Here is a 57671-nt window from a genome sequence, read left to right on the forward strand (position 1 = left end):
GTGTCTGCGAACGTTTGGCAGAAATGTCTGGGGCTTCTGGAAGAGGAATACCCCCCACAGCAATTTAATACCTGGTTACGTCCCTTGCATGCGAAAGTGCAGGACAACAGCCTTATTTTATTGGCCCCCAACCGTTTTGTGGTCGACTGGGTCAATAAGCATTTTTTTGCACGAATAAGAGAACTGGCTACGCAACTGGGTGGCGAGTTGATTTCCGCTGTCAGCATTGAGATCGGCAGTAAACCGTCTGCTCAACCGGCTGCTGCCGAACGTGAAACACCGGTCGCTGCCCCTGTGAATAAAGTCATCCCCAAAAAAACCGCTGACTATAAAAACAGTTATTTAAACAAAAAATTTCATTTTGATACCTTCGTTGAGGGCAATTCAAACCAACTGGCTAGAGCCGCTTCCCTGCAAGTGGCTGAGCGCCCTGGCGACGCGTACAATCCGCTTTTTATTTATGGCGGTGTGGGGTTGGGTAAAACCCACCTGATGCATGCGATAGGCAATGCCATTTTAAAAAATAATCCTGAAGCCAAAGTGCTTTATCTTCATTCTGAACGTTTCGTGGCGGACATGGTCAAAGCCCTGCAAACCAATACCATCAATGAGTTTAAACGGTTCTATCGTTCGTTGAATGCCCTGTTGATTGATGATATCCAGTTTTTTGCTGGAAAAGACCGCTCACAGGAAGAATTTTTTCATACGTTCAATGCGTTACTTGAAGGCCAGCAACAAATCATTCTCACCAGTGATCGCTATCCTAAGGAAATCGAAGGGGTGGAAGAGCGGCTTAAATCACGGTTTGGCTGGGGATTGACCGTTGCTGTCGAACCGCCCGAGCTTGAAACGCGTGTGGCCATTTTGATCAGTAAAGCGGAGCAATCCAATATTGAATTGCCCTACGAAGTGGCTTTTTTTATTGCCAAACGCATACGTTCCAATGTCCGTGAATTGGAGGGCGCTTTACGTCGTGTCATCGCGAATGCCCATTTTACCGGCAAGTGCATTACTATTGATTTTGTTCATGATGCCTTGCGTGATCTTCTTGCTTTACAGGATAAGCTGGTCACGATTGAAAACATCCAGAAAACGGTCGCTGAGTATTACAAAGTCAAAGTGGCGGATTTATTATCCAAGCGCCGCAGCCGCTCGATTGCCAGACCAAGGCAGATGGCCATGGCCCTGGCTAAGGAATTAACCAATCACAGCCTCCCTGAAATTGGCGACCATTTTGGCGGTCGTGATCATACCACCGTCATTCATGCCTGCCGTAAAGTCAAGGAACTGGTGCAGATAGAAAATGATTTTGCTGAAGACTATAAAAATCTGTTACGTATTTTGTCTTCTTAACTGGAAATAAACATGTTTCAACTGGCTATAGAAAAACGGAAATTACTTCCTGCGCTATTAACAATGGCTGGCGCGGTCGATAAACGGCAATCCCTTGCTATTTTGTCCAATATCCTTCTTTCGGTATCCAATAGCCGCCTGGTGTTGACAGCAACCGATTTGGAAATTGAAATGTCTGCTGTGTTGGATTGTGATTCGGTTGATACTGCATCACAAATCACCGTGCAAGCAAAAAAACTGATTGATATCATTCGTTCTCTGGATGACGATGCTGTTGCCGAGATTAAATTAGCCGCAGGTGGGGTTGCAATCAAATCGGGACGCAGCCAGTTTAAATTAGCCACCTTGCCGGCGGATCAATTTCCGGTAAATGATTTGGATAAAAGCGAGCTTGAGTTCACCATTCAGCGCGAGTCATTGATCCATCTGCTGCAATCCACTCATTTTGCCATGTCGCAGCAGGACGTTCGTGTTTTCCTTAACGGCCTGTTGCTTGATATCGAAGGGAGCCATTTAACCACGGTGGCGACCGATGGTCACCGCATGGCCATTTGTAAGTTTCAATGTGAGCAGCATTTGCCGTCGCAGCGGTTTTTGTTGCCCCGTAAAGGTGTTCAGGAAATGCTCAGATTGTTGGCTGCTGTCACGGACGAGTCCATTGTGGTAACGGCTGGCAAGGGTCATTTTCGTTTAGTGACCGAGCAATATACTTTTTCCACGAAATTGATCGAAGCGCGTTTTCCGCCCTACACCAAAGCCATTCCAACGGACCAGGACAAGTACGTGCTGATTGACCGGGATATTCTCAAACGGTCGCTGTCCCGAATTGCTATTCTGGCTAACGAAAAATCACGCGCGGTTCTTCTTCACATTCAAGCCAATTCGCTCACTTTGATTGCCAATAATCAGGAGCAGGAGGAGGCCAGTGAATTACTCGAAGCCCACGTCGATGGTCAGGAACTCAAGATTGGTATCAATGCGGGTTATTTATTGGATGTATTGGGTTATTTACCTGATGGACTTGTTCGATTATCCATGTCTACAACCGACAAGAGTATGCTAGTTGAATCATTACAGGACGCCAATTACCAATACATCATTATGCCCATGAAGTTATGATTCTCAGTGAATTGCATGTTCATAATCTCCGTAATCTGCAGCCGTTGCGTGTGAATTTGCATCCTCACCTTAATCTGGTTACCGGTCTCAATGGCAGTGGCAAAACCTCCTTTCTTGAGGCCATTTATTTATTAGGTAATGGCCATTCATTCAGAGCCCGTGAAATTTCCAGTCTGGTTACTTATCAACAACCCGCATTGTCTGTTTTTACTAAAACAGCCGACGAGCAGACGGTTTCCATCAGTAAATCCCTGTCCGCAGCGACAGTCGTAAAAATCAATGGTACTCCTTGTTTTACCAGTAGTCAGCTCGCTTACCTTTTACCAACGCAAATTTTTTATCAGGACATCTTTCAAATCATCGATTCAGGTCCAGCGGTTCGTCGCAGTGTACTGGATTGGGGATTGTTTCACGTGGAACACACTTACCATGGGCTATGGAAAAATTATCGCAGGGCTTTAAAACAAAGGAATAGTTTACTCAAACAGCAGGCTTCTGCGCAGCAATTTGCTCCATGGGACAAACTATTATCTGATTTGGCGAATGAATTGGATGAGTCACGGGCCCATTACGTGCTTAAGCTGAATGAACGTTTCAAGATCATTTTACATGCGTTTTCCGATCTTTCCTGTCAACTGAATTACTACAAGGGGTGGGATAGAAAGCAGGAGGGTATTCCGCTTGGTTCTGTTTTAGAGGCGACGTTAGCCGCTGATCGTCAAAGGCAATTTACCCATTACGGGCCACATCACGCCGATATTATGATTACCATCGATGAGCATAAAGCCCGGTTTCATCTATCACGTGGACAGCAGAAGATGGTTCTTTTTGCGCTTAAATTGGCTCAGGCTGAATTACTATCCCGACATTGCATTCATTTGATTGACGACATCAACGCCGAACTGGATCCGACTCATCTGTCACGGCTTATTGAGTACATTAAAACAAATGACTCTCAATTCATTATTACTTCAAATACGTCTGGATGGTTTACCGATTTTTTCCATGAACATCATTATGAGCTCATCTCTCTCGACAAAGGTCAACGGGCCTAGGTACGTCATTGAATGACGATGGCTCGTGTAAGTCCATGTTTCACGTGAAACAAATCAACTCAATGCTGTAAAGAAATGGTACGAAAGTATAATCCCGCGGTGAAAAGTGCTATAATCCAAGGTTTGCACAGGCAGGATTCGTAACAGAGGAAAACTTATGACTGTTAATGCTAGCTATGATTCGACCAATATTAAAGTCTTAAAAGGTTTGGATGCCGTAAGAAAAAGACCGGGAATGTATATTGGCGATACTGATGATGGCACTGGCTTGCATCATATGGTTTTTGAAGTTGTCGATAACTCCATTGACGAAGCCCTGGCGGGTCATTGCAAAGAAATATTTGTGACAATTCATGCTGATGAATCCATTACTGTAAAAGATGATGGCCGCGGTATACCGGTGGATATCCATAAAGAAGAGGGCCGGTCAGCGGCGGAAGTCATCATGACGATTCTGCACGCGGGTGGAAAATTTGATGATAACTCCTATAAAGTGTCCGGCGGGTTGCATGGGGTCGGTGTGTCAGTGGTCAACGCTTTGTCTGAGGAATTGCATTTAACCATTCGCCGTCATGGCAAGGTGCATGAGCAGCATTACCGTAATGGTGTTCCAGATGCACCTTTAGCCGTCACCGGTGATGCCAATGCCACAGGCACTCAGGTGTGGTTTAAGCCCAGTGCCAATACGTTCAGCAATATTGAATTTCATTACGATATTTTAGCCAAACGATTAAGAGAATTGTCTTTTCTTAATTCCGGTGTGTGCATTCATCTTTTTGATGAGCGCACCCAAAAACAGGATACCTTCCGTTATGAGGGGGGGATTCAGGCTTTTGTTGAGCACCTTAATCGCAACAAAACCCCGATTATGCCGGTTGTATTCAGTTTAACAGCTGAAAAAGACAACATCACGGTCGATTTATCCATGCAGTGGAATGACTCTTTCCAGGAAACATTTTTCTGCTTTACCAACAATATCCCACAACGCGATGGGGGCACACACCTGGCAGGCTTCCGAGCGGCACTGACCCGTACGTTGAATACCTACATTGAAAATGAAGGGTATGCTAAAAAAGCCAAAGTTACGACGACTGGGGACGACGCACGCGAAGGATTGACGGCTGTGTTGTCAGTCAAGGTTCCCGATCCCAAATTCTCATCGCAAACAAAAGACAAACTGGTTTCTTCAGAAGTCAAATCGGTTGTGGAATCCGTGGTTGCTGACAAATTTAATGATTTCCTGCTCGAGAATCCCAGCGTCGCAAAAGCGATTGTGGGTAAAATCATCGATGCAGCGCGGGCACGTGAAGCGGCAAGGCGGGCAAGGGAAATGACCCGACGTAAAGGCGCTCTCGACATTGCCGGTCTTCCAGGGAAATTGGCTGATTGCCAGGAAAAGGATCCAGCGCTTTCAGAATTGTACATTGTCGAGGGAGATTCGGCCGGCGGTTCTGCAAAACAGGGACGCGATCGAAAATTCCAGGCCATTTTGCCGCTTAAGGGTAAAATTCTCAATGTTGAAAAGGCACGTTTTGATAAGATGTTGTCTTCACAGGAAGTGGCAACGTTGATTACCGCTCTGGGTTGCGGAATTGGACCGGACGAATACGATCCTGAGAAAATACGATATCACCGTATTATTATCATGACTGACGCCGACGTTGACGGTTCTCATATTCGAACCTTGCTGCTTACTTTCTTTTACAGGCAAACACCAGAATTAATCGAACGCGGGTATATTTATATCGCGCAGCCGCCACTCTACAAGGTCAAGCGTGGAAAACAAGAGCAGTATGTAAAAGATGATGAAGCTTTGTTTGATTATTTAACACAGGCTGCCCTGGATGAAGCGGCATTTTATCCGGATAAGGAAGCACCTGCCATTACTTCCAAAGCACTTGAGGAATTGGTATTGCAATATCGACGTGTTGAAAAAATAATCAAACGCCTGTCGCGCCGTTATAATCAGAACATATTGAAACGCATCATGTATTTACCTGCTTTGCAAAGTGATGACTTCAACCATCAGGACATTATTGCCGGGTGGTCACAACAACTGCATTTAAGTCTGCAGCAACTGGATAACAAGAGTCAGCAGTATGCGGTGGATACGCAATATCATCAGGATGGAAATTATTACTTCCCAAGGATCAGTATTGCGCAACACGGCATTGAAAATTTCCTCTCCCTGAGCCCGGAATTTTTTGCATCGAAGGATTATAGAGAAATCAACAGCTTGGGTACCAAACTGGCTAATCTCATTGACGAAGGCGCTTATGTTCAGCGCGGTGAGAAAAAACAAGGGGTTGAAACGTTTGAGGATGCACTGAACTGGTTAATGGACGAGGCGAAGCGGGGCCAAAGCATTCAGCGTTATAAAGGGTTGGGTGAAATGAATCCTGAGCAACTCTGGGAAACCACCATGGATCCAGAAGTCAGGCGCATGCTGCAAGTCAGCATTGAGGATGCTGTGGCGGCAGACCAAATCTTTACTACCTTGATGGGTGACCAAGTTGAACCACGACGTGATTTCATTGAATCGAATGCATTGGAAGCAGAAAACATTGATGTGTAAAGTGAACGGGTAATAAAGACAGTGTGAAGGGGATAGGTGAATCACTCGGAGGAAGCCAGAATCACCTATTCCTTTCCAAAAAAGCCGCATCCTTACGGCGAAGCACTTCCATTGTGCTGGTCCCTTGTTTGACTTCCTGTCAGACAATCCGTGTCATCCTTTGCATCAAGTATTACTTAAGGCACTAAAAAAGTCTTGATGTATACTTCTCTATCCGTTGTAAGAAATATCTCAAAAAACAGTATGTCCTATCTTAAGGCAGGATAAGCCAGCTGATTTGATGGGTTAATAATGTTTGAGGGGTACGGCAGGGAATGAATGCAGTGGTTGATGCACAGGCGACACAGAGATATCGCGGCTCGCGCGATGTCTCTGTGCAGGAAGTGGATGATTAAAATAAAACGCAACACCCTTTTCGATGTTCATCATCGGACGAAGCGCTATCGTCAAGTAAACTCACCTCTTCCTCTTTCTCTTCTTTTGATTTAGAAACCATAATCTTACCAAATTTTTCATTAATGGTTTTAAATACATCACCCGTGGGCTGTACAGATAAAATCCTGAGACCCTTGGCAATTTCGGTATGTGACGCAGGGGAGTTGGCAAGACAAAGGGCAATCTCTTGTTCCTTACCGGCCAGACGGTGCTGAACCAGAGCGGCATGTTCATTGTACATATCGACATTGAATTCTTCGCCGATAAAGATACGCCCGGGGTTCTTGTTTCGGCTGTCGGTGATGGAATCAAGACGGCGGCAGACTTCCAGTGCTCTTGAAAAGGCGGCATGAAAGCAGTCATTGGTTTGCAGTGTGGGATTACGCAGAGCATCGCTCAAGTGGCTTAACCCTTTAAGATCGGCTCTGTTCGACAACATGTGAAAAATCAATTGTCGTTTCTCACTATCAGACAGCTCGTCCAATGCCTCACGGCTGGCAATCAATGAATCCTCATCATCCAGCAGGGCCTTGGCGTCAGTGGGATTAAAACCACGTAATTGTTCTGGTGTGTACTTTGGCATTGAATACTCCTTGTATTGATGCACAGATGGCAGATTAACGGTCAACAACGAGTGTAGCAGGCGAAAGGGGTCTCTCCAACAGGCCTTAAAAATTAATCCCAGGCCATGCCTTATTAACAAACCGGCCGCTCATAAATAATTCATTTAGTCTTAAAGTATTGTTAGTGAATGCCGACTATACTTGTGAATGTGGTTGCCTTAAAAAACAAGAACAAGGAGAAGGCAATGTCTAATAAAAATCACTTGCTGCAGGATCCCTTTCTGAACGAACTTCGTAAGGAAAAGGTGCCAGTGTCGGTTTTTCTAGTCAATGGCATTAAATTACATGGTCTGATTGATTCTTTTGATCAATACGTGGTGATGTTAAAGAACTCCGTCACGCAAATGGTCTATAAACACGCCATTTCGACCGTGGTGCCATCGCGGATGGTTAAAGTGCCCACTGGTGATGAGGACGAAAATGTGGCAGACTGACACCCTTTCAACGTGGTGGAATTGACGTATTGTTTGAACGACCGCAAGGTGGCGAGCGCGCTATTCTGGTGCAACTGGCGCTTCCCGGGGTGGATGCCGGCAGAGCTTTGGATGAATTTAAAGAGTTGGCGGTATCGGCTCAGGCTGAAGTGATCGCTTGCGTCACGGGTGCCCGCGCTACCCCTGAAGCCCGCTATTATGTTGGTCTTGGCAAAGCGGAAGAAATCCAGGGGCTGGTTCAGGCCGAACAGGCGGAACTGGTTTTAGTCAATCATGAGTTGTCGCCATCTCAGGAGCGAAACCTTGAGCGGCTTTTTCAATGCCGGGTCGTGGACAGGAGCGGTTTGATCCTGGATATTTTTGCACAACGCGCCCGTACCTTTGAAGGGAAGCTTCAGGTTGAACTCGCGCAATTACAGCATATTTCGACACGGCTCATCCGCGGCTGGACCCACCTTGAGCGCCAAAAGGGCGGTATCGGTTTACGTGGTCCAGGTGAGACCCAGCTTGAAACCGATCGACGCCTGTTGCGTGAGCGCATCAAATACATTAATAAACGCCTTGAAAAGGTCAGACGCAGTCGCGATCAAAACCGTCGCGCCCGTCAAAAAGCGGCGCTTAAAACCGTCTCCCTGGTGGGTTATACCAACGCGGGTAAATCCACCCTGTTCAATGCGCTGACTGGCGGCCACAGTTATGCCGCCGATCAATTGTTTGCGACGCTTGATCCAACCATGCGTAAATTGGATATTCCGGGCTCCTCCCCCATTATCCTGGCCGATACGGTGGGTTTTATCCGGGACTTACCCCATGATCTGGTGGAAGCATTCCGGGCTACGCTGGAGGAGACGGCACAAGCCGATTTATTACTGCATGTGATTGATATCGCCGATCCCAACTGGCGCGATACCGTGTTTGCCGTGCAGCAGGTTTTGAAAGAAATCGGTGTTGATGATATTCCCGTTATCCAGGTCTTTAATAAAATTGACCAGCATGAAGACTGGCAGCCGAAACTGGATTTGCAGGAAGGCAATTGCAAGGTCTGGCTTTCCGCTAAAACCGGTGATGGATTGGATTTACTGACCAAAGCGGTTGCCACCCTGTTGCATGGGGACATTACAGAAGAAACGGTCAGCCTGGGACCGGACCAGGCCAAATTGCGTGCCAAACTCTATCAGATGGGCGCGGTGACCGATGAAGTAAGCAAGGAGGAGGGGGGATGGCAACTGACCATCAAAATAACAAAAAGCCAGAAGGACCGTTTGTTTACCCCCAAAAGCGATAGCCTTGAAGCAGAGTATTAACTGCGGCGAATGATTTCCCTTAAGGTATCCATGGTTTGACTGCCATACAGGGCGGTCATGAACTCACCCCGGGGATTAAAAACAAAGGTCACCGGTACGCCGCGAATATCCCCTAGTTCCAGGGAGTGGCGGGGGTCCTTTTGCAGGCTGGGGTAACGAATACGGTATTGTTTGATTAAATGCCGTTGCTCAGCCAGAGATAACCCCTCATAATTGACTGCAAACAGGGCCACCCGGTCTTTTTCTATCCGGTAAAATTGATTGAATTCCTGAATTTCGTCGACGCAGGGCTGGCACCAGCTCGCCCAGTAGTTAATCATGACCCACTTGCCTTTAAGATCATGGAAGGCGATTTTCTTCCCCTGGATGTCCGTTAACACAACACCGGCCTGTGTCCAGTGACTAATGATTAGTAACCCAAGGAAAACCAATTTTTTTAGCGCCATGGTAGTGTCCAGAATAAAATGAGAGTTGCCTGTAACCGCCCACTTTCTGCGAAGAGATCAATCGATTGGGCTTCTGGCTTAATGAGGCTCTCGTACAAATCAACCATAGTAACATAATTCATTTCCATTCTGGCACCTCCCCAGGATTCAATTGGTCTTTCTGACAATCGGTGAAGCCATTGAGAAAGCGCTCCTCTTCCTCAATGGCCAGCAAGCTTGCTCACGTTCAGGAGCCGAAAACAGGGGATGTCTCCAATTCCTTGCTTTCTTTTTTGGAATTAACAACGGGTTCAGCAAGAAAGCCATGTTTACGCAAGGCTTGTTGCAATGCCGCCCCAGTAGCAGGTGTGTGCCAATCGGTATTGACTGTAAGGGAGGGAGTATTGCAAGGAGGGATGGGAATAGGCTGCCGATTGGGATTTAAATCCTGCTCTTCCTTTTGAATACGCAATAATTCACTGAGTGTAAGCGCTTGCAAGGTCCCTTGGTAAACATAAGGAAAAAGTCTTAATTTGGCGACCAGATTGAATGCGCCCCATTGGCTGGTTAATGGCGAATAACCATGCGCACCGGGATTTTCACGTAAATTCCGGTAATCCGATGGCGACAATAATCGGATTCGGCTTAAATCGTTACGATAAAAAACAGTCTCGTTTTCATCAAGAACAAACAATGGCTGTGGTTGTCGGTAGCGTTTATCCACATCAGGCAATTCTTCCAAACCGGCATAGTTTTCCTGCGACGGTATCTCACCACCCTGAGCCACGCGCTCCAAATCACCCAAAGACTTCTGCATGCCGCTAAGGCAGGCGACTTTATTGAAATAATTAATGCACTCATTAAAATCACTGTCGCCTCGTGCTGCATTCGGCGGCTCTGACGGAGTCGGGGTTGGGTCGTAGGCCCGGGTGGTGTAGACACCGACACGGTTCAACTCATTATGCAGATCATTGGCAAGTATACTTCCCCATACGCCAAACCGCTCCTGCAGCAGTACGCGTAAATCACTGATCATGGACATGTGGCCTGCGGCGAAGTGATCGGAATAATAATGGAACGTGAATAATTCCAGTCCCAGTGCCATGGCCTGATAACGGCAGGCGAGATCATGGAGTTCATCGCCAGTGTAGGTTTTTTCCGCTTTCAGGGTTTCCCATAAAACACGAGCCGAGTCCTGTTTGGGGATATAATTCTGGTTATTAGCCAACTGCTGAAACTCGTAGGCGATGCGGGAAAATTCCAGCGCAAGGTGATGGCCAATGGTGTAGACGCGTACAGACCAGGGCGTAAAATGGGTTTGGTTACGGTTTAACATTTCCCCATAATCTTTCACGCGTAAATAAAACATTAACTGTTTGACATAATCATTTAACGTGTCGGAAAAGGACACATACCGTGTACTGTCAATGCGATAAATTTTATCGATGTCGCTGTTTTGAACGTCGGGGGAAGCCAGATTATTATAAGCGCGCAACAAAGCCTGTTTGTCTTCGGGTCTAACCGGTTGGCGTATCAATTTTTTGCCAACGGACTTGGCTTTCTGCCCATGGCATTTGGGTAAATTTAATTCCATAGACCAGGTGGGATCGGTGAAAAAATCCCCGGCCATGGCGATGACATTGCCAAAGGATAAATTTAAATTAACAGGTTCAGGAATGCCCGTATTGGAAAAGCGCATCATTTGCAAGGACACTTCCCCTTGCTTGCCTGTTTTCAGGTAAGGGTTGTTCTTAAATCCGTTGAATTTTAAGGCATTCCCCAATTCTGTATGTTCCTTGGTATCCACAGACAAACTCCTTTTGTTGTTGAATAAAAAAATCGTCGGTGATGCGTGGGCTGAGTGGGTCGCTCAGATAAGTAAGCATAGAACAGGCTCTTTAAAACGGCAAAAGGCAAACGGATGAATAAATCAGACTCGGGGATCCCTAAATGGCTGTTTTTAAACTATGCTAAAGACATTTGGATTGAAGCGAGAAGCAATGAATCAAATCGCAGTAAAAGAACGCCTGCAGGGTACGTTGATGCGAGAGGGTGCGGGAGTTAAACTGTTTCGTTATATTGGGGCTGACAGACAAAATCCCTATGAACCGTTTTTATTGTTTGATTTTTTTGACAGCGACAATCCCCTGGATTTTATCGCCGGGTTTCCGCCCCACCCTCACCGTGGCTTTGAAACCGTGACTTACCTGCTCGACGGGCAGATTGCCCATGAAGACAATCATGGCCGACGCGGCCTGATTGGGCCCGGCGATGTGCAATGGATGACTGCCGGTAAAGGCATCATTCATTCGGAGATGCCTCAACAGGGCAATGGCCGGCTGACGGGCTTACAGTTGTGGCTTAATCTGCCGGCGGCCAGTAAGTGGGTTGAGCCGAATTATCAGGAATTTACTGCTGACGAACTGCCTTTGGAAGCGTTGCCGGCAGGCGGGCAAATCAAAGTGATTGCCGGAGAAACCCCAGGCGGCAGCCGGTCGCCTATCCAGGGCATCGCCACCCAGCCTTTGTTTCTCGATATTTCCCTACCGGCGAGACACGCGCTGAATCAGGTCGTGGCAGAAGACCACCAGGCCTTGCTTTTTGTTTTGAAGGGCCAATTGACCGTCGGCAGCGAGACGGTGGCCGCTCATACCCTGGCTGTTTTAAGTGAAGGGACGGCATTGCGGTTGCAGGCGATGGATGAAGAGACGCGCTGTTTATTCATTACCGCAAAAAAACTGCATGAGCCAATTGCCCGATTAGGGCCTTTTGTAATGAATACCCAGGAAGAAGTCATGCAGGCCCTTGATGATTTCCGCAATCAGCGTTTTTAACTCAGGAGGAGTGAATGGCAAAGGTATTGATTCTTTATTATTCCAGTTACGGTCATGTTGAAACCATGGCTTACGAAGTGGAAAAGGGCGTTAAGGAGGTGGATGGGGTTACGGTGGTTGTCAAACGCGTCCCGGAAACCATGCCGGAGGAAGTGGCTAAAAAAGCCGGTGTTAAACTGAATCAGGTAGCCCCCGTGGCTACACCACAGGAACTGACGGATTACGATGCCATTCTTTTTGGTACCCCAACCCGTTTTGGCAATATGGCAGCGCAAATGCGCAATTTTCTTGATCAGACGGGCGGCATGTGGGTAAAAGGCGGCTTGATTGGAAAAGTGGGCAGCGTGTTTGTGTCGACAGGTACTGGCGGCGGCAATGAGTCGACCATTATGTCGTTCTGGAATACCCTGGTGCACCATGGCATGGTCCTCGTGGGCGTTCCCTACTCGGAATCGGCTTTGACCGACTTAAGCCAGATGCGCGGCGGTTCGCCCTTTGGGGCCGGAACCATTGCTGGTCCGGATGGAAAATTGACACCGAATGCCATTGAATTAACCATTGCACGCGCCCAGGGACGTCATGTGGCCTCGCTGGCCAAGCGCCTGTTTGGTTAAATAAGGGTGTTTTTTGCATTTATAATGCACAATTTGCCCATTGGATTATTTGCCGGAATGACCAAATGATGTATAATCACTGGTCATTCCGGCATATCAATGGCTAGTTTAGCTTTTCTTTGCCAATTGATAAGGCTTAAGCTTAACTTTTTAATGGCTTTGTGCGTCTGATGGCAATTCCTTTTATTATTTTTACCATTTTACTTTTAAGCGTGATTTGCGTCGCCGCCATGCTGTATCGTCTGTATACCCAGCCTAACGTTCCTCTGTCCATCCTGGATTACATCAAACTGCTGGCGAGCGGTATTATTGCCTTCATTGCCGATACCCTGGGTGTAGGCAGTTTTGCAGTGAATGTGGCTCTCGCCAAGTTTTTAGGCACTTTTCCTGACGATGAATTACCCGCCGTCAACAATGGCGCCCAGGTTATTCCGGGTACCATTGAGTCGCTGTTTTTCATGCAGCTGATTGATGTTAATCTGACAACGCTAATCACCCTCGTTTCCGGCGCCTGTCTAGGTGGATTAATCGGCGGCGCGGTGGTAAGCCGGCTTAGTAGGCAAGCCATTCGTCTTGCCATGATGTGTTGCTTTCCATTATTAATCGCGCTGTTGATTTGTCATCAATTGCGCCTTATTCCTTTCGGCGGGGATGCTGTGGATTTGCATACCTATAAGCTGTTTATCGGCTTTCTGGCCATGATTGTCTGCGGCGCATTGACTTCCGTAGGCATTGGTCTCTTTGTTATGGTGCAAAGCGTGTTATTTTTATTGAATGTTTCGCCGGTGGTCGCCTTCCCCATCATGACCACGGCTGGAGCCATGCAGCAGCCTCTGACCACGCTGGTTTTTTTGCAACACGATAAAATTCCGATGAAAAAAACGCTGGTGTTAAGTTTAGCCGGTTGCATCGGGGTTCTTGTCACCATCCCGGTCTTCACGTCGCTCACAGTGACCTGGCTGCATTCATTATTGCTGGTTATTTTAATTTATAATCTTTATGCTATCAGCCGTACCTATTTTCAAAACCGCACGCAGGCGCGCAGGCAGGAATTGCTGATGTCGTGCACGTGAGCCCGTTAATTTTGGATACGCTTTAAGGACGAAGTCATGAAAAAAATTGCAAGCATTGTAGTCGGTATCCTGTTAAGTTTTTCCAGTCATGCCTTAAATAACCGCTTCGATACCATGGTTATTTTTGGCGACAGCATGTCTGACAATGGCAATATTTACCGCTTTCTCTGGCACTACCTGCCGGCATCTCCCCCTTATTATGATGGCCACTTTTCCAATGGACCTTTATGGGTCGAATACCTCTATCAACATTATTTCCCAACGGACTACACCGCAGGCTTTCAGGATTACGCCGTTGGTGGCGCGGGAGCCGTGTTGTCGTACAAGGAAAACCTGCCGTTTACCCTGACGTTTGAGCTCGATAATTACCTGTATTGGCATACTTATGGGCGTAAGGAAACCACCTTGTATACCTTGTGGATTGGTGCGAATAATTACTTGAACGGCCCGACCAATGTCGAACCATTAACGGATGGGGTGGTGGCAGCCATTGGTTCGGTAGCCGAGCGACTTATCAGTTATGGCGGCAATAAATTTTTAATCGTCAACCTGCCAGACATCGGTCATGCCCCGTTTGCCCGCGAAAACAGCAATGAAGCGTTACTGACGTTATTGACCGTGACTCACAACCGCAAATTGAAAGCGGAAGTGGCGCGGTTGAAAGCAAAATACCCGGATGTGACGTTCATTTATTTTGATATTTACAGCTATTTTGTTGATGCCACCCAGCATGCCAATGATTATGGATTAACCAATACCGAGGAGCCCTGTTATCTTGGGGGGTATACCGGCTGGGTAAAGGCTTTATTGCCTGATGAGGATACATTGCTTGAAAACATGAGGAAACGTTATCCCAAGCTTACGGAAAAGCAGTGGTTAATGATAAACTCCAATCCCGAGTTGCATGAAGCCATGCTAACCGATTATGTGCAGGCGTTACTTCCCGCTCGACTTCAGGATGAACCTTTACAATGCGACGGCTACCTTTTCTGGGATCGTGTTCATCCGACCACGACTGTGCACCGTTTTATTGCTGACAAGGTAAAGGAACTCATTGATGATGCGGGTTTGTTGGCGGTATTGCCTGACAACGAGATGAAGAAGGCCAGTTGATGGAAGAGTCGAAAAGTAAATCACAAAAAAAGCGCGAAGCGGATGCATTACAGAAATTGGGTGTGGAATTAATTGGCTTAAGCCAGGCCAAACTTGATCAATTGCCCCTGCCGCCCAATTTGCGGCAGGCCATTATGGATGCCAAAACAATCAGAAGCCATGGGGCAATCCGCCGTCAGGCCCAACTGATTGGTAAATTAATGCGGGCGGCGGACAATGAAGCCATTGTCACTGCCTATAATCAATTTATTGAGGAAGACAACGCCAGGACGGCTGCGTTTCACGAGTTGGAGCAATGGCGCGATCGTTTAATTACGGAGGGCAAAGACGCCCTTACGCAATTTATTGATTGTTACCACCCAGAGGATGTTCAGCAGCTTCGCCAATTGGTTAAAAAAGCCATTGAGGAACGGGATAAGGACACCCATGCCGGTGCATCGAAAGCATTGTTTCGTTTTCTAAGGTCCTGTTTATAATGAATTACTCTCTGTTTGTCAGCTGTGCGAAGGGGCTTGAATACCTGCTTGAAGACGAAGTCCGTCAACTGGGTTTACATGTGGAGCGTGTGAGTCCACAGGGTGTTTTTGGTGAGGCCAGTCTCGCGGTAATTTATCAGCTGTGCATCTGGTCGCGTCTTGCCAACCGCGTGCATTTGCTGCTTTTTAGCGGGGAAGCTCATAATGAGCAAAGCCTGTATAAATTGTGCAATCAATTCCCCTGGCAGACGGTGTTTACCGTGGATAAAACGCTGGCAATCGAATTTCATGGTTCCTCAGCCCACATCCGTAATTCCATGTTTGGCGCGCAGGTGATTAAAGATGCCATTGTCGATCATTTCCGCAAACAACAGGGTCATCGCCCATCCATAGACCGGGAGCAGGCTCACATTCGCCTGCAGGCTCATTTAAAACAGGATCAGGTGACAGTGAGTCTGGATTTAACCGGTTACAGTTTGCATCAGCGCGGTTACCGGACGCAGGCTGGGGAAGCGCCGCTAAAGGAAACGGTGGCTGCCGCCATGCTGCTTCGCGCCAAGTGGCCGCAGTTGGCAGCCAAAGGCTATGCGTTCCATGATCCTTTTTGCGGCTCAGGCACCCTGGTGATCGAAGCCGCCATGATGGCCAGCCACATTGCCCCCGGCTTATTAAGGCAGGATCAATCCTTAATTCATTGGGTTCAACACCAGCAGTCGCTGTGGGATAAATTGCGAGCCCAGGCCCTGCAGCAGGTTAAACCGCCCAAAGTAAGCATCAAGGGAACGGATAACAACAGTAAAATGATTAACCTTGCTCGTGCCAATGCCGAGCGCGCGGGCGTCTCACGCCTGGTTGAGTTTGCGGTGCAGGCTATTGCGGAAATTCGTCCGGCCAGCAGCAATGGCTTATTATTATGTAACCCGCCCTATGGTGAGCGTTTAGGAGAAAGCACCCAGCTTATTCCCCTTTATCAACAACTGGGGGCAACCTGGCATGCTCATTTCAAGGGATGGGAGGCGGCGCTGATTACATCCAATCCCTTACTGGCTAAGGCGACGGGATTGCGCTCCAGCAAGCAATACACGCTTTTCAATGGTGCGCTCGAATGCAAACTGTACTGCATGAGCTTAAGCGAGAGCAACCTGCTTAAAAAGACCACCGGAGATGAACTTTCCGGCGGGGCGCAAATGTTTGCCAACCGCTTAAAAAAGAATGCGCAACACCTGCAAAAATGGGCTAAACGCAATCACATCAGTTGTTACCGTGTCTATGATGCCGATTTGCCGGAATACAATTTCGCCATTGATTTATACAATGACTATGCCGTGTTGCAGGAGTACGCTGCACCAGTCTCTATCGCTGCCCACAAGGCTGAAAAGCGCGGGCTCGAAGTCATGCAGGTTGTGCCGCAGGTTTTGAATGTGTCCACTGACAAACTGGTTGTCAAACAGCGCAAACAGCAAAAAGGCAGTAACCAGTATCAAAAGATGGGTGAGTTTAAGCGCACCCTGACCGTCACCGAAGGGCGGGCGAAATTCATTGTCAATTTATACGATTACCTCGATACCGGATTATTTCTCGATCATCGCCCGTTACGACTGCGTTTTTCCCAGTTGGCGCCAGGTACGCGTTTCCTGAACTGTTTTTGCTACACGGCCACGGCCAGTGTTCAAGCGGCCTTGGCTGGCGCCATCACTACCAGCGTGGATTTATCCAATACCTATCTGAAATGGGCGCAGGACAATTTTAGGCTCAACCACCTTGATCTGTCCCGGCATCAACTGGTGCAATTTGATTGCCTTGAATGGTTAAAAATGGCCAGGGATCGCTATGATGTGATTTTTCTTGATCCGCCGAGTTTTTCCAATTCCAAGCGCATGGCGGCGACTCTCGATATCCAACGCGATCATGAGATGCTGATTCATGCTGCCATGCGCTTGTTAAACCCGGGGGGAATGCTCTATTTTTCTACCAATTTAAGGCAATTTAAATTGTCGCCCATGCTAAACGGCCAGTATGCAGTAAGGGACATTTCTGCTGAAACCATTGATGAGGATTTCAAGCGCAACAAACGCATTCATCAATGCTTCCTGATTGAGAAAAAGCAGGCTTAATGACTATTTATCCCCTGCGCCGCTTTTCTGCTTGCACGGCTTGCAGGAGCAGGGCGCCAGGTGTGCAGTAGCAAAAAAGCGCACTTTTGCCTTTAATTCTTCAACAATCGCTTGCGCATGCAAGGTATTGAGGGCTATTTGCGTGGTTGCTTGTTCACGTTGGTTGACTAAAAACAGCGTGCTGTCACCTTCATAAAATTTTTTGGCTTCCCCTTGTTGTACTTTTTGTGCCAGCCTCAACTCCCGGGTTAAAAGCGTGATTTGTTGAATCCCCCGTCGGATGCCAATGCGCATGGTTAAATAATCGTTGTGCAGCTGGTCATAAAAAAAACGTTTTGCGACTCTGATCTGGCGTAATTCGCTTTCCGCCTGAATTAAATCGCCCTTAGCCTGCCTTTGCAACAAGGGAAATTTAAAGGAAACTCCGACCATGGCGGCCTGGGGAATCAATAAGGGATCCCCTCCTGTGCCGTTTTGCTTGAACGTATAGGCGGTGGCATCCAGCTGAGGTAACAGTGCGTTTCTTGCCAAATCACGCTTTAATTTGATGATATGGCTATAGTTAGTAAGCTTTTTAAGCTCAGGATGTTCGTGAAGTGGCACGGGGCTTTTAGTCAGCGGTGTAGAGGCCTCAACCAACGAAGGCACCGTGTATTTACTCGGAATGATTGGCTGACCCTTGTCATTGCGGTAATAAAGTGACAGATTGACGCTGGCCTGTTCGAACAACATCCGGCCCTGGTTGAGTAGTTGCTCCCGTTGGAGTATCTGCTGTCGATTTTCACTGATGGCCAGCGCGGGCAAATCGCCCTGGTGGGCCTGCTGCTCAATGGCGTGTTGGCGTTTTTTTGCCAAGTGCAGCAGTTGTTCAAATGTTTTTAATTGCAGTCCTGCTTCTACCCATTGCCAGTAAGCCTGGATGGCTTCCTGGTAGATTTTAATTCTTACCGCCTCAGCATCCTGTTGTTTCATAAGAATCAATTCGGCAGAGGAAAGTAACGCCGTGCGCTGTTTATCAATTAATCGATCACGAAGCAAAGGCAGTGACAATCCTGCCCGGTATTCACCGCCTGAGTTGGTCAAATAATTTTTATAGTAAATGGGCCAATCCCCTTCCCCCTTTCGGTAACCCGCAAAAAGTTTGACGCCATTGTAAAGGGTGGGCATGGTAAGCTGCGTATCGCCATAATTATTGATGTAGCCGCCAGCCGGTTGGGAGCGGGTGATGGCTTTAAGTTCAGGATCAAATTGACCATGGGCTTTGATTAACTCCCCCTGCGCTTTTGCGATGTCAAGGCGGGCAATCTTTACCTGCGGATAATGGTGATTAATGCTTTGCAGTACGTCAACCAAATAGAGCATGCGGGGTTTTTGCAACGCCTGGGCGCCGTGGGGAATTAGAAGGGCACCTAGTCCTGCCAAGGCTAAGAGAACCTGATTTTTAAAGGTCATGGGTTTGTTTTCCCGGCTACGCTTTCAGGTGGAAAGCCATTAAACTGGCGCCATAATTCATACCACAGCGGAACTTCTCCTAATTGAACCCAGCCATGAACGCGGACCCCTTGCCTCAGAAATTGCGGTGAAGGCCACGGCTCATCAGGCACAATCACCGCACGAAAAAGGCCTAACCCATTGTCGGTTGGATCAATGAAGGCCACCTTTCCTCCAAAAGTACCCACGGCAATCTGAGGCCATCCCCGGAATTGAATGGCGGGCCATCCTTCAAATTGTAACCGTGCTTTCTGATGTAAGTGGACAAAGGGAATGTCATTGCCGTCAATCCACAGTTCCACCGCCCGCGATTCGGTCTCTGGAATAATCTGCGCCAATATGTCCCCTTCCTTGACAACCACGCTCTCCTGCCCGGTTAACCGTTTAAAAATGATGCCTTTGACATGGGCTTTGATGAGCTGGGATTGCTGTCTTGCAATGCGAACATCAATAGAGACCTTATCAATATTGGCCTGTGCCAATTCATTTTGGTATTTTGTGTATTCAATTTGCGCGAGTTCGTACTGACGTTTGGAATTAATGCCTTGCTGATAGAGATTTTTTTGCCGCTTGAGGTTTGCTTCTCCCGCCAGCAAGGCCTTCTCTGCGGCGTCTATACGAAGCATGATGGCCTTTTTCTCAAGCGCCAGACGTTTCAATAATTGCGGATCATTGTCGTTGATATCCACCAGCGGATCGCCGGGATTAACGCGCATGCCCTCATCCACATACCATTTTTTTATGCGGCCATTGATGGGCGAATTGACCGTGTGGGGCCGTTCAGTAGGAGAGAAGGCAATCACTTTGCCGCTTCCTAAAGCGAATTGTTGCCAGGGCGTGAAGCTTAAAAACAAAAACAGCATCAGCAGGATTAAAAAAATAACCCTGGCAATTTTGCGCGGGTTCGGTAACTTACCAATCATCTTGTCGGCATGTAACTTCATGAGAGCACCAGGCGGTTAGCAAGCGGAATAAGCTCAGGATAACGCGTTATGATAATCAGAATGGTGTCATTCAGCGTGGCTAAATGCATCAGGATGTGTTCGATGTCTTTTCTGTTTAAGGTATCCAGGGCACCATCAATGATAAGAAGCTGTGGCCTTGCCAGCATGGCACGAATGACCATGAGTTGAACAAGCTCAAGTGGGGTAAACACGCCCTCCCAATCAAAAATAATGCTTTTTAAGCCATGAGGTTGCCGCATGATTTTATCCATGAGTCCGAAGGCGATTAATAGATCTTTGAGTTGCTCGGTGGAAAAAGAAGGGTGATTCAGCCTGAGGTTGTCATAAATGCTGCCGGCAAACCATTCATTGTCCCGAATTAACAAGGCATGCTCCCGGAGCGAACGTCGTTGTTCTTGCAGACAGAGGATGTTGTTGACGAGAATGGTGATTGGGAGGCTGTTTTTAAATCCCAGAATTAATTCCGCGATGTATTGGCCAGGTTTTGATTCATCCACACCAATGACAAGCGGTTCTCCCATGCGGCTTGACGCTTTCTTTTGATCTTGGGTGATGACGGTAAGGCTTTGCATGGGGATAATCAATTCACTGAGTTCTGTTTTTATGGTTTCGCAGGGTAGATTTAATACGGTATCAATTTTATCTTCAGAGGCCACCAGGTCATAGTAATTTTGCAGTAAGACACTAAAACGCTTAAAGGTGTAGATTAGTGCCCCAAGGACAATCTCGGCAGCAACCAACTGCCCCAAACTCAATTGGTTATTGATAATTAAATAGCCGCCCATGCCCAACAACAGACTACTGGCAAAGGCGGAAAGCAGGTAGAAACCGAACTGATGTTTAATCAGTTGCTTAAAATGGGTGTTACGTGCTTTTAAAAAGGAGACCAGGCGTTTATCCGCCTGATGAACAGCGTATTGATGGTAATTGTTAAAGCGGAATAAAAAGCGATTGGTGAGCAGTTCCTCTAACCAGGCACCCACCTGATGTTTCTGCGCACACTCTTCCTTGGCACTCTTAAGTCCCTGGCGATAGGGAATGAAAACGATAAGCAGGATGCTCAGAATGATAAAACCATCAAACACCAGAAAAAGCGGATGGTAAAACAGGAGCAGGACCAGGCCAAAAAACAGTTGCAGGCTGAGATTGACCCCGTAGAGTAAAAGACTGGCCAATGCTTTATTAACGGTGACTATTTCGAAAAAGCGGTTGACGAGCTCCGGCCCATGATGAACGGAGAAATTCGCCAGTGAAAGATGAGTAAACTGCCGGGTTAGATTCAGGCTGATTTTTACCATCAATTTCTGCTGAATGACTTCAATGATGACACTCTGCCAAATGGTTAATGCCCCCAGGGCAAGCATTAATACCAGGACGATAAGGCTTAGCGTCACCACCGGCTGGAGTAATTTGCCAAAGGCGATGAGGTTGATTAATGTCTGAGCGGCGATGGGTATGCTTAAGGTCAGTAAGCTCACCAATACGCTGATCATGACGATGGAAGCAATCGTCGCCTTGTCCAATACTTCCGTAATGGAATTCATACCCTTTTTACTCATGGGATAGCTTACCTTCGTCTAATGTTTCAATTTATCCATAATAAAGAACTCTAGCGACTCAATGGCCTTATTCTCTTCTTCCCTTTTTAATAGCGATACATGAATGTCATCCAACGAGGGTAAAACAGTATTATCCAATCGATCCAGATCATTTGGAATCATGCTGCGCTGGATCGCGGTAATGCCTAAGCCGGCCCGAACAGCTGCCATTTTACCGGCATAACTGGGGCTACTGAAGGCCAGACGCCATTTTAAATGATGCTCGTTCAAGGATTTGATGACATTGCCACGATAAACGCAGGGAGACGGGGAGAGGACTAAAGGAATGACCGAGTGATGATTAAGGGTTGGAAGCAGATCTTTTTTTCCTACCCATTCAACCGGTTCATTCCATACGTTCACCCCTTTTGCCGTGTTTTTTTCATTGGTTTTTATCAAAATCAAATCAAACTCACCTTGATGAAAGCGCTCAACCAGGCGAAGTGTTAAATCGCATTCCACATTGAGCATGACTCGAGGGTGGAGCCTTGAAAATTCGACCAGGATGTCTGAAAGCATCATGGAAGCAAAGTCTTCAGGCAATCCAAAACGAAGCTCACCCTGAAGCTCAGGCGCCTTGAAGCGATCGAGCGATTCACGGTGAAGTTCATAAATGCGTTTGGCATAGCCTAAAAAAAGTTCCCCATCAGGGGTTAACGACAGGTCACGTCCACGGGTAATGAGTTGTTTCTCAACCAATTGTTCAAGTTTGGCAATTTGCTGGCTAATCGCAGATTGTGTCCGGCCGACGCGCAATGCCGCTTTGGTAAAACTGTGTGTTTCCGCCACAGCGAGAAAGCATTGCAGGGTAACTGTATCCAGAGACATTAGAATCCCTAATAATATAAATAATAATTTTTAATTTTACTTATATCAGTATATCTAATATTTTTTATTTTAACAAAAGAAATTCTAATGATAATGGTGATTTTGATGATTCTCTTTTTTTTAAGCTTGTTATTAGGCTGTCCGCTAATGGCACTGGGTCTTCACCTCGTTTTTGCGTCTCGTCCGCTGGTGAGTGCGCAGTATGCGGGCTACTTGATGGGCGTGGCCTTTCTGGCCGCCCTGGGATTGCTGGGTTGTTTATCCCTGCTTGGGCAGCCGATTCTCTGTTTCTGGATTAACATTGATACGTTAAATGCCTTGTTAGGTAGTTTGGTTTTGTTCATCAGTTTTGCCGTGCATCGCTTTTCATACCGGTACATGCAGGGAGACAGGCTTTACAGGCGTTTTTTTATTCTCATGTCATCCCTGACCGTCAGTCTGCTGTTGATGGTCCTTGCCGATCACCTTGGCCTGCTTTGGGTATCCTGGTCCCTGTCCAATGGCTTGTTGGTGATGTTGATGGTGCATAAAAAGGAGTGGCGCGCCGCGAAAAATGCCGGCATGCTGGCTTTTTATACGCTGGCTTTTGGTTCGCTGGCCTTACTTATGGCTTTCGTACTTTTTCATTTAAGTGGTTTAACGGGCTCTCTTCAGTCTCTCATGCAACATCCCCCATCCCCGGACTTGCCGTTGACGCAGGTGTCGATGATCTTTGTTTTGGTTACTGTGCTGATCCAATCCGCATTATTCCCGTTTCATCGCTGGCTTTTAAGCTCCTTGAACTCCCCAACCCCTGTGTCTGCATTTATGCACGCAGGCCTTGTCAATGGCGGGGGTATACTCATGGTTAAATTTGCGCCAATGATGACTCAGCACCCAGCCCTGCTGACGGGTTTATTTGTATTGGGGGCATGGTCGGCGTTGTCAGGCACCCTCTTTAAACTGATGCAGCATGACATTAAACGAATGTTAGCCTGTTCAACCATGGCACAAATGGGGTTTATGATGATGCAATGCGGGCTGGGGTTATATGCTGCAGCCATCGCCCATCTGTGTTGGCATGGTTTATTTAAAGCCTCTCTTTTCTTAGGCTCGGGTGCAGCGATTGCGCAATCGCCACCAGAAAACACCCTGAAACCGTCTTTTATGTCATTTTTCCTCGCCGTTTTCGGTGGGCTTGGCGCTGCCTGCGCGTTTGCCCTGATTACTCATAAAAGCATGTCCTGGACGCAAGCGCCTGCCTTTGTGCTGTTTTTTGCATTCATTGCCGGTGCCCAGTTGATGCTGACCTGGGTTTGTCATCCTAAAAGCCGGGGAAATCGGATTACCGGGTTAGTCGCCGCGGCTTTGGCTGGGCTTTTATACGGCGTCAGCGTTCATGGTATCGAGCAGCTGCTTCCCCGCGTGATGGCTACCCAGACGCTGTCGCTGTCATGGTTGCATTGGACAATCATGATCCTGTTTGGCGCCTTGTGGATTGGATTTAATGGGGGCCTTGCTGAGAAAGCAGGCGCAACAAGGTTGGGTTGTTGGCTTTATATGACGCTGTTTAATGCCAGTCAGCCCTCTGCAAAGACGGTGACGGCGTTACGTACCGATTATCGCTACTAAACGCATTGAGGAGTAAAGATGACCATTGCAAAAATGCCTTTGGCACAAGATCATGAATGGGACAATCAACAGGCCGTTTTTCCCTTTCGAACATCCAATAGAGCGCCTGATATTCGAGTGCTGGTTGAAAAAGCCGCCGAGGTACTGGCTCCGGTGTGGCCGCTTGAAACCTTTATTGCCTGTAATCCGCTTCAGGGCTATGAATCCCTTAATTTTGAGGAAGCACTGGCTTTAAGGCAGTGGCAATCGCCCAAAGCCGGGTCTGTTTCGCTTTTGGCGGTAAACCGGCAAATGATAAAGTGGTGTAGCGGTTTTTTTGATGAAGGGCAAAGCCGTATTGATATGCCCTATCGGGCAAGTGGATTTTATGCCGCTTTTTTAAAATTAGCCTGTTTTGATAAACAGCTGCACCACAATAACAAGGAATCAAAGCGTTTTCTCCGGGAACTGCCCGAGTCGGCTGAGGACGCAATTAACCGCTGTCTGTTAAGGCTTGGAGTGCCTGCCGGTCAAGAAGAATGCTTTTTTTCGCAAACCTTTCTGGCCCTTCCCGGATGGGGTGGGTTTGTGAAACGGCATACCCAATGGCGCAGTGTCACGGCAGCAGAAAGGCCGGTGACCCTGATTGATTTTCTCGCTGTTCGCCTGGTGCTGACTTGTTTACTATGGCCTTGTGCGGCTAAAAAACAACCTAACCTGCAGGGCAATGACTCGATCAAACCCTGGGTTGCCCCATTGAAAGCCAACGAGGCGGCCTATCAACAGACGCTGCTTGGCCGGCTTTTGCCGCAATTGAAAATCCCCACAATCAAGACAGGACGAAAAACCGCGCAGTGGGTGTTTTGTATCGATGTCCGTTCAGAGCCTCTTCGACGCGCCATTGAGGCATCAGAACACTACCAAACCATGGGTTTTGCAGGATTTTTTGGAATGCCTGTGCGTGTCAGTGAGTTTGAAACCGGCAAAACCAAAGCCTGTTGCCCGGTGTTATTAGAGCCCCGTTTTGCCATTCAAGAAATGCCCATCACCGTCAATGAAAAAACGTTAAAACGCTCTCAGAGAGGGAAATCCTTTATCCGCCGTTTAAGGAGCCTCTACACGCAGTTAAAGCATAATATTTCATCTCCCTTTGCTTTAGCAGAGTGTTTAGGCCCCTGGTCGGGTGTCATTCTGGCGTTTAAATCCCTGGCGCCTCATTTAAGCCAGCGCGCAGTTCAGGTCATGACGCATTGGTTTGCTCCTTCACTGCCCACTCGGGTCATCCATGAAGCCAGTGAAGCTGATTGGCAACACGGTCTGTCCCTGCACGAGCAAATTACTTATGCTGAAACAGCCTTGCGTCTCATGGGACTGACTTCGGATTTTGCCAAGCTCATTATTCTCTGCGGTCATGGAAGTGCGACTGAGAATAATCCCTATGCTTCGGCATTGGACTGCGGAGCCTGTGGTGGCAATCATGGTGGTTTTAATGCGCAACTGCTCGCGGCCATTCTCAATAAGCCCAAGGTGCGACGGGGGCTGGAAGATCGCGGCATCCACCTGCCTCTGGATACCCTTGTTTATGCAGCGCTTCATAATACCACCACGGATGCGGTTGAAATTCATCATCAGGATGCTCCTGCGCCGATTTATCCTACGCTTTTAAAGCAACTTCAGGATGACTTAAGGAAGGCTCAGTTTAAAACCAATCAAGAGCGCGGACTGGCTCTTGGGAGCAAAAAACCGCATCAGGATGTTATCCGCAGAAGCCTGGACTGGTCTGAAACACGTCCTGAATGGGGACTGGCACGAAATGCGGCGTTTATTATCGCACCGCGTCAGTTGACGAAGAACATTCCACTGGACGGGCGCTGTTTTCTTCATTGCTATCATTGGCAGGAGGATGAGAAGGGAGCATTGCTGGAGACAATTTTAACTGCACCCATGGTGGTCGCTGAATGGATAAACACCCAGTATTTGTTCTCCACGCTGGATAATGTCGCTTACGGAAGCGGTAGCAAAATTACGCACAATGTCGTTGGACGAGTGGGCGTCATGCAGGGCAATGGCAGCGATTTAATGCATGGTCTTCCTCTGCAATCGGTAATGAGCAGCGATGAACAGTGCTATCATCAACCCCAACGGTTACTCACGGTGGTTTATGCGCCCAGGGACAGGGTGTTGCAGATTATCGCGAGGCATGAGCGGTTACAAAATCTTTTCTTTAACCAATGGGTGCACCTGCTGGTCATTGATCCAGTCAATCAGTTGCCCTATCAGCTTAATCCGCAGGGCCATTGGATTTTATTAAGCGACCCGCAGACTGCGAAGCCTGCATCTTGCAATCAAGAGGAGGAATGGCATGCTGTATGAGCATCATGCTGTGCTTCTGGCCTCCATGCATGAAAAAGAACGGGCCATCGCCAGACCCTTCCTGGAACGCCTGTCCTGCACGCTCGCGATCCATGATTTTAATACGGATCAGTTCGGTACCTTCACCGGTGAGATTGAACGCCGCTTAAGTCCTTATGAGACGGGCCTGCTTAAGGCGGAGACGGCGGCAGCGCAGTATGGGTATCGGTTGGCTGTAGCGAGTGAAGGCAGCTTCGGACCCCATCCGCTCATCCCCTTTGTTGCCAGTGCGCAAGAATGGATGGTGTTCATTGACAGAGAGTCGGGTTTGGTTATTGCCGAGCACTTGATAAGTCAAAAAACCAATTACGCCATGATGACCATTCAGAAAACAACCGATATCAGCGCCTTTCTTAAACGATCCGGTTTCCCCTCCCATGCTCTGACACTGCAGGCAGGCTCCGATAAAGGGGTGCTGGCCAAAGGCATTCGCGACCTGGATTGTTTAAATGCCTGGCTGGAGCTCGGTTTTCAAAACGAAAACGACTTGCTTTTAGGCACGGACATGAGGGCGATGATGAATCCCACCCGGATGGAGGTGCTTGGTGAGCTGGCGGATAAACTGGCACAAAGGATTGCGACCTTATGTCCAGAGTGCCATGCCCCGGGGTTTGGTTTCAAGACAACGCAGGGCTCCCTTCCCTGTCGTCTCTGTGAGGCCTCAACCTCGTTTTACAGACACGAAGTTTGGGCCTGTGTGCAGTGCGATTATCAGGAATTAAAGGAACGAAACGATGGGCTTTTGGAGGCTGAACCCACGTATTGTGACTATTGTAATCCGTAAACAATCGAGAAATTAGTGTTGAAATGGTCTTGCACGACGCCCTGACCACTGGCTTTGAGTCAGGACGGGAATTTCAGGGTTCCAGATTACTCGGGATCTTTGCTGACTATCTCCGTATTATCGGATGTGCCGTGCATGGCCTGTTTTAAGGGCTGCATGTAGCCGGCCATGAAGCAGACTTCCGCTGTTAAATACAATGGCGCGACCAGAGCCTGATAGAAATTATCGATTAAAGCGGGACGGCGGCCCTCAATGAAATGCCCGGCCAATTGCAACAGCCAACCCAACACGAACAGGACTACGAAAGTCCAGAACGCGCCGCTGGTGAGTCCGGCATAGGTAATCAGGTTCGCAATCCAGAGTAGAATCACAAGAACCGGGAGAATAAGCAGACCGAGACGCCAATGGAGGCGCATATAATAAATCCACAACAGCAGGGTGGCGATGTCAGCGAAACTGATGTTCAATACATTGGGTGGAATGACCAGTCTTATAAATCCGAGGAGGATCATCAGCGACAGGATGATAAGCGGAACGCCAATGATATGGGTATAAAAAGTGGCAGTTTTTTGATGGTATTGAGCGTAAAAGCGGGCTTGTTCTATAAAGGTTTTCATCCTGAAGTCCTTGCTTTCTTTTCTTAAAAAGTTAGCACAGACTGCCTGAAAGCTCCACTTTTGTATTAACAGGCTGACCAGCGAAAACAGCCGGTTATATGATCATTGACCATGCCCACGGCCTGCATAAAGGCATAGCAGGTGGTTGGTCCCAGAAAGGCAAAGCCGTCTTTTTTTAGTTGTTTGGCCATGCGGGTCGACTCTTCCGTTACTGCCGGAATCTGGCTTAAGGTCTCCCACTGATTTTTTTTCACCAGTCCATCGGTAAATTGCCAGAAGTACGCCATGACATTTTCTCGCTCTGCTACCCGTAAAAACGCCTGGGCATTGGTGCGTACGGATTGAATCTTTAATCGGTTACGGATGATCTCGGGATTTAAGAGCATGACTGTAAGGTCAGAATCCGATGCCTGGGCTAAATGCTGGGGCGAGAATTGCATAAAGGCCTGACGCATGGCATCACGCTTTCTAAGTACGGTAATCCAGCTTAGTCCGGCCTGCATGCTTTCCAGGACAAGCATTTCAAACAGTTTTTGAGGGTTTCGGACGGGAACGCCCCACTCCTCATCATGATACGCGGTGTACAGGGGATCCTGTTTACACCATCCGCAACGTGTAACCACAATGGACTCCAATGGGCATGGACAGTTGAATCCATGCCCTGTCTAGACTTATTTATGCAGGAATTTTTTAAGCTGGTGAATGGATTTCATGTCGGCGGCGCGCAGTGCAAAAGCCTGGATATCATCCGAACCCAGATCATAAATACAGTAACTGAACCCTTCGCCATCATCTTCAGGGGAGGGACGACCGGATAAATGATAAAGCAAGGCATTGCCTTCTTCCAGGGCTTGTTCTTCGTCGCTTGCCTGGACAGGGCCAATACCAAATACCCAGGTGTTATCGGTATTGTATTGACTGATGTGGTAGGTCAGGTAGGTGTTGGACATGATGACCTGAGCCATGCTTAACCCTTCGCTTTTAATTGCGCCAGCGTCAGGGCAGGACTCCAGGGTGTGACTGGCAGCCCAGGTGGTGCCGGCCAAAAATAAAGCGCTCGCAAAGGCAGCAAGTTTGGCTGTAAACTTCATGTAAGACTCTCCTTTAGGTTGCAAAAATGCCGGGTCAGCGTAGCAAGGGGAGTGAGAAGATGCAAGACGTAGAAAATAAATTTTTATGCCTTGTCAAAGGTAAGGCGTGCAAAAACAAAGAGCACATTGCCGATATTGGTGCCCCCGGGGACGTAGGCTGCGGACAGCGACACCTGCTTGTAGGTCAGGCTTATCCAGGGTGCTGCACCGGGAAAAGGGTAGCCGTCAAAAATATCCGGACGCATGGTGACCAGCACGGAGTAGCCGCCGCCGATTCTGGCATTGGGAGACAGTTGCAGGGTTTTTAAAAAGGCATAACCGGCCACGGGTTGCACATGCTTGTGGGAGTCTAAAAAGGCCATGGCATAGAGGCCGTGCCAATCCCCGTCTTCATCGTAAAAGCCTTTGCCCATGCCGCCGCCCCAGGCGTTTTCATTGTAACGGGTTGTACGCAGCTTTTCTTCTGTGTACATGAATCGGTTATGCCATGCATAAAAGGGCAAGTACACTTCATTACTGCCGTCATACCAGATCTGATGAAGCCTTGAACACATTTTTCTTAACAACCAGGGCTTGCTGGCGCAGGAGGTGGTCTCATTGGCATAGGTCGGTTGCCACATCAATAGGAAAGAGAAGACAAAAATGAGTGATGAATTTTTCATTAATTTGTGTGTTTCCGTATTTCTCAACAACTGATTAAGGCAATAAACGGGATTGGATCGCTTATTGCTTTCAACATTTAAACGGCACAAAGAGCATACTAACATGGACTTGTTTCGCAAAAAAGCCATACATGAATCGGTTAATGGGGCGCCCCGTCTGGCTCAATGCCTGACCGCGTTTGACCTGGTGTTTCTCGGTGTCGGGGCAATCATCGGGGCCGGGATTTTTGTGCTGACAGGCATTGTTGCTGCAACGCATGCCGGGCCTGCAATTATTCTTTCTTATGTAGTCGCCGGCTTTGCCTGTGCTTTTTCAGCGCTCTCGTATGCCGAGCTTGCAGCGTCGATTGGCGGTTGCGGCAGTGCCTATGGGTATGCCTATGCGGGGTTTGGTGAGTTGATAGCCTGGATTGTCGGATGGGATCTTATTCTTGAATACTCCATTTCGGTTTCTGCTGTTTCTGTGGGCTTCAGCGGCTATTTTAATGACATGCTTAAAATAGTAAAACTGGATTTGCCGCCTTCTCTTTTGCATGGGCCTTTAAATCATGGATGGCTCAATGTCTTTGCCATGGGCATTATCCTCTTTTTAACCGCCTTGCTGATTCTGGGTGTGAAGTCGAGTTCCCGGACTAATAATGTGATGGTTTTTATTAAACTCACCGTTATTCTTCTGTTCATTATCATTGCCAGCATGAATGTGAGTCCGGTCAATTGGTCGCCGTTTATGCCCTTTGGCTGGACGGGCGTGATGAGCGGTGCGGCCTTGATTTTTTTTGCCTACATTGGTTTTGATGCCGTTTCGACGGCAGCTGAGGAAGCCATCAATCCACAGCGTGATTTGCCGCGCGGTATACTTGGATCATTAATCATCTGTACGGTCCTTTATATGATCGTGGCGGCCCTGCTGACAGGCATAGCCCATTACAGTACGCTGAATGTGTCTTCGCCAATCAGCCATGCGCTCATCATGCTGAATTACAAAGTGGCAGCGGGGCTTATTGGCGTCGGCGCCATTGCCGGGCTCACCACAGTCATGCTGGTGTTGTTTTATGGATTAACCCGGGTATTCTTTGCCATGGCGCGGGACGGCTTGCTGCCCCAGTATTTTGCTCAAACGCATCCGGTTACCAAAACGCCGGTGCGTATTGTACTGCTTTGCGGTAGCGTGATGGCTCTGATTTCCGCCCTGATTCCGATCTCCGATTTGGCCGAGCTGGTGAACATCGGCACCCTGTTTGCCTTTGTCATCGTCTGCCTTGGTGTTATTATTCTGCGCTATACTCATCCTGAGATGCCGCGGCCGTTTAAAACACCGTGGATGCCAGTGGTTCCTATTCTTGGCATCGTGAGCTGCGCTTATCTCATCATCAATCTTCCCTGGGTTACCCAGTTGCGGTTTTTAATCTGGATGCTGGTGGGCATTGTGATTTACTTTAGTTACAGCCAATTTGCCAGCCGCTTAAGTCCAGTGAAGCAGGAACCATGAGGTCAGGAGTTGCTTTTGAACAAAAAAGGGTTAAAAAAAAGCAGAAAACAGTTGATTTCCCGTCTGCTTAAAAAAATCGCCATGAAACATGAAAAGGAGAGCCGTGTTTGTTTTGGTGAATTGGTTAAGGAGTTGGGTGATCAGGCGTTTGGCCTCATTATGATTTTGTTTGCTCTGCCCAGTGCCTTGCCTGTCTCTGCCATTCCCGGTATTTCCTTTATTTTTGGCTTACCCATTCTGTTTATCGCCATTCATTTACTGATAGGCCGCCGTATCCTGTGGTTGCCCAGGCAATTGGCCGATCGCAGCATTGAGCGCGGTACTCTGCTTGATGTGGTGACTAAAACCCGGCCCTATTTAATGTACGTGGAACGTTTGCTGAAGCCGCGTCTGACTTTCTTTTCAACGCCCTTCATGGAGAGGATGCATGGCGTGGTTCTGCTGTTGTTAAGCATTTTATTATTGCTGCCCATACCCTTCAGCAATTTTATTTTTGCCATGCTAATCATCCTGTTTGGCTTGGGAATTGCCGAGCAGGATGGCCTTTTTCTTGTATTAGCCTATACCGGTACGGTGTTGTATGCCCTGGTGCTCATCGGATTGACACGCGGCATGATTCATTATTTCACTGGATAGTTAACATGATGCCGGCAGCCACGATGCCGGCGGCAGGAATGGTCAGTAACCACGCTAGAAAAATACGCCTTAAAACCGGCCAATGCAGGAGACTCGGTCCATTGACGAAACCGACACCCGCAATGGCGCCGGTGACCGTGTGGGTGGTGGAAATCGGCACTCCCAGTTCTGTCGCGGCAAAAATCATGGCAGCGGCCCCGGTTTCGGCAGCACAGCCGCGAAGGGTCGTCAGTTCCGTTATTTTTTTCCCCATGGTGTCGACAATGCGCCATCCGCCCGCCAACGTACCCAGGGCAATGACGGTATGGCATGAGAGGACGACCCAGAAGGGCACATGAAAATCTCCTTTAAGCCAGGAAGCGGAGTAAAGCAGGATGGCGATAATCCCCATGGTTTTTTGGGCGTCATTGCCGCCGTGCGTCAGGCTGAGTAATGCTGAGGAAGCAAGTTGGAGTCGTTTAAACAAGCGCTCCGTTCGCTCTCGAGGATGGCGTTTGGCCAGTCGCGTCATGCCCAAGGTTAACCAATAGCCAATCAGCATGCCCACCAGCGGTGAGATAAAAATTCCCGCAACGACCTTACTAAAGCCCGCTGGGATCAAGGCGGGAAAGCCCGCTTTAGCCACAGCAGCCCCCGCTAACCCGCCAATCAAGGCATGGGAGGAGCTGGATGGAAGACCATAATACCAGGTGGCTAAATTCCAGAAAATGGCACCCATTAAGGCGGCGAAAATTAACTGCGGATTCACCAAATCAGGATTGACGAGACCGCTGCCTATGGTTTTGGCCACCGACAGGCTAAAGACCAAGAAGGCAATGAAATTAAAAAACGCAGCCCACAGTACCGCTTTTTTGGGGGTTAAAACACCGGTGGAGACAATGGTGGCAATGGCGTTGGCGGCGTCATGAAAGCCATTGATAAAATCAAAAACAAAGGCAATGATAATCACAAAAAGGATAAAGAAAGTGCCGGTGTCCATGGTTATCCTTATTCCTTATCGACCGTATCCTCAAATTCATTTTTGCGAGGAACAATGCGGATCTGAGTAATCCGTGCACCCTGAATGCTTTCTATAGTAGCGGAAAAATCGGTAAATTGAACCGTCTGCCCCTCCCTTGGCAGCGAGCCCAGCGTATAGAGAATCAAACCGGCGACAGTGGATACTTCCTCTTCTTCCTCGCTGTTTAGCATGATTTCAATATTAAGGGCTCTTTCCAGTGCGTAAAGAGGGCAATCACCTTTCACCGTGAGGGAGCCATCGCCATGTTGAATCCAGGCATCCTGCGTTTTATGAAATTCATCTTTAATTACGCCAATGACCAAATGCAGTAAATTATCGAGGGTAATGAAGCCGATAATGTTTTTCTGGCGGCCGTACACCAGCGCAAAATGAGGGATTTCCCTCTGGAATTGCCTGAGCAATGCCAGCGCCGGCAAGCGGTAGGACACCTTGGGAATCGGGCGAATCACTTCCTGCAAAGGCAGTGTGTCATCACTGTGATGGTTTTGCAGAAGCATCTGGATGTCTTTGACGTGCAACAACCCGATAATCTGTTTCTTCTTGCGATCATAAACGGGGTATCGGCTGAAGCGCGTGCGGGTGATGATTTCAACCAGTTGGCGTTTGTTGATGGGGGTATGAATCATGACAATGTCATCGGAAGACCGCATGACATCCATGGCCTGCAGATCAGCCAGTTCAAGTGTATGAGCAAGGATACTGCTGGCCTGAGGGGTTAACTCGCCATGAATCTGGCTTGAGCGCAGAATTAACTTGATTTCATCATTGGAATAGGCCTGTTCACTGGGGTGAATGACATCCAGATCGAGCAACTTCAATAAAAAATTGGAGCAGGAGTTTAAAACCCAGATGATGGGATACATCAACCAGTAAAACCCATAAAGCGGTACAGCAGTCCACAGGGAAATCTGTTCGCTTTGGCGGATTGCCAGTGATTTCGGCATGAGCTCGCCAACCACAATGTGAAGAAACGAAATCAGGGAAAAAGCAAAAATAAAACTGATGAATTCTATAACGGTATCGCTCATAAATCCTAGGGTATGCAGCAAAGGGGTCAACAGCCTTGAAAAAGCAGGCTCCCCTATCCAGCCTAATCCCAGGGAGGCTAAGGTAATACCCAATTGACAGGCCGAAAGGTAGGCATCAAGCTGCTCATGGACTTTAGCGAGAATTTTGCCGCGGATAGGGTATTCGTCTCCCAGGGCCGCCACGCGGGTGTTTCGCAGCTTAACCATACCGAATTCCGCCGCCACAAAAAAGCCGTTGAGCAGGACCAGCGCCAGGCCGACAACAATGAGAAACAGGTTAAAGAGACTCACAGGTAATAGCTCGTTTTAGTCATCAATTTGGACATGGCTGACATCATGGCCTGAATAGGGGAAGGCAATGCGGCTGCGCCTGCCGCTTCAGCCATTGCCGCATGGTGGCTTTCTTCCTCGTGCATCTGTTGAAGGATCGCTTTGGATTTTAAATCAGCAGCCGGCAGGTTATCCAGGTGATCCCGCAGGTGAGCCCCGACCTGACGTTCCGTTTCGGCCACGAAGCCCAGGCTCCATTTATCCCCGGCCAGTCCCGCTAAGGCGCCTATGCACAGGGAACCCAGGTACCATACGGGGTTGAGTACGCTGGGTCGGCTGTTTAATTCCAGAAGACGCCGTTCACACCAGGCCAGATGATCCACTTCTTCAGCCGCTGCCTGTTCCATTTGCTGACGGACTTCCGTTAAGCGTGCCGTCATCGCCTGCCCCTGATACAGTGCTTGAGCGCAGACTTCACCGGCATGATTAACCCGCATCAACCCAGCCACGTGCTGTTTTTCCTTGGCGGTTAAAGGGACTGCATTAACGACACCTTCATTGGGTAGGGGGCGGCTGCTGGTCCGCTGTTGCGGCGGACAAAGGGTGCGCAGCGCGGTATCTGCATGGTGGAGCAGCTTGTCGATAAGATTCTGAGCCATACGCGTCATTCATTTACAAGAGTAAGGTAATGGTAGCCTGATTAGTCGGGAGTTTGAAGCAGAATTGCACATTTCTGACTAAACTTTGAATACGTTTTGCAGAAAACAACAGTCATGGCCGGTTTAAATAAAGAGTCATTTCAGGAGTGGAAAAAAAACCATCAGAATGCCCGTCAGGAAAAACAAGAGCATGCCGTGACGGAGCAATCCAAAGAGAACCCTTCTCACGGTGAACAGGTGGATCATTACAATTCATTAACCGAGGGCGATTTTGAAACCTTTGATCCCACTGCCGATAAGCCTGCTTAACGCCCTTTTTTATTATTCCCTTGATTATTGGCAAAATTTCCAAACATTATCTATAAATTAGTAAGCTGAAACCATAAATAAGGTCATATCATGGAGATGAAAAAGAGCCTTCTTGCTGTTTCTCTTGCCGCGTTAATGTGCAGTTATCCTGTGTTTGCAACCACCGCTGAGGGTGAGGAAGCGTATAATCAGCAACGCTATGACAAAGCGTACATGCTTCTATCTGAAGAAGCGGCAAAAGGAGATGCCAAGGCTCAATACCTTCTTGGTTCCATGTATTATCATGCCCAGGGTGTCCCCTACAGCGCGGAAAAAACCGAACAATGGCTGCTGGCGTCAGCCAACCAGGGCAATGTCGATGCCCAGGTTTTACTGGCAGACTTTTATTGGTATCAAAAAACACCGGAAGGCTATACCAAGGCGTTAAGCTGGTATGAAAAAGCGGCTGCGCAAGGGAACTCCAATGCGGAGTATGCCATCGGTTACATGTACAATTTTGGCGCCGGAGTGGCACAAAATTATGACACAGCCATGATGTGGTATCAAAAGGCGGCTGCCAAAGGCAATGCCGATGCCATGATGTCCATTGGCTACATGTATGACATGGGGACCGGTGTAAGCAAGAGCATCCCTGAGGCGGTCAAATGGTATACCAAGGCTGCTGATCTCGGGAACACCAGCGCGCAATTCAACCTCGGTACCATTTATGAATACGGGGATGGTGTACCGAAAGACATGAATAAAGCCTTTGAGTATTTAAGCAAGGCGGCTGAGAAAGGGCACGCCAAATCACAATTGGAGTTGGGTAATATTTACGACACGGGTAAATACGGCGGCGTGGATTTGAAGAAAGCAGCGTATTGGTATCAAAAAAGCGCCGATCAGGGCAATGCCACTGCCCAATACGACATTGGTGACATGTATTTTTATGGCGATGGCGTTGAAAAGAATTTAGCCACAGCAGTGGATTGGATTTCCAAGGCTGCGCGTCAGGGATACGGACGAGCCCAAAACCGCTTGGGCGTGTTTTATCGTGATGGCATTGGGGTGGCGGCGGATCCGGTCGAGGCTTATGCCTGGTTTAGCGCAGCAGTGAATAACAAATTTGCCGACGCAACCAAAAACCGTGACGATTTGGAAAAGAACTTAACGCCAGAACAATTGCAAAAGGCGAAAGATCTGGCTAAAACCTATTCCGAAGAATACGCACCGAAAGAGCAATAGCATTGACAATCCGGGAAGGCGGTGCGCATGCCGCCCCCGGATCGGTTTAAAAAAAGACAATTCTTCTCTCCCCTCATTTTACATCCTTGTTTTTTTAGGCTATTTTAGGCCTGAAAAAATTCGCAAGACGGGTTTTTTCATGTTGTAGTTTTCCCGAAGATTGATTGATTAAAAGGAAGCGACATTCATGAAATATCCTCTATTGGGTTTAATCCCATTCCTGGCCGTGACGCAAGCCACTGCCGCACAACCTGTCCCTGTTGCCGCCGCGCAACCCACCGCCTGCATCACCTCACAATTCAGCGCACAAGGAAACCAGCATTGGAAAACGGTGAATTTGAAATTAATCAACCAGTGCAATCAGGTGGTGGATTTTCAGGATTCGACAATTACCTTTAAAAGTACAACCCCGCTTTCCACGACATTTTGGGGTGAATTTTCCCCCTTGTCTTACCCTGATAATGCACTGACTATCAGTTCCCAGCCTCAGGCCGATGGGAAGTTTCTGGCAACCCTGACCCTGCATTTTCCTTCTTATCCCGGCGCTAACTCCAAATTGCCGGCAGGAAGTGCTTTTCAAATCAATTATGGCGTCAGCAGCGACAATCATGTTGAAGGCAGCGTCAATGTGTACACCGGGTCTGTGGTGGAGTCCGGCACCCTGATTTTAACGAATGGCTCGGAAAAGCCCGCAAATGTGGCGGAAAATTATGCGCTGATTCACTTGTCGATGAATGGCCAGATCGTCAATAACATCCAACTGCCCTGGGCTTCACCCCAAACCTTGTCCGGATTAGCGGCTGGCAATTATTCACTGGCAGCAGAAACCATCACCGCCAGCAACGGTGATGTTTATCAGGGTACCGTGGTGCCGAGTACCCTGACGCTGACCGCCAATCAGTCCGTCCATGCCTCGGTGACTTACGCACGGATACAACCCAATGGCAAATTGGCTATTCAACTGCAGGCCCTGCCTGCCGAATTGTCTGGGTATAGCGGCAATCCCACTGCCTTGATCACGCAAAGTCAAACCGGGCAATCCGCGACACACCCGTTGAATTGGAATGCGTCCACCACTGTCTCAAACTTAAGAGAGGGGGCGGTTTACACGTTCTCAACAGCATTGATTGAATACAACGGCTATCGCTGCACGCCGGCGTTTCAACCAGCGAGTCTGACTGCCAGTGCCTCCACGAAGCCGGTTACCCAATTAACGTACCAGTGTCTCCGGGTTGCAGAAGATCCCGTCACCCTGAATGTGAGCGGTGCACCGGATACATTAACTGCGTTAACGGTTCATCTCACACCCAATAATGGTTCTGAAGCCTTGTCGACCGTCATTGATTTAAGCAATGGCAGCGGTTCTCAGACCATGAATTTAACGAATGGCGTCATTTACACGCTGTCGGCCGATGCCGTACCGGGGTATATCCTTCAGTTTTCACCGCAACCCCTGACTGCGACAGCGAATGCCATTGAAACCATCACGTTAATACCGATTAATGCCAGTACGCCAGTCGGCGCCAATGGCCAGCTTACGGTCTGCGGCACAAAACTGTGCAATGAGCACGGTTCACCCATTCAGCTTAAGGGCATGAGTACGCATGGTCTGCAGTGGTTTGCCAACTGCGCTACACCAGCATCCCTAAACTACCTGACCAATCAGATGAAAGCCAACGTCGTCAGGATTTCCCTTTATGTCCAGGAAGGAGGGTATGAAACCAACCCGGCACAATTCACCAGTCAGGTCAGTCAACTGATTGATGAAGCGTATGACCGTGGAATCTATGTGATCGTGGATTGGCATATCTTAAATCCGGGTGATCCGAACTATAACCTGGCCCGCGCCAAGACTTTCTTTACCGCCATTGCCACAGCCCATAAGAATAAAAACAATATTCTTTATGAAATTGCCAATGAGCCCAATGGCGTGAGCTGGAGTACGATTAAAAGCTATGCCAATGAAATCATTCCAGTCATTCGGGCAATTGACGCCAAAGCACCTGTCATTATTGGCACGCGAGCATGGAGTTCTTTGGGAGTATCGGAGGGCGGCTCGTATCAGGAAATAGTCAATAATCCGGTCCAGTTTTCCAATATCATGTACTCCTTCCACTTCTATGCGGCATCCCATCGCGATAATTATCTGGCGGCACTCGACGATGCGTCGCAGGTCCTGCCGATTTTTGTAACCGAGTTTGGTACGCAAACCTTCACCGGCGACGGGGCCAATGATTTTGATATGTCCAATCGCTACATGGCGTTGATGGCGACTAAGAAAATCGGTTGGACAAATTGGAATTATTCCGATGATTTCCGCTCAGGAGCCATTTGGAAGGCCAATACCTGCGCCAGTGGTGCCTGGGTTGACAGCAACTTAAAGCCTGCGGGTATCTACATTAAAGAAAAGATCCAGGCTCCTTAATCCATCGCGCTGCCAGAAATCAACCTCTGGCAGCGTTTTTGCCGGCAAATTGCATAAAAAATGCCTATTAGATTAAAAATGCAACAAATAGATCGAATTTTCATCTATAGTTTAAACATAAGATTGTCATGGATGGTGAACTTATGTTTGACTTACTCCCCGTTGAAGGCGGCTTGCTTAGCCAAAAAAGAAAACAGATTGTACTTCTGAATGATCTTCTCAAGAAGATGAATCACAGCAAAAAAAGCGATCCTGAACGATTACCCTATTATTACGGCAAACTGGAAGCGCTGCATCGCAGGATCATGGGCAAAGGCGAGGCCGACACCGTCATTAAAAATTGGTTTCTTGCTCACCCGCTTTACAAAACCCACCAGCAGATTATTGACCTGGTCAAACACCGTCAACTCGAAAAAAAGGTCAAAAAAATAGCTAAACAGATGGATTTGGATAATTTGTACAGTAAATACACCAGCAAGGACAGTTTCAAAAGCCTGGTTCAGGATCGGCTGATGGCGATTGATTCCAGTTATAAAGTAACATCCCTCGGAGGGGGCAATAACCCCATTCTGCGCGTGACGCTCAATAAGGATCAGCAGTTTATTATGCGGTTTGTCCGGGTGGATAGTCAGGATGAAGCACGGGGGGTATCGCCAAAACAGGCCCGCGAGCAAGTCAGCGGCATGCCCCAGGTTCCTCAACCGTTGCTGATGCATTATGTGGCCAATGATTTTCAGGAGAAAACGTACATTGAATTCGGCCATTATTATCCCCAGGGGAATATTGAGGAATTATTCAAACAACTGAACGACCACAAGAAGGATTCGCCCAACAAGGAAACCATGGTATTGCTTTATGCGCGGAAATTTCTGGAATTTTATCTGGAATTAAACAGGCGGGGTGTCTGGTATACAGATCTTAAGCCCAGCAATGTCCTTCTCGATAGTCAGGGCGAGCTTGTGATAAGCGATCTCAAAGGGCTGCTGATGTCTCATGAAAGCAAAATGCCCTCTGCAAAAACCAATACCTCAAAAGCGTATTATCAATCGTCCGTATTCGAAGGCAAATCAATCAATCTTGAGCGCCTGCAACGGCAAACTCTGGCCAATACCCTCTACCAGTTAATGACCGGGAAGTTACCTGTCGCTGTCAAAGGGCATTACATCGATTGGAAATACAAATACAATTTTAATCAGGATTGTTTTAAATCACCGGAGGGCGAGTTAATTAAATCGTTAATTCTGGCTTTAAACATGTCAAGGCCAAAACCCCTGACCTATTATTTAACCCTGATTAATGATCATTTGAATCAGGAACAGTTACAGCCTCAGGAAGAAAGCGTGCGTGTGCCTACTCGGGACCGCGATGATTCCCAGGCTTCAATTACTCTTTAACGGAGTGACAGTATTAAAAATCTGGCTGTAATGGGCGTTGTCCGGATGATGATCACCGCGCGGGTTAAACGCGTGTTCGGCCACCACCAGATTTTTTATTCCCGATAGCCTGAAATTTCGCCATTGCGGAAGATGACCGCTGGCGCTGCCATTCGATACCTGGTAAGCATGCAGGTGTTTTATGCCGTTTAGGAGCCCATAATGATGAGGTTCTGCGCAACGCGAATGCCCATCGTAATGAAAGAGAACACGATGGCGACGGGTAATCGCTTCATTGATTTTGTCTTCAACGCTGTCCATTGCATTGCCTTTCTGTTTATAACAAGTATAGACAGTGCCTTATGGTGTGCGATCAGTTATTCATAAACTCAGGCTGTAAAATATTGAAACTTGCCAGTGCACTAAGTAATCTGTAATCGTCTTATAAAAAGGAGTTATTATGCGTAATGAAGTCAGACAATCCCTTGAAGAGAAAGCGCTGAAGACCAGGACAGTTTTTTTGGCGGCTAATCTCATTGTTCTTCCATTTTATTGCATCGATTCCACCTTTGGTCTTGCCGTCTCTATCGTGGTCAATGCTGTCTTGCTGAAGGCGCTTCATGATTTGGGACAATCACGGCGGCCGGGATCCAATCTGCTGCATGCGACCAATCGCTTCTTTTCAAACATGACGGGCCGTGAGAATGCTGAGGAGTTGAATAACACGTTCCGCAACGTCATCAATGGCGGGGCGGCGGTTTATGATGAAATGAGCCTTGTTTATGGCGAGACCTTAGGTCGCTAATTTAATGCTTGGGGTTTAAGCCTGCCGATTCATTTGAGTCGAAGATGAAAATCTTCGGCTTTATCGGCGGGGGAGTAGCCCTTACGGTAGGCAAAGGATTCACACACATGGGAAATGATTAGCAGCGGGGAGTCTTTGCCTTGACGCGACAAAACCCAGGTGTGGGTCATGTCAGCGATCAATTGCTGGCTGTAAGCCGCCGGCGATTGCCAAAGCCTGGCATGCCATGCCCCTTTGGTGTGAACAGTGACCTGATTGCCTTCCTGCTCACTGCTCAGCAGTTCACAATCAAAATGCTGATCAAAATAAATCAGCTTCCCAATCTGATGATCAGCAAACCCGGCAATGCCTTTAAAATGAATATCGCTACCCCGCAGGCGAATTTCGAAGCGCTCCGCATCAATGATCGTCAGAAAATCGACCATAGGCGCACGCGATGCATTGAGATGATTAAATTGCTGAATGATAGCAAACGCTTCTTCGGCCGCGGTTTGGGTCATAGGAACTCCATAAGATTAACGCTGCGGGAGCATTAATTCGCTTTTTTCCATTGCTTCCAGGTATTTTAATAGCATCAGCCTGAAATCGCTATTTAATTTATTCAAACGTTGCTGAGTCGAGATAAAATCGCCGACATCACCATTCAGGCTTGCTCTGACCGAGGATGCTTCAATGTTCCTGAGAATAGAATCCATTTTCTTCATTTCATTTAACATGTTAACTCTCCCGTTCAATCCGCTGGGATTCATTCTTAGTATAGTTCAGGATAGCGTGATTAGTGTTTAAGCGCAGGAGACGCCACTTGAACTCTTTCCTATTACCTATAAGAACCAAATTATAGTTTTTCCTGGGTATGTAATCTTTATGTAACTGTTTTTTCTGATTTTGAAAGAGCTTGATGATTGGATGAATAGTTAAAACACAGATTGAAGTAGTTGATTAAAACGGCTTCTGTAGTTCGTGACTTAGTTGAATGACTTAATAAAAACCCAGACTGGATTTGGCTCCCCGGACAAGACTCGAACTTGTGACCTAATGATTAACAGTCATCCGCTCTACCGACTGAGCTACCGGGGAATAGGGCGAAATCTTAAATTGATTCCGCCTGATGGTCAAGGGATTACGCAACTTTTTTTCGTTTATTTACAAAAACGGGCTAACCGATCCATGGCGTCGTGGATGATGTCCATGCTGGTGGCAAAGGACAGGCGTATACAGCCTTCATTGCCGAAGGCGGAACCGGGAACCAGGGCGACGCCGGTTTCCTTTAACAGTTTTTCAGAAAATTCCATGTCATTGACAAAGCCCTTTCGTTCGATAACGGCCTGCACATTGGGAAAGATATAAAAAGTCCCATCGGCAGGAATGGTTTCTATGCCGGGAATGGCGTCAAGGCGCTCAACAATGGCGTTGTGGCGTTGATGGAAGGCTTTGACCATCTCCTGCACGGTTTCCAACCCGCCGTTTAAAGCGGCCACTGATGCGCGCTGGGCGATGGAACAGGGATTGGAGGTCGATTGCGATTGCACGGTTTTCATGGCGTTGATGAGCACAGCGGGTCCGGCGGCATAGCCTATGCGCCAACCGGTCATGGAATAGGCTTTCGATACGCCATTCAGCACGATGGTGCGCTCATACAATTCCGGGCAGGCATTCAAAATATTGCAGAAAGGCTGTGACCAGATAATGTGCTCATACATGTCGTCTGTCGCGATGAGAATCTGTGGATGTTGTTTCAAAACCTCACCCAGGGCTTTTAATTCCGCTAAACTATAGGCAACACCTGATGGATTGGATGGGCTGTTGATAAAAATCATTTTGGTTTTTGGCGTGATGGCTTGTTTGAGCTGGTCTGCCGTGATTTTAAAGCGCTGGGCGGGCGTCGAGGGGATAATCACCGGTGTGCCGCCCGCGAGCAGGACGATGTCCGGGTAGGAAACCCAATAGGGACCCGGGATTAAAACCTCATCACCTTCTTCGATGAAGGCTTGGCAAAGGTTAAAAATGCTTTGTTTACCGCCGACAGAGACTAAAATCTGATTAAGTTGGTAATCCAGGTTGTTGTCGCGTTTGAACTTGTCACGTATGGCCTGCTTAAGTTCAGGAATGCCGTCCACGGCGGTGTATTTGGTGAAGCCGGCCTCAATGGCGGCAATGGCGGCTTTTTTGATGTGCATTGGGGTATCAAAATCAGGTTCGCCGGCGCCCAAACCAATGACGTCAAGCCCATCGGCTTTCATTTGCGCTGCTTTGGCCGCCACAGCCAATGTCGGTGACGGCTTGACTTGCTGCACACGGCCGGCTAGTGTGATATTCATTTTTAAACTCCTATGCTAGGATGTTAACTATCTGCCTTAATTTTAGGCAATTACAACACCCGGTTACTCGTATGAAAAACGTTTTTAAACTCTATGCCGATTATCAACCCGCCGGCGATCAACCGACCGCCATTGCCTCACTGATCGATGGCCTGCAATCGGGATTGGCTCGCCAGACGCTGCTTGGTGTGACCGGTTCGGGTAAAACCTTTACCATTGCCCATGTTATCCAGGCCATGAAACGACCCGCCTTAATTATGGCGCCCAACAAGACACTGGCAGCGCAGCTGTACGGCGAATTCAAAGCGTATTTTCCCGATAATGCCGTTGAGTATTTCGTCTCGTATTATGACTATTATCAACCGGAAGCGTATGTCCCTTCCTCCGATACCTTCATCGAAAAAGACGCCTCCATCAATGAGCACATTGAACAAATGCGCTTGTCGGCGACCAAAGCACTGATTGAGCGTCGGGATGCGATTATCGTCGCCACCGTATCGGCGATTTACGGTCTGGGTGATCCGGATTCTTACCTGCGTATGTTATTACATCTCTCTCGCGGAGAACAATGCGATCAACGTAAAATATTAAAACGACTTGCTGAAATGCAATACATTCGCAGCCAGGTTTCTCTGGAGCGGGGACAATTCCGGGTGCACGGCGACATCATTGATGTGTTCCCCGCCGACTCTGAAAAAAGCGCGGTGCGCATTGAGTTGTTTGACGACGAAGTCGAAAACCTGTCCTTTTTTGACCCCCTGACCGGCGAAGTGCTGCAGCGTGTGCCGAGGGTGACGATTTTCCCAAAAACCCACTATGTCACTCCAAGAGAACGTATCCTGCAAACGATTGACTGGGTGAAGGAGGAGCTCAAGGAACGGGTTGACTACTTTACCCGCGAAAACAAACTGCTGGAGGCACAACGCTTGCAGCAGCGCACCGGTTTTGACATTGAAATGATGCTTGAACTGGGTTATTGCTCAGGCATTGAAAATTATTCCCGCTATTTATCGGGACGTAACGAGGGCGAACCGCCGCCGACCTTATTTGATTACCTGCCTCCGGACGCACTCTTGATTATCGATGAATCGCATGTCACGGTACCGCAGATTGGTGGCATGTACCGTGGCGATCGCGCCAGAAAGGAAACGCTGGTCAATTATGGTTTTCGCCTTCCCTCCGCCCTCGATAACCGGCCGCTGCGTTTCGAAGAATTCGACCACCGTTCGCCTCAGACCATTTACGTCTCGGCGACCCCGGGTCCCTTTGAACAGGAACAGGCCGGCAATGTCGCCGAGCAGGTGGTCAGGCCCACCGGCCTGGTGGATCCGCAGGTGGAGATTCGCCCGGTGAGAAACCAGGTGGATGATTTGTTGTCTGAGATTCATACAGTTGTAAGCCAGGGTGAGCGCGTGCTGGTGACCACATTGACGAAACGGATGGCGGAGGATTTGACCGATTACCTGCGCGAGCACGGCATTAAAGTCCGCTACCTGCATGCGGACATTGACACGGTTGAACGGGTTGAAATCATTCGCGATCTTCGTCTTGGCGAATTTGATGTGCTGGTGGGGATTAACCTTCTGCGCGAAGGATTGGATATGCCGGAGGTGGCGCTGGTGGCGATTCTTGATGCCGACAAGGAAGGCTTTTTGCGTTCCGATCGCTCCCTGATTCAGACCATAGGCCGTGCGGCGCGTAACATCAACGGGCGCGCACTGCTCTATGCCGACCGCATCACCGGCTCCATGCAACGGGCCATTGACGAAACCGAACGCCGCCGTACAAAGCAGATGAACTTTAATGAACAGCATGGCATAACTCCGAAAGGGATACGTAAATCCGTGGCTGATATCATGGAAGGCGCTTATGCCACGAAACGCCGGAGCAGTGAGAAAAAAACAGAGTATGCGCATTTGCCGCCGGATCAGTTGGCTAAACAGATAAAATTGCTGGAAAAGCGAATGCATGTTCACGCAGAAAACATGGAGTTTGAACAGGCCGCGCAGGTGCGGGATCAATTACTGGCGTTAAAAGAACAACTAAAGACTGGATAGGCACCGAATCAACAACACCAAGGAGCGTTTATGACGGTAGGTGATTTAAAAAAAGCGTTGCAGGAATTGATTGAAGCGTATCAGCAATTGAAGTGGCCATTAGGGGTGGACAGGGCAACGGGGATTTTAGAGGCGTTGAGCGAGCTCGATGAAAGCGCCACGGCGGGAGAAGAGGAAAAAAAACTCGTAAGGCAGATGATTAAAAACAATTGGCAGGATGTGATTGTCACGCTTAACCCTGAACAGTGGGAAAGCAATGAAAAGAGTTTGCCGTTAATTCGCTTTCAAGAGCAACTTGAAACCCGGCAAATGATCCCGGTGAATGACCACCACAGCCTCTGTTTTAAGGAAATTGTTGACCGCTTTAATGGATTGCCGGGGCTTTTTAAGGCGGAGAATCTTTCAGCCCTCCTGCAATCCACCTGTCGGGTTATTGGATATGCGGAGCACGAGGAAATGGATTGTTACCCGTCAGCGAGGCTTAAAAACCGGGCAAAGAACACTTCTCCGGGAGCCAAAGCCAATCTCGACATGTCCCTCACCTCCATGGCGGCTCTTTTTTATCTGCTGTATTACCAAACGTCCGAGGCGCGAGTGGCCTTGATTCCCTTTCTAATTCATTACCGGGAACGCACGACGGATGAGGAGCGTCGGTCGGAATCAGCGATGCTTCGTTTTTTAAGAAAAACCCCTCACCATGCAGTCGAACTCATCAAACGAATGGATCATTGCGTCAGCTATCATATTGTCTTGAAAGACAAAGAGTTTGAAGCCTTTCGCATGATATTACCGGCTTTGCGCAAATCCTTTTTAGAAGCCCTTTCCCCTGACCTGTGGCATTTTAAAGCCAATCAGGATCGTGGGATTGACGATGTCATCACACGCAAAGTAGCCTTATGCAATGCGATAACCGCGCAATTTAAAGCCATGGCTGTGCCGTACAACAGAATAGAAACCGTTTGTCAACAGATTAAAGGGCAAGAAGGGTTGTTGTTGTCTCCAAAAGACAGGGAATTACTTGATGAAAGCCTGGTGCTGTTTAAGTTGCAGCAATACAGAGAACAGCGAGAGAGCGAAGGCCTGCGTCATACGTTTTTTTCAGGTGAGCTAAAATACCGTACTGCAAAAAAACAGGAACAAACACTTTTAGGCGTCCCTGAAAAATTAGGGTTCCTGGAATGGTTAGCGGCTCATCAGGGCCGGTTGGGGGATTTACAGGAAAAGACAAAACCAGGCGAGCAGTTGAGTCTGTAAGCAGCCCGACAGGCCAAGATTTTGAACCCTGGGGTTCAAGTGGGGGGCGGATGAGACAGTTCAGGCTTCCCACTCAAGGGTGGGCTTGCACAACACTGTGCTGCAGGATGCTCCCCTGTCAGTGAGTGTTGGTTCATAAATCACTCGCTGCCGGGTTAATTGCAGTATAGCACCGAAGGTCGGTTCGTCACCAGAGGAAAGTAAAATTTACGCTCTTTTTACGGTCAGTCCGGCTGCAGCTCGGGACTGCCATTTACCACCTGGTTGATTTTATTTTCAAGGGAACTGATGAATTGCGTGACCTGATGACGTTGCTGTTCCTGTAAACGCTGATAGTTAATCAACTCATGCGTGATGTGCAGAGCAGCCAACAACAAATTGTTAAAGTCATCCAGTTGCTTGAATTTTCGTTTGTTGGCCAGCAATTGATCCTGCAGCTTTTGGGCGGCTAATTGCAGGTTGTCAGTTTCATGCTCAGGGCATTTGATGTCATAGGTTTTACTTAATAACCTAATTGAACACGTTTTGGATGTACTCATGTCAGCGAGCCTTTCTGGTTACAGCAATGAGTAAATGGTAACAATTTTGGCTTGTTGGGGCAAATCAGTTATTATTAGCCATTTGTTTTAACGAGTTTTACCATGCCGGTTGAAAACCATCTGACGACGCTGCCTGATTACCAGGCTTTTACTGAAACCATTGCGGTGTTGGCTTTGCCAATTTCCAGCAGCGAATTGCACGGCATGATGTGCGGTTACCTGTGCGCCGGCGCCGCACAGCAGGGAGAGGCTTACCTGCGCGCGTTAGCGGTGAACAGCCGCAAGGATGAGGCGACGCGTGTGGCGGCGATGGCCATGTTCAGCGTCTATGCTTTAAGTGAACAGCAGATCAACACGCTGGATTTTGATTTTCAACTGCTGCTGCCAGACGATCATGAACCGCTGCTTTATCGCGCCCAGGCGTTCAGTGAATGGTGTGAGGGATTTACCCAGGGCATGACTCTGGCGGGAGTAGGTTTTGAACAATTTACCGAGGAAGACTCCCAGGATACCCTGCAACACATCACGGAATTTGCCGAGCTCGATTACCAGTCCCTGGATGTGGACGAAGAGGACGAAAAAGCCTTAATGGAAGTCAGTGAATACACACGCATGGCCGTGCTCCGCTTGTACAGCGATTTACAGGAAGGTAATGATAAGGATAATCCTGATGCGGCTCATTAGGAGTGGAGTTAGTCCAGTTTAACAAGGAATAGATGATGATTACCCAGCAAGAATACCGTGCGAGACGACAACAACTGGCCCAATACCTGCCTTTGGGCGCGGTGGCCATTGTTCCGGCGGCCGATGAAGTTCTGCGTAACGGCGATGCCCATTACCGTTTTCGCCAGGCCAGCGACTTCTACTACCTGACCGGTTTTAATGAGCCTGAGGCGGTGCTGGTGATTGTAGCCGGTCACGAAGGCGACAGTTATTTGTTTAACCGGCCGCGTAATCCTGCCCAGGAGCAATGGACAGGCAAACGACTGGGGCAGGAAGACGCCTGCAGTCGCCTGGGTATGAAAGAAGCGTATGCCATTGAGACGTTGAATACCCATTTGCCGCAATTGCTGGCCGATAAAACGGCCATTTATTACGCGCTGGGTAAACATCCGGCCTACGAAGAAAAAATCATCCAGGTACTGAATGAGTTGAAAGGTCAGATTCGCCGAGGGGTAAAGGCGCCTGGCGCACTCTGTGATCTTGATCCGCTGTTGAGCGAGATGCGCCTGTTTAAAAGCGAGGTCGAACTCAATTTGATGCGGCGGGCCGCGGGTATCTCTGTCAATGCCCATGTCCGCGCCATGCAGGCGTGCCGCGAAGCAGAATACGAGTACCAGCTGGAAGCTGAATTAATGCATGAGTTCTTCAGTCAGGGATGCCGTGGCCCGGCTTATGATCCCATTGTGGGCGGCGGTGCCAATGCCTGTGTTCTCCATTACACCGACAATAATCAACGCTTGCGTGATGGTGATCTGGTGTTGATTGATGCCGGAGGAGAGTATGAAAATTATGCCGCTGACATCACCCGTACTTTTCCGGTGAATGGCCGGTTCAGTGCAGAGCAATGTGCCATTTATCAACTGGTGTTAGAGGCTCAGCGTGCAGGCATTGCCTGCATTAAACCGGGCCTGCCCTGGAATGCGGTGCAGAAAACCATGGTCAGGATTTTAACGCAGGGGCTTTGTGAGTTAGGGTTATTGCAGGGGGATGTCGATTCGCTGGTGACGAATGAAGCGTATAAACCGTTCTACATGCACAATTCCGGGCATTGGCTGGGTCTTGATGTCCATGACAGCGGCAGTTACAAAGTGGACAATGACTGGCGACCCCTGAAGGCCGGAATGGTCCTGACGGTTGAACCGGGTCTTTATATCCGTGCTGGAATGCCGGGGGTGGATGAGCGCTGGTGGAACATCGGGGTTCGTATCGAGGATGATATTGTGGTAACGGCAGATGGCTATGAAAACCTGACTGCCGCGCTGCCAGTAGAAATTGATGAAATAGAGGCGTTGATGCGTGGTTGATGAACAGGTTGATATTTTAATCGTCGGCGGTGGCTTGATTGGCGCCGCCTTGATGCTGGCTTTGGCAAACAGCCCTTATCGCGTTCTGATGGTTGAAGCGCTGCCTTACAGCACCCTGCTTAACGACGATTTTGATACGCGAACCCTGGCCCTTTCACCGGCGAGCGTCACCATTCTTAACATGCTCAAACTCTGGCCATCGATTGCTCCTGATGCCACGTCGATTACAACCATCCATGTTTCTGAACAGGGCCGTTTTGCCACGACGCGATTACAGGGCGCTGAAGACAACCCCCTGGGTTATGTCGTGCCATTGCAGGCCATCCAGCGTGCCGTTTATCCCTTGTTGACACCGCAGCAGGTAGTCGCCCCGGCAAAATTGATTTCCTGGAATAATGATCGGCGTCTGGCGGTCATTGACGACGGGCAGGGATTGCGTCAGATCAAGACGCAATTGCTTATCGCTGCAGACGGTGGGCAATCCACCGTGAGGCAATTATTGAATTTACCGGCGCATGAGAAGGATTATCATCAGCACGCGGTTATTGCCAACATTGGATTGAATCGCAACCATCATCATGTCGCCTATGAACGTTTTACTCGCAATGGCCCTCTGGCGCTTTTACCGATGACAAACCGCCGTTCGGCGCTGGTGTGGTGTCTTTCCCCTACCGAAGCCAAAGCCGTCAGCACGTTGCCTGAGCCGCAATTTTTACGACGCTTACAACAGGTATTTGGCTACAAACTGGGGCGCTTTATTAAAGTAGGCGAGCGTGCGGTTTATCCCTTGAAACAGGTCGTCATGCCTGAAACGGTCCAGTGGCCGGTTGTTTTTGTCGGCAATGCCGCCCGGACCTTGCACCCCGTAGCCGGACAAGGATTTAATCTGGGGCTTCGCGATATGGCGGCTTTAGCCCAGGTCATTGTTGAACACGGCATCGATCCCGCCATGGTGGAGCAGTACCAGGCCATGCGCCACTCTGATCAGCAGGCGATTATTCATTTTACTGATGGCCTGGTGACGCTTTTCGGCAGTCGAATTCCTGGGGTTGGCGCTGGACGCAATCTGGGCATGATGGTGATGGACAATGCCCCCCTGTTAAAATTCATTCTGTCGCATTATGCTCGCGGCTATGCCGGGATAGTGCCTGATCTGGCCTGCGGTATCACGCTCACGAAAGGAACAGCGCATGCAAGTGATTTATGATGGAATCGTGGTGGGTGGCGGTGTTGTCGGCCTGACAGCAGCTTTGGCAATGGCCGAACGCGGTTTGGACATGGCGGTTATCGATGCGGGTTCATTGACAGCGGGCAGCCCCGCACCGGATGTTCGTGTCTATGCCATTAATCAGGCTTCGGAATCCCTGTTGCGCGAACTGGAGGTCTGGGAATTAATGGCACCGTCTCACCTTTCGCCTTACCAGCATATGCACGTGTGGGACGCCGCCAATGGCGCCAGCATTGATTTTGATGCCCGAATGATTGCAGAGAACAAACTCGGAACGATCATTGAGGAGTCCGTCATTAAGCAGGCGCTGTTGTTGCGTCTGCAGGAGCAGGGTAAAGTCGTGTTTCTGCCTCATCAGGAAATCGTTAAAGTCAATACCGATGGGCCGCAGGTTTCTGTAGCAAGTTCGAGCATGGAGTGGCAAAGCCGGTTATTGCTTGTTGCTGACGGTGCCAATTCCGCTACACGTCAAAAATTACGGGTAGGCTTAACCAGTTGGCCCTACCATCAGCATGCGGTAATCGCCACGGTAAAAACCGAAAAGCCGCACCAACAAACAGCGTATCAAGTGTTCAACAGTGATGGTCCGCTGGCGTTTTTGCCTTTGGCTGACAGCCGGCATTGCTCCATTGTCTGGTCTACGAGTCCTGCCCGGGCGCAACAATTGCTTGATCTCGATAAGGACTGTTTCAATCAGCAATTGGCCAAGGCGTTTGCCCATACACTGGGTGCTGTCACGTTACGCAGTGAGCGGTATCAATTTCCACTGATCATGCGTCATGCCAAACATTACACCGGTAAAAACTGGTTATTGTTAGGCGATGCCGCTCATACTATCCATCCCTTAGCGGGGCTGGGGTTAAATATCGGCCTTGCGGATGTCAGTGCCTGGCTTGATTGCTTAGCCAGCGGGCGCTCGCTTACCTCGCCCCGCCTGCTTGCCGCTTATCAGCGTAACCGTCGGCATGCGGTCTGGCAAAGCATTGCCTTGATGGATGCATTAAAAGGCTTGTTTGCCAACCCGTTGCCGCCTGTGCGGTGGCTCCGCGGCCTGGGACTCTCATGCTGCGATCGCATTCTACTGGTCAAAAGGTTGTTTATTGCTCATGCGGCGGGTAAACGTCTGGTCAGTTGACGCGTGAGAGCGTACCTGCCTCTTTAGTATTGAGGCAAAATGTGGTTTAATTTTAAACATGATTGTTATCAAGGTTACATTTCTGTGTCACTTAGGATAAGTTGGCGTCAAATACGACCAGCCTGCGCGTTGCTCTTCCTGTTGATGCCCGGGTTTACAGGGGCCACTACGGCGCCCGCAGTGAACGGGACATCGCTTAATCGCTGGGGAGATAAACCCGGTGAGGAAGCCATTCGTCTTGATGAAGCGGAGCAGCGTCTGGCCCTGGCAATCGCTAACCCCGAATACATGCTCCATCATTGGGTGGAATTACCCTCGGCACCGGATGCCAAAACCAGAAAAACCCGGCATTTGACCCTGCGTGAAGCCATTCTTTTAGCGCTGCGCTACAATCCAAACATTAAAAACGCAGAACTCGATCGCATTATCCAGCGTTACCAATTGCGTCTGGCTCATAATGAATTTGAGTTGCAATATGCCCTGGCGGGTTCGGCAGCCGTACAACGCAACCGTTTTGAGGGCATTGGTCAAAGCACCAACAAGAGTTTTTTATTAACCCCCGAAGTGGACCTGAAGACCAAATTAGGCACGCAGTTGTCGCTAAACCTCGAGAACAATGCCACCGCATTTAACAACAACAGCCCAGTCCTTAATTTTTCAGTGACCCAACCCTTGCTCAGGGGATTTGGCAAAGGCGTGAACGAAGCCGCCTTACGGGATGCCATCGACAGTGAATGGTTGAATAAAATCAATTTGCAACAGGCGGTCAGCGATCAGATCACTCAGGTCATCAGTGCCTATCGCGCGTTGATATTAAGCGGCAATAACCTTGAAAATCAGCGCCGCCAACTGGATGAGGCCCAAAAAACCTATGCGATCAATGAAAAAAAAATCAAGGCCGGCCAGCTGGAACCCACCGCCAATATTCAACAATCCTATCAAATCGAATCCTTAAGTCTCCTGGTGGAGCAGGCGGAAAATGATTTTAAGATTGCCGCACAGGATCTGCTGCAAACCATTGGTCTGGATCCACAACTGCGCCTGGCTGTACCCAGTGATGTAACTGTGGATAAGATAACCATCCCAGATTTAAAACAATCCATTGAGATGGCCTTAAATCATAATGCCCAGTTCCTCGCTCAGAAGATGCTGTTGCGGGCAGATAAACGAGCTTATGACGTCGCCAAAAACCAACAGTTATGGCAGCTGGATGTAGGTGCCAACGTGCAGAGCGGCATGGTTACGGATGTTGATGGCAATAATGGTTTTAAGGGGATTTACAATGGCCGCAATACCAGTGAATCGGCCAATATTACCCTCACGGTTCCCATTCATGATGTGAATCGCCGCAGTCAATTGATTAATGCCAAGGTGAAGCTTGAAAAAGACAGACTTAATCTCATCGCCATGCGTCGGGCACTGATTACTACCATTACCAATACGATCAATAACATTCAAAGCCAGGCAAAACGCTATGTGCTGGCTGAAAAGCAGGTCAAACTGGCAGCGCAATCCTATGCGCTCGAAAAGAAAAAGCAGCAGGCAGGCATTGCCAGCGCCCTTGATGTGAGCAACACGCAAAATCAGCTTATTCAGGCGCAGGCAGGCCTTATCAATGCCAAAATTGCTTACCTTAATCAACTGTCCGATCTGCAGCGTGTCCTTGGTACCACGCTGGATCATTGGCAAATTAAACTCAGGTACGGGGAATGAAGATTAGTCTAAAATTACTGGGGCTTTTACTGGCCGCACTATTGCTTTCAGCCTGCGGCAAAAAAGAGATAAAGCAAGAGCATACACAGCGTTACGTGGTCAAACCCGAGGTCCTGCACAAGTCGCTGTACTTCACCGGCAATATTCAGCCGCTGCATGAAAGCACGTTAAGCAGCCCCATGGATGCGGTCGTTGAAACCATGCGCTATCACTATGGTCAACTGGTGGATAAAGAGGAGGTCGTTGTTGTCTTAAATTCCAGTGAATTGCAAAAACAGTACAATGAAACCTTGACCGATTACCTTAAAGCCAAAGACAGTTTCAGCATTGCCAAGGCTAAATTCACCGGTACCCAGGATCTCTGGGATGCAGGCCTGCTCTCAAAAAACAATTATTTGAGTGAAAAATCCAGCCTGGATACCGCACGGGTAACGTTAATGCAGGCGACGCGCAAATTGACCGAAATGCTTGAAAAAATGGATGATCAGAAGGAGCCGAACCTGTCGACTTTAAGCATCTCCCAATTTGATAAAGTGCGTCAGGCCTTGACCACCCAACACAACCGCATCCATCTCAAGGCGCCTGCGACAGGGGTTCTGCTTTACCCGCCAAAGTCCGCGGATGAAAAAAGCAACCGTATTGCTGTGGGCGCGAATGTCAAAGCCGGGCAAGTCATTGCCCTGGTGGGTGATTTAAGCGGCATCAGTGTGGAAATTGATGTGCCCGAAATTGATATTGATAAAATTCATACCGGCATGGAGGCAACCATTACCGGGGTCGCTTTGGGTAAGCAGAGTTTGCACGGCCAACTGGTGGCTGTTAATGCCCAGGCGTCACTAACCAGCGGCGGCGGTCTGCCTTCCTTTAATGCCATCGTCGAAGTGAAAAATTTAACGCCGGAACAACGCCGCTGGATCAAGGTGGGTATGAGCGCCAACATCCAGTTGAGTGTCGACAGCGACACCAGCCTGATGGTTCCCATTGCCGCCGTGAAACAGGAAAAAGGTGCCAGTGTGGTGATGGTTCGCACACCGAAGGGAGAACTTGAAAAACGCGTGATCACCACCGGTGCGGCCGAAGCAGACAAGGTGATTGTCAATGATGGATTGCAAGAGGGTGACGTCGTTGAATATGGCTAATCAACCATTAATTGACATTCGGCAACTGGTCAAAACCTATCAGATTGGCGATGTGGTCAGTCAGGTGCTCAAACGCGTTTCCCTGAGCGTGGAGCACGGCGATTTGTTGGCTATTGTCGGTGCTTCCGGTTCAGGAAAATCAACGTTGATGAATATCATTGGTTTACTGGACAAAGCCGATGAAGGCGAGTATTGGCTTAATCAGCGCAACATCGCCGGTCTCAATGAGGATGAGTTGGCGGCGCTGCGTAATCTGAAAATCGGTTTTGTTTTTCAGCAGTTTAATTTATTGCCGCGATTTACGGCACGCCAGAATGTCGCGCTGCCCCTGATTTACCGCCATGTCCCAGCGCAGGAGATCGAAGAGCGGGTGATGGCTGCCCTGGCAAAGGTATCCATGCAGGATTTTGCCATGCATCGTCCGACGCAATTATCCGGTGGCCAGCAGCAACGGGTGGCGATTGCCCGTGCCCTGGTGGGCGAGCCGCAGGTCATTCTCGCCGATGAGCCGACCGGCGCCCTCGATTCGCGTACCGGAACCGATGTCATGAATTTATTTTTAAATCTTCATCGCGAAGGACGCACTATCATTATGGTGACTCATGATGAGCAGGTGGCCGCACAATGCGCCCGGCGTATTACCCTGGCCGATGGGCAAATTGTTTCCGAGAGCCGCCAATGAGCCTTCTCAATCACGGTCAACAAGCGTTAATTAATCTCGGTGCTGCCAAATTGCGTGCTTTTCTGGCCGTGTTGGGTATTTTAGTGGGCACCGCCGCTGTGGTTGCGTTAATCAGTTGCGGCCAGTTGGCCACGGAAAAAGCCTTAGCCCAGTTTAAAGCCCTGGGTACTGATTTGTTAGCCATTGCCGTTTATCAGAAAGAACAAAGCAAATCCCACAGCGAGACCAGCGAGGTTCCCTTGCCGGTTTGGCGGCAACTGCCTGATCGTATCCCGGATATCCTGCAGATTGCCCCCTATGCCACAGCGTATCAACCCATGAGCTTTGCTGGCCAGACCCTGCAGGGGGCGATCATCGGCGCGGATGAGTCCCTGAAAGAAATCATCCACATTGACTTGACACAAGGCCATTTTGTTTCCTTTGTCGAGTCGTTTGAACATTACTGCGTGATTGGCGATGGCATCGCCAGGCAAATGAGGCAAGTCACGCAGGATGATCCCATTGGCAAACAACTGCAGATTGGACGGGCGCTGTATACCATCATCGGCGTGGCCAAACCCTGGCAGGAAAATGGCTTTTTTAATGAAGACATCAATCAAGCCGTGATTGTACCGATAGCCGGCATGCCTTTAATCAGCAAAGACAGCAAAGTCACGAATGCCGTGTTATTGCTTAAACCCGAAAGCCCGATTGATGAGATCATTGATGACATCAAACAAGTCATTACCGCGCAATCGCCAAAATTGCAGGTGTTTCCGCGCAGTGCAAAACAAATCATTGCCAGCATGGAAAGCCAGGGGCAGATTTTTACGCTCCTGCTCGCCGTCATCGGCAGCATTTCGCTGTTGGTGGGCGGCATCGGCGTTATGAATGTGATGCTGGTTTCTGTCAGCGAACGCAAAAAGGAGATCGGGATACGTAAGGCGGTGGGAGCTAAAAACCGTGAGATTCAGGCGCTTTTTCTGATGGAATCGGTGATGCTGTCTTTACTGGGCGGGATTCTTGGCGTCATTCTGGGCCTGTTGTTCACCCGCATCATGGCTTATTTTAGCGACTGGCCCTTCCAGTTTTACTGGATGCCGCCTTTCGCCGGTTTTCTCGTTTCGGTGGCGACAGGTGTCTTTTTTGGCTTTTATCCCGCTAAACGGGCGGCGAAGCTTGAGCCTATTGTTTCATTGCGCAGTGATTAAATGCAGCGTCTTCGCTGTTTTGGAGCGTGACGCCGGTTTTTTCCTCGATTACCTTAAGAATACGGGTAAGATCACCATCACCGGCGAGCCTTTTACCGTCAAGTTTCTTTTTAAGGATAGTCATTAACAACGGGATGGAGCGTTGGTTCGGCGCCATTTTTTCCATGTCAGACAGTGCTTCCCTTACTGCATTGCCATGATGGGTACCCCAGCGTCCGGCCCAAAATCGATTCATTCCATAGCCGCCTTCCAGTCCCGTGGTCTTTTGACGGGAGCTTGCGGAGTAGTCACACAAGAGTTTGATGGCGGCCATGCAGGCAAACCAGGTCGGGGGCACTTTGCCCTGAATGCGTACCTTGGCCTCTGATTTATGATTCCAGGAGGAATAGATTGCAAACTCCTTTCGCCAATAGTCTACAGGTTTACCCGCCACGGTCCTTTCCCTTGCGCTTACAATCGGGTTGACTTAACTCCTTTTTCAGGAAATACAGGGTCGAATGGTTGAGATAACCTGAACGTTTGTATTCTATGTCGTAGCCCAGCTTCTGATAAAAACCGAGTGCTTCCCAATCCATGGTATTGACTGTTGAGAACAGACAACCCTGGGCTTTGCCCAATTCTTCCGCGGATTGCATGAGCTGGGTTCCCCATTTTTTATTTCGTAAGTCTTCGTCAATCCATAAAAGATCGATGTATAAACAGCCATAATACATGGAGCCATGGCAGCCTCCGCAGATGGTGCCGTTTTCATCGCGCAAGAAAAAAGCGAAAGGGGTAATCGTTGGCTGGTCTTTTTTTAATTTCGCGTAAGCGACGATGCCATCGCCCAAAATCTGGATGTCCTCTGGCGCTGGATTGTTCTCATAATGGATTTGAATACGTGCTGTCATGGATGCCCAACCTGGGGTTTAAATGATACGAGTCAGGGCTTAAGTTTTGCACACGCTTCCTATTTTGCAAAGTGAATAACGTCACTACTTGTTGAAGCATCGCAATGGTGACAGAATATAGGGGTTTCCCATTACCATGCCTGGTTTGGATTGAAAATGAAAGCTCTGACACGCGACATATCCATTACACTGCTTGTTAAATTCATACTGCTTGTGCTGTTGTGGTGGGTGTGTTTCAGCCATGTTGAAAAACCGGTTAGGGATGCGCGGCAATGGTTACTGGGATCCTCTGTTTCTGATGAGACGCAGTCGATGAAATAATTCGTCCCCCCATTAACCATCCGTTGAGGTTATCATGATTCCTGGTAGTGATGTCGTTGATCTCTCCCGCCTGCAGTTTGCCCTGACTGCCCTTTATCATTTTCTCTTTGTTCCCCTGACCCTGGGTCTTTCCCTGTTGCTGGCCATTATGGAAACCGTCTACGTGATGACCGGACGCGAAATCTGGCGTCAAATGGTCAAATACTGGGGGATTTTGTTCGGCATCAATTTTGTGCTGGGGGTGGCGACTGGCTTGACCATGGAATTTCAATTTGGCACCAACTGGTCTTATTATTCGCACTATGTTGGCGACGTATTTGGTGCGCCGCTGGCCATTGAAGGCCTAATGGCCTT

The 57671-nt window shown here is 48.7% G+C and carries 55 protein-coding genes, 1 tRNA gene and 1 other RNA gene (1 of these 57 running past the window's edge); 34 read left to right on the plus strand and 23 right to left on the minus strand.

The window, feature by feature from the left end; translation table 11 throughout:
- The 4 genes from dnaA (at window position 1) to gyrB (ending at window position 6102) form a co-directional block, all read left to right on the plus strand.
- Window positions 1-1353, plus strand: coding sequence for a chromosomal replication initiator protein DnaA (gene dnaA, locus GH742_RS00005; protein WP_203455593.1), 1353 nt, complete (start codon window positions 1-3; stop codon window positions 1351-1353).
- A gap of 12 nt (window positions 1354-1365) precedes the next feature.
- On the plus strand, window positions 1366-2472 hold the full coding sequence (gene dnaN / locus GH742_RS00010) for a DNA polymerase III subunit beta (protein WP_203455594.1): 1107 nt from the start codon (window positions 1366-1368) through the stop codon (window positions 2470-2472).
- Window positions 2469-3527, plus strand: coding sequence for a DNA replication/repair protein RecF (gene recF / locus GH742_RS00015; protein WP_203455595.1), 1059 nt, complete (start codon window positions 2469-2471; stop codon window positions 3525-3527). The genes dnaN and recF overlap by 4 nt, the downstream gene beginning before the upstream one ends.
- 157 nt (window positions 3528-3684) lie before the next feature.
- On the plus strand, window positions 3685-6102 hold the full coding sequence (gyrB, locus tag GH742_RS00020) for a DNA topoisomerase (ATP-hydrolyzing) subunit B (protein ID WP_203455596.1): 2418 nt from the start codon (window positions 3685-3687) through the stop codon (window positions 6100-6102).
- A 391-nt stretch (window positions 6103-6493) separates the two neighbouring features.
- Here the strand turns inward: gyrB and GH742_RS00025 are convergent, their stop codons facing one another.
- Window positions 6494-7120 carry a hypothetical protein gene (locus tag GH742_RS00025; protein WP_203455597.1) on the minus strand — a complete coding sequence of 209 codons (627 nt, stop codon included), beginning with the start codon at window positions 7118-7120 and terminating at the stop codon, window positions 6494-6496.
- A gap of 225 nt (window positions 7121-7345) precedes the next feature.
- Here GH742_RS00025 and hfq point away from each other — a divergent pair, with 225 nt between their 5' ends.
- On the plus strand, window positions 7346-7594 hold the full coding sequence (gene hfq, locus GH742_RS00030) for an RNA chaperone Hfq (protein ID WP_058527888.1): 249 nt from the start codon (window positions 7346-7348) through the stop codon (window positions 7592-7594).
- A gap of 29 nt (window positions 7595-7623) precedes the next feature.
- Window positions 7624-8898 (plus strand): ribosome rescue GTPase HflX, encoded by a 1275-nt coding sequence (gene hflX / locus GH742_RS00035; protein WP_203455598.1) that lies wholly within the window; start codon window positions 7624-7626, stop codon window positions 8896-8898.
- On the opposite strand, the gene GH742_RS00040 is transcribed toward hflX, so the two are convergent.
- Both GH742_RS00040 and GH742_RS00045 read right to left on the minus strand, forming a co-directional pair.
- Window positions 8895-9344 (minus strand): TlpA disulfide reductase family protein, encoded by a 450-nt coding sequence (locus GH742_RS00040; RefSeq protein WP_203455599.1) that lies wholly within the window; start codon window positions 9342-9344, stop codon window positions 8895-8897. The two genes, hflX and GH742_RS00040, sit on opposite strands and share 4 nt — an antisense overlap.
- Before the next feature lie 226 nt (window positions 9345-9570).
- Entirely contained in the window at window positions 9571-11130 is a 1560-nt protein-coding gene (locus GH742_RS00045) for a type IV secretion protein Dot (protein WP_203455600.1), read from the minus strand.
- A 193-nt stretch (window positions 11131-11323) separates the two neighbouring features.
- On the opposite strand from GH742_RS00045, the gene GH742_RS00050 reads away from it, so the two are divergent.
- From GH742_RS00050 to rlmKL, 6 genes are all read left to right on the plus strand, one after another.
- Window positions 11324-12157 carry a pirin family protein gene (locus GH742_RS00050; RefSeq protein WP_203456781.1) on the plus strand — a complete coding sequence of 278 codons (834 nt, stop codon included), beginning with the start codon at window positions 11324-11326 and terminating at the stop codon, window positions 12155-12157.
- A gap of 14 nt (window positions 12158-12171) precedes the next feature.
- The gene (gene wrbA / locus GH742_RS00055; protein ID WP_203455601.1) at window positions 12172-12771 is read left to right on the plus strand and encodes an NAD(P)H:quinone oxidoreductase; all 600 of its coding nucleotides are present in this window, start codon (window positions 12172-12174) and stop codon (window positions 12769-12771) included.
- A gap of 170 nt (window positions 12772-12941) precedes the next feature.
- Complete coding sequence (locus GH742_RS00060; protein ID WP_203455602.1) at window positions 12942-13844, plus strand: sulfite exporter TauE/SafE family protein; 903 nt, start codon at window positions 12942-12944, stop codon at window positions 13842-13844.
- Between the two features lie 36 nt (window positions 13845-13880).
- Complete coding sequence (locus GH742_RS00065) at window positions 13881-14957, plus strand: SGNH/GDSL hydrolase family protein (RefSeq protein ID WP_203455603.1); 1077 nt, start codon at window positions 13881-13883, stop codon at window positions 14955-14957.
- Window positions 14957-15433, plus strand: a complete 477-nt coding sequence (gene yjgA, locus GH742_RS00070; protein ID WP_203455604.1) for a ribosome biogenesis factor YjgA — start codon at window positions 14957-14959, stop codon at window positions 15431-15433. Before GH742_RS00065 ends, yjgA begins: the two co-directional genes overlap by 1 nt.
- Window positions 15433-17547, plus strand: coding sequence for a bifunctional 23S rRNA (guanine(2069)-N(7))-methyltransferase RlmK/23S rRNA (guanine(2445)-N(2))-methyltransferase RlmL (rlmKL, locus tag GH742_RS00075; protein WP_203455605.1), 2115 nt, complete (start codon window positions 15433-15435; stop codon window positions 17545-17547). The genes yjgA and rlmKL overlap by 1 nt, the downstream gene beginning before the upstream one ends.
- A gap of 3 nt (window positions 17548-17550) precedes the next feature.
- Here the strand turns inward: rlmKL and GH742_RS00080 are convergent, their stop codons facing one another.
- The 4 genes from GH742_RS00080 to GH742_RS00095 are packed head-to-tail and all read right to left on the minus strand — an operon-like array spanning window position 17551 to window position 22429.
- Window positions 17551-18999 (minus strand): TolC family protein, encoded by a 1449-nt coding sequence (locus tag GH742_RS00080; RefSeq protein WP_203455606.1) that lies wholly within the window; start codon window positions 18997-18999, stop codon window positions 17551-17553.
- Window positions 18996-19982 (minus strand): HlyD family secretion protein, encoded by a 987-nt coding sequence (locus GH742_RS00085; protein ID WP_203455607.1) that lies wholly within the window; start codon window positions 19980-19982, stop codon window positions 18996-18998. Before GH742_RS00085 ends, GH742_RS00080 begins: the two co-directional genes overlap by 4 nt.
- The gene (locus tag GH742_RS00090; protein ID WP_203455608.1) at window positions 19979-21562 is read right to left on the minus strand and encodes an ABC transporter transmembrane domain-containing protein; all 1584 of its coding nucleotides are present in this window, start codon (window positions 21560-21562) and stop codon (window positions 19979-19981) included. Before GH742_RS00090 ends, GH742_RS00085 begins: the two co-directional genes overlap by 4 nt.
- Window positions 21563-21580: 18 nt before the next feature.
- Window positions 21581-22429: a LysR substrate-binding domain-containing protein gene (locus GH742_RS00095; protein ID WP_203455609.1), complete on the minus strand. Its 849-nt coding sequence runs from the start codon at window positions 22427-22429 to the stop codon at window positions 21581-21583.
- Window positions 22430-22516: 87 nt separating this feature from the next.
- On the opposite strand from GH742_RS00095, the gene GH742_RS00100 reads away from it, so the two are divergent.
- From GH742_RS00100 to GH742_RS00110, 3 genes are read left to right on the plus strand one after another with little or no spacing between them, the layout of a single operon-like run.
- The gene (locus GH742_RS00100) at window positions 22517-24040 is read left to right on the plus strand and encodes a proton-conducting transporter membrane subunit (RefSeq protein ID WP_239005227.1); all 1524 of its coding nucleotides are present in this window, start codon (window positions 22517-22519) and stop codon (window positions 24038-24040) included.
- 18 nt (window positions 24041-24058) lie between these two features.
- Complete coding sequence (locus tag GH742_RS00105) at window positions 24059-26392, plus strand: DUF2309 domain-containing protein (RefSeq protein WP_203455610.1); 2334 nt, start codon at window positions 24059-24061, stop codon at window positions 26390-26392.
- The gene (locus GH742_RS00110; RefSeq protein WP_203455611.1) at window positions 26382-27215 is read left to right on the plus strand and encodes a DUF6671 family protein; all 834 of its coding nucleotides are present in this window, start codon (window positions 26382-26384) and stop codon (window positions 27213-27215) included. Before GH742_RS00105 ends, GH742_RS00110 begins: the two co-directional genes overlap by 11 nt.
- Window positions 27216-27301: 86 nt before the next feature.
- On the opposite strand, the gene GH742_RS00115 is transcribed toward GH742_RS00110, so the two are convergent.
- The 4 genes from GH742_RS00115 to pagP all read right to left on the minus strand — a co-directional run bounded on the left by GH742_RS00115 (window position 27302) and on the right by pagP (window position 29585).
- Window positions 27302-27832: a DUF962 domain-containing protein gene (locus tag GH742_RS00115; protein ID WP_203455612.1), complete on the minus strand. Its 531-nt coding sequence runs from the start codon at window positions 27830-27832 to the stop codon at window positions 27302-27304.
- Between the two features lie 65 nt (window positions 27833-27897).
- A complete protein-coding gene (locus GH742_RS00120) occupies window positions 27898-28455 on the minus strand; it encodes a DNA-3-methyladenine glycosylase I (protein ID WP_203455613.1) in 558 nt (185 codons plus the stop codon).
- 48 nt (window positions 28456-28503) lie between these two features.
- Window positions 28504-28923 (minus strand): DUF4949 domain-containing protein, encoded by a 420-nt coding sequence (locus GH742_RS00125; RefSeq protein WP_203455614.1) that lies wholly within the window; start codon window positions 28921-28923, stop codon window positions 28504-28506.
- 83 nt (window positions 28924-29006) lie between these two features.
- Window positions 29007-29585 (minus strand): lipid IV(A) palmitoyltransferase PagP, encoded by a 579-nt coding sequence (gene pagP, locus GH742_RS00130; RefSeq protein ID WP_203455615.1) that lies wholly within the window; start codon window positions 29583-29585, stop codon window positions 29007-29009.
- Between the two features lie 103 nt (window positions 29586-29688).
- Here pagP and GH742_RS00135 point away from each other — a divergent pair, with 103 nt between their 5' ends.
- Window positions 29689-31074, plus strand: coding sequence for an amino acid permease (locus GH742_RS00135; RefSeq protein WP_203455616.1), 1386 nt, complete (start codon window positions 29689-29691; stop codon window positions 31072-31074).
- 15 nt (window positions 31075-31089) lie between these two features.
- Complete coding sequence (locus GH742_RS00140) at window positions 31090-31710, plus strand: exopolysaccharide biosynthesis protein (RefSeq protein WP_203455617.1); 621 nt, start codon at window positions 31090-31092, stop codon at window positions 31708-31710.
- On the opposite strand, the gene GH742_RS00145 is transcribed toward GH742_RS00140, so the two are convergent.
- Genes GH742_RS00145 through coq7 form a run of 3 tightly spaced genes read right to left on the minus strand, consistent with a single transcriptional unit; the run spans window position 31700 to window position 34688 of the window.
- On the minus strand, window positions 31700-32689 hold the full coding sequence (locus GH742_RS00145) for an inorganic phosphate transporter (protein ID WP_203455618.1): 990 nt from the start codon (window positions 32687-32689) through the stop codon (window positions 31700-31702). The two genes, GH742_RS00140 and GH742_RS00145, sit on opposite strands and share 11 nt — an antisense overlap.
- A gap of 8 nt (window positions 32690-32697) precedes the next feature.
- A complete protein-coding gene (locus GH742_RS00150; protein ID WP_239005228.1) occupies window positions 32698-34050 on the minus strand; it encodes a hemolysin family protein in 1353 nt (450 codons plus the stop codon).
- Window positions 34047-34688 carry a 2-polyprenyl-3-methyl-6-methoxy-1,4-benzoquinone monooxygenase gene (gene coq7 / locus GH742_RS00155; RefSeq protein WP_239005229.1) on the minus strand — a complete coding sequence of 214 codons (642 nt, stop codon included), beginning with the start codon at window positions 34686-34688 and terminating at the stop codon, window positions 34047-34049. The genes GH742_RS00150 and coq7 overlap by 4 nt, the downstream gene beginning before the upstream one ends.
- A 114-nt stretch (window positions 34689-34802) precedes the next feature.
- On the opposite strand from coq7, the gene GH742_RS00160 reads away from it, so the two are divergent.
- The 4 genes from GH742_RS00160 (at window position 34803) to GH742_RS00175 (ending at window position 40040) form a co-directional block, all read left to right on the plus strand.
- Entirely contained in the window at window positions 34803-34997 is a 195-nt protein-coding gene (locus GH742_RS00160; protein ID WP_203455620.1) for a hypothetical protein, read from the plus strand.
- Window positions 34998-35087: 90 nt separating this feature from the next.
- Entirely contained in the window at window positions 35088-36221 is a 1134-nt protein-coding gene (locus GH742_RS00165; RefSeq protein WP_203455621.1) for a tetratricopeptide repeat protein, read from the plus strand.
- Between the two features lie 187 nt (window positions 36222-36408).
- Entirely contained in the window at window positions 36409-38646 is a 2238-nt protein-coding gene (locus GH742_RS00170) for a glycoside hydrolase family 5 protein (protein ID WP_203455622.1), read from the plus strand.
- A 143-nt stretch (window positions 38647-38789) separates the two neighbouring features.
- Complete coding sequence (locus tag GH742_RS00175; RefSeq protein WP_203455623.1) at window positions 38790-40040, plus strand: hypothetical protein; 1251 nt, start codon at window positions 38790-38792, stop codon at window positions 40038-40040.
- Here the strand turns inward: GH742_RS00175 and GH742_RS00180 are convergent.
- Window positions 40026-40340 (minus strand): WYL domain-containing protein, encoded by a 315-nt coding sequence (locus GH742_RS00180; protein WP_203455624.1) that lies wholly within the window; start codon window positions 40338-40340, stop codon window positions 40026-40028. The two genes, GH742_RS00175 and GH742_RS00180, sit on opposite strands and share 15 nt — an antisense overlap.
- A 139-nt stretch (window positions 40341-40479) precedes the next feature.
- Between GH742_RS00180 and GH742_RS00185 the strand changes: the two genes are divergently transcribed.
- Complete coding sequence (locus GH742_RS00185) at window positions 40480-40824, plus strand: hypothetical protein (RefSeq protein WP_203455625.1); 345 nt, start codon at window positions 40480-40482, stop codon at window positions 40822-40824.
- Window positions 40825-40853: 29 nt separating this feature from the next.
- On the opposite strand, the gene GH742_RS00190 is transcribed toward GH742_RS00185, so the two are convergent.
- The 4 genes from GH742_RS00190 to GH742_RS00205 form a co-directional block, all read right to left on the minus strand.
- The gene (locus GH742_RS00190) at window positions 40854-41324 is read right to left on the minus strand and encodes a hypothetical protein (protein ID WP_203455626.1); all 471 of its coding nucleotides are present in this window, start codon (window positions 41322-41324) and stop codon (window positions 40854-40856) included.
- A 15-nt stretch (window positions 41325-41339) separates the two neighbouring features.
- A complete protein-coding gene (locus tag GH742_RS00195) occupies window positions 41340-41540 on the minus strand; it encodes a hypothetical protein (RefSeq protein ID WP_203455627.1) in 201 nt (66 codons plus the stop codon).
- Window positions 41541-41825: 285 nt separating this feature from the next.
- Window positions 41826-41901 (minus strand) — tRNA-Asn (locus GH742_RS00200).
- Between the two features lie 62 nt (window positions 41902-41963).
- The gene (locus tag GH742_RS00205; protein WP_203455628.1) at window positions 41964-43142 is read right to left on the minus strand and encodes a pyridoxal phosphate-dependent aminotransferase; all 1179 of its coding nucleotides are present in this window, start codon (window positions 43140-43142) and stop codon (window positions 41964-41966) included.
- Between the two features lie 71 nt (window positions 43143-43213).
- Here GH742_RS00205 and uvrB point away from each other — a divergent pair, with 71 nt between their 5' ends.
- Both uvrB and GH742_RS00215 read left to right on the plus strand, forming a co-directional pair.
- The gene (gene uvrB / locus GH742_RS00210; protein ID WP_203455629.1) at window positions 43214-45199 is read left to right on the plus strand and encodes an excinuclease ABC subunit UvrB; all 1986 of its coding nucleotides are present in this window, start codon (window positions 43214-43216) and stop codon (window positions 45197-45199) included.
- A gap of 30 nt (window positions 45200-45229) precedes the next feature.
- Window positions 45230-46453: a hypothetical protein gene (locus GH742_RS00215; protein ID WP_203455630.1), complete on the plus strand. Its 1224-nt coding sequence runs from the start codon at window positions 45230-45232 to the stop codon at window positions 46451-46453.
- On the opposite strand, the gene ssrS is transcribed toward GH742_RS00215, so the two are convergent.
- Window positions 46452-46613, minus strand: a non-coding RNA gene (gene ssrS, locus GH742_RS00220) — 6S RNA. The genes GH742_RS00215 and ssrS overlap by 2 nt on opposite strands.
- A 64-nt stretch (window positions 46614-46677) precedes the next feature.
- The gene (locus GH742_RS00225) at window positions 46678-46992 is read right to left on the minus strand and encodes a cell division protein ZapA (RefSeq protein WP_058532667.1); all 315 of its coding nucleotides are present in this window, start codon (window positions 46990-46992) and stop codon (window positions 46678-46680) included.
- Between the two features lie 102 nt (window positions 46993-47094).
- On the opposite strand from GH742_RS00225, the gene GH742_RS00230 reads away from it, so the two are divergent.
- The 8 genes from GH742_RS00230 to GH742_RS00265 all read left to right on the plus strand — a co-directional run bounded on the left by GH742_RS00230 (window position 47095) and on the right by GH742_RS00265 (window position 56106).
- Window positions 47095-47676 carry a UPF0149 family protein gene (locus GH742_RS00230; protein WP_203455631.1) on the plus strand — a complete coding sequence of 194 codons (582 nt, stop codon included), beginning with the start codon at window positions 47095-47097 and terminating at the stop codon, window positions 47674-47676.
- Window positions 47677-47711: 35 nt separating this feature from the next.
- Window positions 47712-49019, plus strand: a complete 1308-nt coding sequence (gene pepP / locus GH742_RS00235; RefSeq protein WP_203456783.1) for a Xaa-Pro aminopeptidase — start codon at window positions 47712-47714, stop codon at window positions 49017-49019.
- A complete protein-coding gene (locus tag GH742_RS00240; protein WP_203455632.1) occupies window positions 49012-50226 on the plus strand; it encodes an FAD-dependent monooxygenase in 1215 nt (404 codons plus the stop codon). The genes pepP and GH742_RS00240 overlap by 8 nt, the downstream gene beginning before the upstream one ends.
- On the plus strand, window positions 50210-51382 hold the full coding sequence (locus tag GH742_RS00245; protein ID WP_203455633.1) for an FAD-dependent monooxygenase: 1173 nt from the start codon (window positions 50210-50212) through the stop codon (window positions 51380-51382). Before GH742_RS00240 ends, GH742_RS00245 begins: the two co-directional genes overlap by 17 nt.
- Window positions 51383-51526: 144 nt before the next feature.
- On the plus strand, window positions 51527-53095 hold the full coding sequence (locus GH742_RS00250) for a TolC family protein (protein WP_203456784.1): 1569 nt from the start codon (window positions 51527-51529) through the stop codon (window positions 53093-53095).
- The gene (locus tag GH742_RS00255; protein WP_203455634.1) at window positions 53092-54234 is read left to right on the plus strand and encodes an efflux RND transporter periplasmic adaptor subunit; all 1143 of its coding nucleotides are present in this window, start codon (window positions 53092-53094) and stop codon (window positions 54232-54234) included. Before GH742_RS00250 ends, GH742_RS00255 begins: the two co-directional genes overlap by 4 nt.
- Complete coding sequence (locus tag GH742_RS00260) at window positions 54227-54916, plus strand: ABC transporter ATP-binding protein (RefSeq protein ID WP_203456785.1); 690 nt, start codon at window positions 54227-54229, stop codon at window positions 54914-54916. The genes GH742_RS00255 and GH742_RS00260 overlap by 8 nt, the downstream gene beginning before the upstream one ends.
- Window positions 54913-56106, plus strand: coding sequence for an ABC transporter permease (locus GH742_RS00265; RefSeq protein WP_203455635.1), 1194 nt, complete (start codon window positions 54913-54915; stop codon window positions 56104-56106). The genes GH742_RS00260 and GH742_RS00265 overlap by 4 nt, the downstream gene beginning before the upstream one ends.
- Here GH742_RS00265 and GH742_RS00270 read toward each other — a convergent pair.
- Together GH742_RS00270 and GH742_RS00275 are read right to left on the minus strand one after the other, a co-directional pair.
- The gene (locus GH742_RS00270; protein WP_203455636.1) at window positions 56081-56539 is read right to left on the minus strand and encodes a hypothetical protein; all 459 of its coding nucleotides are present in this window, start codon (window positions 56537-56539) and stop codon (window positions 56081-56083) included. The two genes, GH742_RS00265 and GH742_RS00270, sit on opposite strands and share 26 nt — an antisense overlap.
- Window positions 56529-56996 (minus strand): N-acetyltransferase, encoded by a 468-nt coding sequence (locus GH742_RS00275; RefSeq protein ID WP_239005230.1) that lies wholly within the window; start codon window positions 56994-56996, stop codon window positions 56529-56531. Before GH742_RS00275 ends, GH742_RS00270 begins: the two co-directional genes overlap by 11 nt.
- A gap of 156 nt (window positions 56997-57152) precedes the next feature.
- Here GH742_RS00275 and cydP point away from each other — a divergent pair, with 156 nt between their 5' ends.
- Both cydP and GH742_RS00285 read left to right on the plus strand, forming a co-directional pair.
- Entirely contained in the window at window positions 57153-57317 is a 165-nt protein-coding gene (cydP, locus tag GH742_RS00280) for a cytochrome oxidase putative small subunit CydP (protein WP_203455637.1), read from the plus strand.
- A 34-nt stretch (window positions 57318-57351) separates the two neighbouring features.
- Window positions 57352-57671 carry the 5' portion of a cytochrome ubiquinol oxidase subunit I gene (locus tag GH742_RS00285; RefSeq protein ID WP_203455638.1) on the plus strand. It continues 1219 nt past the right edge of the window, so 320 of the gene's 1539 nt are visible here — the first part of the coding sequence; its start codon is at window positions 57352-57354; its stop codon lies beyond the right edge, outside the window.

The organism is Legionella sp. MW5194 (assembly GCF_016864235.1).
Lineage (GTDB): Bacteria > Pseudomonadota > Gammaproteobacteria > Legionellales > Legionellaceae > Legionella_C.

Excerpts from the sequence above, each read along its gene's own strand:
- dnaN (WP_203455594.1), top strand. The coding sequence starts at position 1,366 with ATGTTTCAACTGGCTATAGAAAAACGGAAATTACTTCCTGCGCTATTA.
- recF (WP_203455595.1), top strand. The coding sequence starts at position 2,469 with ATGATTCTCAGTGAATTGCATGTTCATAATCTCCGTAATCTGCAGCCG.
- gyrB (WP_203455596.1), top strand. The coding sequence starts at position 3,685 with ATGACTGTTAATGCTAGCTATGATTCGACCAATATTAAAGTCTTAAAA.
- GH742_RS00025 (WP_203455597.1), bottom strand. The coding sequence starts at position 7,120 with ATGCCAAAGTACACACCAGAACAATTACGTGGTTTTAATCCCACTGAC.
- hfq (WP_058527888.1), top strand. The coding sequence starts at position 7,346 with ATGTCTAATAAAAATCACTTGCTGCAGGATCCCTTTCTGAACGAACTT.
- GH742_RS00040 (WP_203455599.1), bottom strand. The coding sequence starts at position 9,344 with ATGGCGCTAAAAAAATTGGTTTTCCTTGGGTTACTAATCATTAGTCAC.
- GH742_RS00050 (WP_203456781.1), top strand. The coding sequence starts at position 11,324 with ATGAATCAAATCGCAGTAAAAGAACGCCTGCAGGGTACGTTGATGCGA.
- wrbA (WP_203455601.1), top strand. The coding sequence starts at position 12,172 with ATGGCAAAGGTATTGATTCTTTATTATTCCAGTTACGGTCATGTTGAA.
- GH742_RS00060 (WP_203455602.1), top strand. The coding sequence starts at position 12,942 with ATGGCAATTCCTTTTATTATTTTTACCATTTTACTTTTAAGCGTGATT.
- GH742_RS00065 (WP_203455603.1), top strand. The coding sequence starts at position 13,881 with ATGAAAAAAATTGCAAGCATTGTAGTCGGTATCCTGTTAAGTTTTTCC.
- yjgA (WP_203455604.1), top strand. The coding sequence starts at position 14,957 with ATGGAAGAGTCGAAAAGTAAATCACAAAAAAAGCGCGAAGCGGATGCA.
- rlmKL (WP_203455605.1), top strand. The coding sequence starts at position 15,433 with ATGAATTACTCTCTGTTTGTCAGCTGTGCGAAGGGGCTTGAATACCTG.
- GH742_RS00080 (WP_203455606.1), bottom strand. The coding sequence starts at position 18,999 with ATGACCTTTAAAAATCAGGTTCTCTTAGCCTTGGCAGGACTAGGTGCC.
- GH742_RS00085 (WP_203455607.1), bottom strand. The coding sequence starts at position 19,982 with ATGAAGTTACATGCCGACAAGATGATTGGTAAGTTACCGAACCCGCGC.
- GH742_RS00090 (WP_203455608.1), bottom strand. The coding sequence starts at position 21,562 with ATGAGTAAAAAGGGTATGAATTCCATTACGGAAGTATTGGACAAGGCG.
- GH742_RS00095 (WP_203455609.1), bottom strand. The coding sequence starts at position 22,429 with ATGTCTCTGGATACAGTTACCCTGCAATGCTTTCTCGCTGTGGCGGAA.
- GH742_RS00100 (WP_239005227.1), top strand. The coding sequence starts at position 22,517 with ATGATAATGGTGATTTTGATGATTCTCTTTTTTTTAAGCTTGTTATTA.
- GH742_RS00105 (WP_203455610.1), top strand. The coding sequence starts at position 24,059 with ATGACCATTGCAAAAATGCCTTTGGCACAAGATCATGAATGGGACAAT.
- GH742_RS00110 (WP_203455611.1), top strand. The coding sequence starts at position 26,382 with ATGCTGTATGAGCATCATGCTGTGCTTCTGGCCTCCATGCATGAAAAA.
- GH742_RS00115 (WP_203455612.1), bottom strand. The coding sequence starts at position 27,832 with ATGAAAACCTTTATAGAACAAGCCCGCTTTTACGCTCAATACCATCAA.
- GH742_RS00125 (WP_203455614.1), bottom strand. The coding sequence starts at position 28,923 with ATGAAGTTTACAGCCAAACTTGCTGCCTTTGCGAGCGCTTTATTTTTG.
- pagP (WP_203455615.1), bottom strand. The coding sequence starts at position 29,585 with ATGAAAAATTCATCACTCATTTTTGTCTTCTCTTTCCTATTGATGTGG.
- GH742_RS00135 (WP_203455616.1), top strand. The coding sequence starts at position 29,689 with ATGGACTTGTTTCGCAAAAAAGCCATACATGAATCGGTTAATGGGGCG.
- GH742_RS00145 (WP_203455618.1), bottom strand. The coding sequence starts at position 32,689 with ATGGACACCGGCACTTTCTTTATCCTTTTTGTGATTATCATTGCCTTT.
- coq7 (WP_239005229.1), bottom strand. The coding sequence starts at position 34,688 with ATGGCTCAGAATCTTATCGACAAGCTGCTCCACCATGCAGATACCGCG.
- GH742_RS00160 (WP_203455620.1), top strand. The coding sequence starts at position 34,803 with ATGGCCGGTTTAAATAAAGAGTCATTTCAGGAGTGGAAAAAAAACCAT.
- GH742_RS00165 (WP_203455621.1), top strand. The coding sequence starts at position 35,088 with ATGGAGATGAAAAAGAGCCTTCTTGCTGTTTCTCTTGCCGCGTTAATG.
- GH742_RS00170 (WP_203455622.1), top strand. The coding sequence starts at position 36,409 with ATGAAATATCCTCTATTGGGTTTAATCCCATTCCTGGCCGTGACGCAA.
- GH742_RS00175 (WP_203455623.1), top strand. The coding sequence starts at position 38,790 with ATGTTTGACTTACTCCCCGTTGAAGGCGGCTTGCTTAGCCAAAAAAGA.
- GH742_RS00180 (WP_203455624.1), bottom strand. The coding sequence starts at position 40,340 with ATGGACAGCGTTGAAGACAAAATCAATGAAGCGATTACCCGTCGCCAT.
- GH742_RS00185 (WP_203455625.1), top strand. The coding sequence starts at position 40,480 with ATGCGTAATGAAGTCAGACAATCCCTTGAAGAGAAAGCGCTGAAGACC.
- GH742_RS00190 (WP_203455626.1), bottom strand. The coding sequence starts at position 41,324 with ATGACCCAAACCGCGGCCGAAGAAGCGTTTGCTATCATTCAGCAATTT.
- GH742_RS00195 (WP_203455627.1), bottom strand. The coding sequence starts at position 41,540 with ATGTTAAATGAAATGAAGAAAATGGATTCTATTCTCAGGAACATTGAA.
- GH742_RS00205 (WP_203455628.1), bottom strand. The coding sequence starts at position 43,142 with ATGAATATCACACTAGCCGGCCGTGTGCAGCAAGTCAAGCCGTCACCG.
- uvrB (WP_203455629.1), top strand. The coding sequence starts at position 43,214 with ATGAAAAACGTTTTTAAACTCTATGCCGATTATCAACCCGCCGGCGAT.
- GH742_RS00215 (WP_203455630.1), top strand. The coding sequence starts at position 45,230 with ATGACGGTAGGTGATTTAAAAAAAGCGTTGCAGGAATTGATTGAAGCG.
- GH742_RS00225 (WP_058532667.1), bottom strand. The coding sequence starts at position 46,992 with ATGAGTACATCCAAAACGTGTTCAATTAGGTTATTAAGTAAAACCTAT.
- GH742_RS00230 (WP_203455631.1), top strand. The coding sequence starts at position 47,095 with ATGCCGGTTGAAAACCATCTGACGACGCTGCCTGATTACCAGGCTTTT.
- pepP (WP_203456783.1), top strand. The coding sequence starts at position 47,712 with ATGATTACCCAGCAAGAATACCGTGCGAGACGACAACAACTGGCCCAA.
- GH742_RS00245 (WP_203455633.1), top strand. The coding sequence starts at position 50,210 with ATGCAAGTGATTTATGATGGAATCGTGGTGGGTGGCGGTGTTGTCGGC.
- GH742_RS00250 (WP_203456784.1), top strand. The coding sequence starts at position 51,527 with ATGCCCGGGTTTACAGGGGCCACTACGGCGCCCGCAGTGAACGGGACA.
- GH742_RS00255 (WP_203455634.1), top strand. The coding sequence starts at position 53,092 with ATGAAGATTAGTCTAAAATTACTGGGGCTTTTACTGGCCGCACTATTG.
- GH742_RS00260 (WP_203456785.1), top strand. The coding sequence starts at position 54,227 with ATGGCTAATCAACCATTAATTGACATTCGGCAACTGGTCAAAACCTAT.
- GH742_RS00265 (WP_203455635.1), top strand. The coding sequence starts at position 54,913 with ATGAGCCTTCTCAATCACGGTCAACAAGCGTTAATTAATCTCGGTGCT.
- GH742_RS00275 (WP_239005230.1), bottom strand. The coding sequence starts at position 56,996 with ATGACAGCACGTATTCAAATCCATTATGAGAACAATCCAGCGCCAGAG.
- cydP (WP_203455637.1), top strand. The coding sequence starts at position 57,153 with ATGAAAGCTCTGACACGCGACATATCCATTACACTGCTTGTTAAATTC.